Below are 57,671 nucleotides of genomic sequence, written 5' to 3' on the forward strand. Positions count from 1 at the left end.
GCGGATAGCGGATAGCGGATAGCGGATAGCGGATAGCGGATAGCGGATAGCGGATAGCGGATAGCGGATAGCGGATAGGCAAATATGGCGCCGCGCGCCGTGAATCCGCAACACAAACAGGCAATCATAGCTCGTAGAGCCTTGGCCTATCGGCAGGTCGGCAGGTCGGCAGGTCGGCAGGTCGGCAGGTCGGCAGGTCGGCAGGTCGGCAGGTCGGCAGGTCGGCAGAGAAAAGAGCAACCCGCGGCGGAAAGCCAATGCAAAAAGGCCGCTCAATTGAGCGGCCTTTTCAAATTTGGTCGGTGTGAGAGGATTCGAACCTCCGACCCCTTCGTCCCGAACGAAGTGCGCTACCAAGCTGCGCTACACACCGATGTCTGCGGGACGGGAATTTACCGAAAGCCCAGACCCGACACAAGCCTTTTTTGCATTTGGCAGGAAAAAAAGTGCTGTTCGCTCAACTATTCAGCACTCTTTTCATCCGTTTACCGGGCTGCAGCCAGCTGGTGACATTCCGGTAACCGGCCGTCAGGCCAGGCGCAGGGAGGCTGGCCCCAGCAGACGGCGCTGCCAGTCAGCCACAGTGCCATGCTCCAGCCAGTCGGCTGCATGCTGGCGCCAGTTGGGGGAGAGAGCAGGATTCTCCAGCAACATTAGTAGATCCGCTTCATTGCGCACCTGATTGAACAGGATATCCGCCGTGCGCTTCACCGTCAGTTCGGGATAGGGTCTGTCTACCAGCTCCATGGCCGTGTCAGGCGCGATCATGCCCTCCTCCAGCACCCGCAGCAGCCAGCCACAACGGCCATTCAGTTGCATCACCTGCGACATCTGGCCATAGCCAAAGCGCTGGTTGAGCTTGAAACAGGGGGATCTTGGCTGACTTATCTGGATCAGCGCCTCGCCGAGTCGATAGACATCGCCAATGCAGGCTTGCGCCTCGATCAACCCGAGACCAGAGAGGTTCTCGCCAAAGGCGGCAGGTTGCCAGGGTGAACGTGGCGCAGGCAAGCCCAGCGCGGTTTGCCAGGTCTGCCACCAGAGATAGTGATCGGCCGGATAGTAGTGAAGCGCCCGATCCGGGCCACCGTGGTGGCGCAGGTCACACTGTTCATCCCCTTCCAGACCGGCAAAGGTACAGCGAACTGGTGCAGAGATCGGTTGCTTGTGAATGGCGCTGGTGAGACCGGGCACCAGCTCGGTGCCACGACCGCTAAAAAGGGAGATCCGCATTCTCATCCTCCGGGTTGACGAGAGAGTGCGGATCTTAACACGAGGTCAGGCAACCGCCTGCATCTGGGTGGTCATGGCGATCTCGGCACGGCGGCGCTTCTCCGCCCTGGCCATCAGATACCAGCTGCCGAAGGTAAAGAGCGATACCGACAACAGGATCAGGCTGGCCACCGCGTTGATCTCGGGTTTCACCCCGAGCCGTACCGCCGAGAAGACCTCCATCGGCAAGGTAGTGGAGCCCGGGCCGGAGACGAAGCTAGCCAGCACCAGATCATCCAGCGACAGGGCGAACGACATCATGCCGCCTGCCGCCAGCGAGGGGGCGATCATCGGGATAGTGATCAGGAAGAACACCTTCCACGGCTTGGCGCCGAGATCCATTGCCGCCTCCTCGATGGAGAGATCCAGCTCCCGCAACCGCGCCGACACCACGATCGCCACGTAGGCGGTACAGAAGGTGGTGTGGGCGATCCAGATGGTCAGCATGCCCCGCTCGGCGGGCCAGCCCACCAGCTGGGCCATCGCCACGAATAGCAGCAGCAGCGACAGACCGGTGATCACCTCGGGCATCACCAGCGGCGCCGTCACCATGCCACCGAACAGGGTGCGACCACGGAAGTGGGGAATACGGGTCAGCACGAAGGCCGCCACCGTCCCCAGCGCCACCGCGGCGATCGCGGTGTAGAAGGCGATCTCCAGCGAGCGGAACACAGACCCGATCAGCTGCTTGTTGTCGAGCAGGCCGAAGTACCACTTGAGCGACCAGCCACCCCACACCGTCACCAGCTTGGAGGCGTTGAAGGAGTAGATCACCATGATGATCATGGGCAGGTAGATAAACAGCAGCCCCAGCCAGAGCATCAGTTTGGCAAAACCGAAACGCTTCATCATGCCTTGCCCTCCAGCTCTTTGGCCTGGTTACGGTTGAAGAGGATGATCGGAATAATCAGCACCGCCAGCATCACTACCGCCAGCGCAGAGGCAACCGGCCAGTCGCGGTTGTTGAAGAACTCCTGCCACAGCACCTTACCGATCATCAGGGTCTCCGGGCCGCCCAGCATTTCCGGAATAACGAACTCCCCCACCACCGGAATAAACACCAGCATGCAGCCGGCGATAATGCCGTTTTTGGAGAGCGGCACCGTGATCTGCCAGAAGCGGGTCAGGTTGCGGGCCCCCAGGTCAGAAGCAGCCTCCAGCAGGCTCTGGTCATGCTTGACCAGATTGGCGTAGAGCGGCAGCACCATGAAGGGCAGATAGGAGTAAACGATGCCGATATAGACCGCCAGGTTGGTGTTGAGGATCTGCAGCGGCTCGTCGATCACCCCGATCCCCAGCAAGACGCTGTTGAGCAGGCCGTTGTTACTGAGGATCCCCATCCATGCATAGACCCGGATCAGAATGGCGGTCCAGGTCGGCATCATGATCAGCAGCAGCAGAACGGTCTGGGTCTCCTTGTTGGCCCGGGCGATGGAGTAGGCCATCGGATAGCCAATCAGCAGGCAGAGCAAAGTGCTGACGAAGGCCATCTTGAGGGAGCCCAGATAGGCAGCGATATAGAGCTCATCCTCCTGCAGCAGCAAGTAGTTGCCCATGTTGAGCAGGATGGTGAGCTGATTGTCGGCCCAGCTCACCACATCGGTGTAGGGCGGGATCGCCACATCCGCTTCCGCAAAACTGATCTTCACCACGATGACAAAGGGCAGCAGGAAGAAGAGGAACAGCCAGAAGAAGGGGATGCCGATCACCAGTCGGCGCCCCCCGACCCGCTTCAGTCGTTGCAAGAACTTCATGATTGCAGCACCACGCCGCTGTCATCTTCCCAGTAGAGGAACACCTGGTCATCCCAGGTTGGCCGCTTGCCGTGGCGTTCGGCATTGGCGATGAAAGCCTGAACGATTTTGCCCGAGGGCAGCTGGATGTGATAAACCGAGTGACCGCCCAGATAAGCGATGTCATAGACCTCACCCTTGGTCCAGTTGAAGTCCGGGTGCTCGATCTCCTCCGGTTTTTGCAGACTCATCAGCAGTTTTTCCGGCCGCAGGGCGTAGGTCACCTTCTTGTTCTCGGCGCGGGAGCTGATACCGTGGCCCACATAGATGGGCTGTTCCAGATCGGCGCAGGCGATGGTGGCGTGGTCCTGCTCATCCTCCACCAGCAGGCCGTCAAACAGGTTGACGTTGCCGATGAACTCGCACACCAGCCGACTGGCCGGAGTCTCGTAGATATCCATCGGGCTGCCGATCTGCTCGATGCAGCCGAGGTGCATGATGGCGATCCGCTCCGCCATGGTCATGGCCTCTTCCTGATCGTGGGTCACCATGACGCAGGTAACCCCGACCCGCTCGATGATCTCCACCAGCTCCAGCTGCATCTTGGAACGCAGCTTCTTGTCGAGCGCCCCCATGGGTTCATCCAGCAGCAACAGTTTGGGACGCTTGGCTAGCGAGCGAGCCAACGCCACCCGCTGGCGCTGGCCACCGGAGAGCTGATGCGGTTTGCGGCGGGCATACTGGGTCATCTGCACCAGCTTGAGCATCTCCTCCACCCGAGCATCGATCTCGGCCTTGGGCAGGCCATCCTGCTTGAGGCCAAAGGCGATGTTCTGGGCCACCGTCATATGGGGGAACAGGGCGTAGGACTGGAACATCATGTTGATGGGGCGTTCATAGGGGGGCATGTCGGTGATGTCGACCCCGTCGAGGAACAGCCGCCCCTCGGTCGGGCGTTCGAAACCGGCCAGCATCCGCAGCAGGGTCGATTTGCCGGAACCGGACCCGCCGAGCAGGGCGAAAATCTCCCCCTTGTGAATATTGAGAGATACGTTATCGACCGCCAGCGTTTCGTCGAACTGCTTGCTTACCCGATCAATTTTCACCAGCACTTCTTTGCGCTGCTGACTGCCCTCGAGGGCTTTCTTGTAGGCACTGGAGGCTATCGCCATTACCAAACTCCCCAACGTGATACCGGCCTTGCGGCCGATCCATAAAAGCGATTTGGCGCCCCCGAACGGGCACCAAGGTTAAGTACCGGACTTGATCTTGGTCCAACTCCGGGTGATTAGACGCTGTACCGAGCGGGGATGTGCTTCCTGCACATAGAGTCGCTCCAGCACGGCCTGAGGGGGATAAACCTCCTCATTGTTGCGCACCGCCTCATCCATAAACTCGCCCGCCCTTGAGTTGGGATTCGCATAGCCCACATAGTCGCTGACCTTGGCGATCACTTCGGGCTGCAGGACGTAGTTGATGAGAGCGTGCGCCTCTTTGACATTGGTGGCATCGGACGGGATCGCCATCATGTCGAACCAGAGATTTCCCCCCTCTTTCGGAATGCTGTAGGCAATTTTCACCCCCTTGCCAGCTTCATCGGCGCGGGCAGCGGCTTGCAGGATGTCGCCGGAAAAACCGGCCGCCACGCAGATGTCGCCATTGGCGAGATCGCCGATGTATTTGGAGGAGTGGAAGTAGGCCACATAGGGCCGCACCTTGAGCAGCAGCGCCTCGGCCTGCTTGATATCCCCCGTCGCATGACTGTTGGGATCGAGTCCGAGGTAGTTGAGGGCAGCAGGGATCATCTCGTCGGCAGAGTCGAGGAAGGCGACGCCGCAGCGAGAGAGTTTCGCCATGTTTTCCGGTTCGAAGATAGTGGCCCAGGAGTCAATCTTGTCGACCCCCAGCACCGCCTTGATTTTGTCGACGTTGTAGCCGATGCCGTTGGTCCCCCACAGATAGGGCACCGCGTACTGATGACCCGGATCCACCTTGTCGAGCTGCTTGAGCAGCACGGGATCCAGGTTGGCCAGATTGGGCAGCAGGGATTTATCCAGTTTCTGGAAGGCTCCCGCCTTGATCTGCTTGGCCAGGAAATTATTGGAGGGCACCACCAAATCGTAACCGGTCCGCCCCGTCAGCAACTTGCCTTCCAGGGTCTCGTTGGAGTCAAACACGTCATAGACGGTCTTGATCCCGGTCGCCTGCTGGAAATCGCTGAGGGTGGTCTCGCCGATATAGTCAGACCAGTTGTAGAAGTGCAGCACAGGGGCAGCCTGGGCCACATTCGCCAATCCCATGGTCAGCGCTATGGTTAGCAATCTGGTTGTATTCACGGTGTCAGTTCTCCTGTTCAGTGGTTGACCGTCTGCGCATCCATTCGCGCGGCCCATCCGGATGGATGGCATCACTACCCTCCCGGCCGAACTGCGGACCGGGAGGGGCATTCGTTACTTACTTGCCGGACTTGATCTTGGTCCAGCTGCGGGTCATCAGACGCTGCACCTTGGCCGGCAGATCCGGGAAGGTGTAGATCTTCTGCAGGATTGCCGCATCAGGGTAGATACCCGGATCGGTGCGGATCGCCTCATCCACCAGCGGGGTCGCAGCCTTGTTGCCGTTCGGGAACTGCACCACGTTGGTAATATTGGCGATCACCTCGGGCTTCATCAGGTAGTTGATGAAGGTGTGGGCCGCCTCGACGTTCTTGGCATCCGCCGGAATGGCGATCATGTCAAAGAAGCTGCCTGCCCCCTCTTTCGGAATGGTGTAGGTGAGCGCGACGCCATTCTTGGCCTCGGCTGCCCGCGCCTTGGACTGCTGCAAGTCACCGGAGTAACCGACCGCGACGCAGAGGTTGCCGTTGGCCAGATCCGAGATGTACTTGGAGGAGTGGAAATAGGCGGTATAGGGACGGATGGAGAGGAACAGCTCCTCAGCCTTCTTCAGCTCGGCCGGTTTCTGGCTATCCGGTTTGAAGCCCAGATATTGCAGGGCAGCCGGCAGCATTTCGGTCGGTGAATCGAGGAAGGAGACGCCACACTCTTTCAACTTGGCCATGTTCTCCGGCTTGAACACCAGATCCCAGGAGTTGACCGGGGCATCGGCCCCCAGCACGGCTTTCACCTTCTCGGCGTTGTAGGCATAGCCGATGGTGCCCCACAGATAGGGGATGGAGTACTGGTTGCCCGGATCGCTCGGCTCGAGCGCCTTGAGCAGGTCGACATCCATGTTTTGCCAGTTGGAGAGCTTGGACTTGTCCAGTTTCTGGAACACGCCCGCCTTGATCTGCTTGGCCAGGAAGGGGTTGGATGGCACCACGATGTCGTAGCCCGAACTACCCGCCAGCAACTTGGCTTCCAGTACCTCGTTACTGTCGAACACGTCATAGACCACCTTGATCCCCGTCTCCTTCTGGAAGTTATCCAGGGTATCCGGCGCTATGTAGTCGCTCCAGTTGTAGACGTGCAGCACCTTCTCTTCAGCCATTGCTCCGGCACTTGCCATGACCAGAGCCACAGAGGCAGCGATCACTCCTGTTTTGAAAGACATCATCCTTGTCTCCTAAGCAAATTGTATGCGCATGCCAACCTGCCCGACCCACCTCAACCTTTCAGCTTTGCGGCTGTCAGATCCAGACTGCGCCTGGCCAGATCGACCAATTCATCAACCTGTTCCTCGGTGATGACCAAGGGGGGCGATATGATCATGGTATCGCCTACCGCCCTCATCACCAAGCCATTGTTAAAGCAGAACTCCCGGCAAGTCATCCCCGCATTTGCCTGAGCCGGGAAACGCCGGTTGGTCTGCTTATCCTCAACGATTTCCAGCGCGGCGACCAATCCTTTGCCTCGGGTTTCTCCCACCAGCGGATGATCGGCCAGCTCCGCCCAGCGGCGCTGCAAATAGGGGCCGATAGTATCATGCACTCGCTTAACTATGCTCTCATTCTGCATAAGCTGGATATTGGCCACCGCCACGGCGCAAGAGACCGGATGACCCGAGTAGGTGAAGCCGTGGTTGAACTCGCCCCCTTCCTCCACCAGCCCCTTGGCAACCCGGTCGCTCACCATCACTGCGCCGAGCGGCAGATAACCGGAGGTGATCCCCTTGGCCAGACACATCAGGTCCGGCTTGATGCCAAACCCTTCGCTGGCAAACCAGTGGCCGGTGCGGCCAAAGCCGCAGATCACCTCGTCAGCGATCAGCAGAATGCCGTAGTGATCGCAGATACGCTGGATCTCCGGCCAGTAGCTGTCAGGCGGAATGATGACGCCGCCCGCCCCCTGGATCGGCTCGCCGATAAAGGCAGCCACCTTGTCCACCCCCAGCTCCAGAATCTTCTGCTCCAGCTGACGGGCCCGCTCCAGCCCGAACTCGTGGGCACTCATCCCCTGCCCCTCACCGAAGTGGTAGGGCTGATCGATGTGCACTATGCCGGGAATGGGCAGGCAGCCCTGGGCATGCATCCCCTTCATGCCACCCAGACTCGCCCCCGCCACGGTGGAGCCGTGATAGGCGTTGTGGCGACTGATGATCACCTGTTTGTCAGGCTGCCCCTTGCTGGCCCAGTAGTGGCGCACCATCCGCAGCACGGTATCGTTGCACTCGGAGCCGGAGCCGGTGAAGAAGACGTGGTTGAGATGGGCTGGCGTCACCTCGGCCAGCAGGGTCGCCAGCTCGATCACCGGCGGGTGAGCGGTCTGGAAGAAGAGGTTGTAGTAAGGCAACTGCTGCATCTGGCGGGTAGCGGCATCCACCAGCTCCTGGCGGCCATAGCCCATATTGACGCACCACAGGCCCGCCATGCCGTCGAGAATGCGTTTTCCCTCGGAGTCTTCCAGATAGACGCCGCTGGCTTTGGTAATAATGCGCGAACCCTTCTTGTTCAGGGCCTGAAAGTCGGTAAAGGGGTGCAGGTGGTGGCTGGCATCCAGTTGTTGCCACTCACGGGTTGTCTGCTGCATTTGTTGCTCCTCGGTTCCTTCGATTTAGCAAGATTCAGTCGTCAAACAGTCAGGTGGGTAGTCAGGCGGGCTTGCATGCTCGCAGCCACAACCACTCACAGGTGGCAGCCGCCACCTGACTCGCGTTCCGGTCTCTTCGATACAGGGACAGGGGAGGCCGACTCCGGCCTCCCCGTTACAGGGGGATCAGACGTTCAGCAGCAGGAACTCCCGCTCCCAGCGACTGATCACCCCGAAGTAGGTCTCGTACTCTTTGCGTTTAACCGCGACGAAGGCGCGGGTGAATCGCTCCCCCAGCATCTCCTTGATGGGCTCGCACTGTTCGAGATGGCTGAGTGCCTCCTCCAGCGAGCGGGGCAGGCTGTAGGGCAGGTCATAGGCGCTCGACTTCATCTCCGGCAGCGGCTCCAGCTTCTCCATCATGCCGAGATAGCCACAAGCCAGAGTGGCGGCCAGTGCCAGATAGGGGTTGGCATCGGCACCGGCGAAGCGGTTTTCCACCCGCCGTGCGCTCGGGTCGGAGAAGGGCACCCGCAGGCCGCAGGTGCGGTTCTCGACACCCCACTGGACGTTGCGCGGCGCGCTCTCGCCAAAGGTGAGGCGGCGGTAGGAGTTGACGTTGGGGGCCAGCAGGGCGGTCACCGCCGGGGTGTATTTCTGCAAACCGGCAATGAAGTGCATGAACTGTTCGCTGTTGCCGCCGTTCGGGGTACCGAACAGGTTGTGGCCGTTCACATCTTCCAGACTCTGATGGATGTGCATGGCCGACCCCGGTTCGTCACTCATCGGCTTGGCCATGAAGGTGGCATAGATGCCGTGGCGGTGTGCGGCCTCACGCATGGTGCGCTTGAACAGGAACACCTGATCCGCCAGATCGATGGCATCCCCGTGCAGGAAGTTGATCTCCATCTGGGCGGCGCCCGACTCGTGGATCAGGGTGTCCACCTCCAGCTCCTGCGCCTCGCAGTAGTCATACATGTCTTCAAAAATGGGGTCGAACTCGTTGACCGCATCGATACTGAACGATTGGCGGGCGGTCTCAGGGCGGCCGTTGCGACCGACCGGCGGCACCAGCGGATAGTCGGGGTCCTCGTTGCGGGTGACCAGATAGAATTCCAGCTCGGGCGCCACCACCGGCTTCCAGCCCTGCTTCTCGTAAAATGACAGAACCCGACGCAGCACGGAGCGCGGCGCGATGTCGATCAGCTTGCCGTTGACGTCGAAACAGTCGTGGATCACCTGGGCAGTGGGCTCCAGCGCCCAAGGGACAAAACGGATGGTGTTGGGGTCAGGATAGAGCTGCATGTCCCGCTCCAGCGGGTCGATCATGCTGTCGTCATCCGGATATTCACCGGTCACCGTCTGGGTGAAAATCACCTCGGGCAGACGCATGCCCCCTTCACGCAAAAACTTGTTGGCTGGGATGATCTTGCCCCGGGCGTTGCCGGTGAAATCCGGAAACAGGCACTCCACTTCCGTGATGCGATTGCTCTCCATCCAGCCTTTGATACTGTCCATGTTAAACCCCGACTTTACGGTTGCCATTGGCAAGGGTGTCTAATATATGGAACACCCTTGTTATAAAATTGTAATCAACATCACCATAAAAGCCCGCCATCAAGGGCAATGTCAAGCGGGCGTGTTTAAAAAACTATAAATAACGGCGCATATAATGACCAATGCGGCACCAAATACTAAACACTCAAATCCGTACGAAGCCCCCCTCTCATCGTTGCAAAGGCGATGCCAACAGAGGGTGAAGCAGGCGCCAGATCCCGACCAATCCCCCGCAGGAACGGACCATTTTTTTGCAAGGGCGCACAATCCTTATCCTATTTACTTTGCTTGGCTGCATTTTTTTGGTACAAGGCCCGCCCTGATTTGCACTCTCTTGCATGAAACAGGTGCAAATCGGGATACAAGGGCTTGGTCTGTAGGCAGACAGCCCCCATAAACAGGGATAATTGGGTTAGTAAACTGACTGGTAGTTAATCGTATGTGTGATTTCATGACTGAAGACCAACTGGCCTTTTACAAGGGGCAGATCGAGCGACAGATCGTCGAGCTCGAAGAGCGCCTGAACTCCCAGGCCAGCCAGGCCATCGCCACCGACACCAACGAGATGGCTGATGAAATTGACCGTGCCAGTATCGAGGAAGCCCGCCGTCTGGAGCTGAACCGCATCGAGCACGACAAGCTGCACCTGCGCAAGCTGCGGGGCGCATTGAAGCGCATCAGCGAAGGGGATTTTGGTTACTGCGAATCTTGCGGTGACGAGATCTCCCTCAAGCGGCTGCATGCCCGTCCGGAATCCCGTTTCTGCGTCGAATGCCAGAGCACCAAGGAATTTAACGATACCCACGTGTTCCGTCGCGTCGCCTGATTCTTCGAAGAACCGTCACCATTCTGGTGCAACAGACGCCAGCAAGGCAGGGCCCCGCGCTCAAACCTTGCACAACGCCTCGCAGCAAGATGGTGACAAGTTCTGTTAGACTCCGGACACCTTCCGGAATCTACAGGAGAACAGAGAGTGAAATGGCTCATCAAACTGTGTTTGTGCCTGCCACTGCTGGCACAAGCACAGGTTCTGACGGTCAAGGTCCCCAGCCGTCCCGTCAACAATCTTGACCAGGAGTACCAGTACAAGCTGCTGGAACTGGCCCTGACCCGCTCCGGGCAACCCTTTCGCATCCAGCCTGTCGAACTCGACCTCAACCAGTTCACCCTCCAACAGCAGCTGAGCAAGGGCAAGACCATCAACGTCTTCTGGATGGGCACCTCCAGCGCACTCGAATCTTCCCTGATTGCCGTCCCCATTCCGCTGTTTCGCGGGCTGGAAGGATTGCGGCTGTCCTTCATCCACGCGGATGCTCAGGAGAAGTTCAACCAGATCAATACCCTGGCCGACCTCAAACAGCTGAAGGCGGCACAAGGGGTCGGTTGGGCCGATAACAAAATTCTGGAAAATGCGGGCATCCCGACCTTATCCGGCCGATACAGCAGTCTGTTTCGCCTTATCAACGACGGCGACAAGATCGACTTCTTCCCGCGCGCCCTGGTGGAGATCTTCGCCGAGCGCAGCGAACTGGTGGCGCAGTATCCCAACCTCGCCATCGAGCAGCATCTGCTGATCCGCTACCCCTTCGCCCAGTTCTTCTTCGTCAGCCCCGAATACCCCAAGCTGGCCAAGGCGATTCAGACCGGGCTGGAGCGGGCCTATGCCGATGGCAGCTTTATGAAGTTCTTCAATGACAACCCCAAGATCCGCGAAGCGCTCGCCAGCGCCAACCTCGATCAGCGGGTCACTATCGCCCTGCCCAATCCAGATATGACCCCGTTGCTAAAATCCATTCCGGCCCAATATTGGGATTATCCTCCCCGATAGTACGAAGCGGTGAGCGCGGCAATGGGGCCAGCGGCCCCTCCCACGTCGACACACCACTCAAAAGGGAGCCTGCGCCTTATCCATTCATGGGCCGTTGCCCAAGGTATCAACATGAAAAAAATGAATATCAGTATGCTGCTAGCGGCCTGCCTGCTGAGCATGCCCGCGCTGGCCGACAAGGCCGACCCGGTCGGTGAAGTGAGCACTGCCTTCAAGCTGTTTGGCCCGAACCACAAGATCCTGGTGGAGGCGTTCGACGACCCGCGCATCGACGGCGTCGCCTGCTATCTCGCGCGCCCCAAGACCGGCGGCGTCAAAGGCGGGCTCGGGCTGGCGGAAGATCCCTCCCACGCCTCCCTGTCGTGCCACCAAATCGGCCCCATCACCCTGCCCGAGAAATTGAAGGCAGGGGAAGAGGTGTTCGACGTCAGCACCTCGCTGGTGTTCAAGGAACAGAAAGTGGTGCGTTTTTACGACAAGAAACGCAATGCGCTGGTTTACCTGACCTACAGCACCAAACTGGTGGATGGTTCGTACAAGAGTGCAGTCAGCGCCGTTCCCATCATGCCGTGGGGACAATAACCAGCCAGTTTGTCCGGTGATGGCCGACCCATTTTGTTGTAATTTGACGACACACATACTACGGAGCACACACCATGAAAGTCGCCGTATTCAGTACCAAGAGCTATGACAAAGAGCATTTCAACCAGGCCAACAGCCAGTACGGCTTCGACCTGGAGTTTTTCGATGTGCGGCTGGAGGCCAAAACGGCCAGACTGGCTCACGGCTTCCCGGTGGTGTGTCTGTTCGTCAATGACGATGCTGACCGCGAGGTATTGACCGAACTGGCTGCCAACGGCACCCGGGTGATCGCCCTGCGCTGCGCCGGTTACAACAACGTGGATCTGGCCGCCGCGAAAGAGCTGGGACTGAAAGTGGTGCGGGTGCCCGCCTACTCCCCCGAGGCAACCGCCGAGCACGCCGTCGGCATGATGATGTGCCTCAACCGCCGCATCCATAAGGCTTATCAGCGCACCCGCGATGCCAACTTCTCGCTGGAAGGGCTGGTCGGCTTCAACATGCATGGCAAGACGGTCGGTGTGATCGGCACTGGCAAGATCGGTCTGGCCGCCCTGCGCATCCTCAAGGGCTTCGGGGTTCGCCTGCTGGTGAACGACCCGTACCAGAATCCGGCAGCCATCGAGCTGGGGGCCGAGTACGTGGATCTCGACACCCTGTTCCGTCAATCCGACATCATCAGCCTGCACTGCCCGCTGTTCAAAGAGAACTACCACCTGCTGAACAAGGAGGCGTTCGCCAAGATGAAGGACGGGGTGATGATCATCAACACCAGCCGTGGCGGCCTGCTCGACTCCAACGCCGCCATTGAGGCGCTCAAGACCTCTCGCATCGGCGCGCTGGGGCTGGATGTCTACGAAGAGGAGGAGGATCTCTTCTTCTCAGACAAGTCCAACGAGGTGATCACCGATGACGTGTTCCGCCGTCTGTCGGCCTGCCACAACGTGCTGTTTACCGGCCATCAGGCGTTCCTGACCCGCGAGGCGCTGCACGCCATCGCCGACACCACCCTCGGCAATATCCGCGCCATCGGGAACCAGGGCCGCTCCGACAACGAAGTGGAATAAGGGCTCGCCCTCTCTTCGTCACGCGCCGGGTTGTGAGACCCGGCGCCTTCGGGTAGGCTAGCCCCCCTTTTTTATTCAGGAGTCTGGCGCCCATGTTGATCGGATTTGCTCACTGTCCCTCCGACCGTGCGTCGGGTGGTGAGACCCGGCACCTTCGGGTAGGCCAGCCCTCCTTTTTTACTCTGGAGTCTGGCGCCCATGTTTATCGGATTTGATTACGGTACCTCCAACTGTGCCGTGGCCGTGATGGAACAAGGTAGCCCCAGGCTGCTCAATCTCGGCGCATCCCGCTACCTCCCCTCCACCCTGCACGCCCCCCACCGGGATGCCATCGCCGGTCTGTTGGCCGAAGGGCTGGCACCCGCCCAGCAGGCGGAATACCTCAAGCTGCGTGGCCCCGTGGTCACTCGCGCCCAGATGGTTCGCCGCCAGATGCGCGAAGAGGGGCTGATCGACGAGCTGAGCTTCGGCGGTGCCGCGCTGGAGCGTTATCTGGAAGAGCCGGACGACGGTTACTACATCAAATCGCCGAAATCCTTCCTCGGTGCCTATGGCCTCAAGGCCCCCCAGATCGCCCTGTTTGAAGACATCGTCTGCGCCATGATGCTCCACGTCCGCCAGCAGGCGGAGCAGCAGCTCGGCGCCCCGATCCGCCAGGCGGTGATCGGTCGTCCGGTCAACTTCCAGGGTCTGGCAGGGGAAGAGAGCAACAGCCAAGCCATCGCCATCCTGACCGAGGCGGCACGTCTGGCCGGTTTCGAGCAGGTGGAGTTCCTCTATGAACCGGTGGCCGCCGGGTTTGAATTCGAGGCGCGCCTCACCGAAGACGCCGTGGTGCTGGTGGTGGATATCGGTGGCGGTACCACCGACTGCTCCATGCTGCGAATGGGCCCCAGCTACCGCGATCAACTGGATCGCAGCGGCGATCTGCTCGGCCACAGCGGCCAGCGGATCGGCGGCAACGACTTTGATATCCGCCTGACGGTGGAGGGGATGATGCCGCTGCTCGGCATGCACGAGACCCTCAAGACCGGCAAGCCGCTGCCCCACCCGCTGTTCTGGGATGCGGCCGCCATCAACGACGTCAGCGCCCAGAGCCGCTTCTACAGTCTCGATACCGCCCGCCAGCTGCAGGATCTGCAGCTCGACAGCCAGCCCGGCAGCAAGCTGGGGCGTCTGGCCAGCCTGCGGGCCCACAAGCTGAGCCACCAGCTGGTGTGGCGCGCCGAGCAGGGCAAGATCGCCCTCTCGGAGCAGGAGCTTAATCGCCAGTCGCTGGCCGAGCTGGAAAAAGGGCTGGAAGCGGAGCTGACCCGCGAACAGCTGGCCAACGCCTCGGCCCTGCTGCTGGAGAAGATTGGCGAGCTGATGGACGAAGCGATTGCCGCCGCCGGTGTACAACCGGATCGCATCTTCGTCACCGGCGGTAGCGCCCGCTCGCCGCTGATCGCCCGCTTTATCCGCCAGAAGCTCCCGTCCATCCCGCTCGAGGGGGGCGATGACTTCGGCTCGGTAGCCGCCGGTCTCGCCCGTTATGCCGAACGGTTGTTTGCCAACTGATCCCTGAAATACAGCAAGCCGCCCCTTCACTCCCCGTGCGAGGGGGGTGACGACGTCGGTTCAATTGCCGCAGATCTGGCCCGTTATGCCGAGCGACTGTTCGCCAACTGAACCCTGAAATAGCGCAAAGCGCCCCATCACTCCCTGTGCGAGGGGGGTGATGACGCCGGTTCAATTGCCACGGGCCTGGCCCGTTATGCCGAGCTATTGTTCGCCAACCGAGTCCCGAAATAGCGCAAACCGGTGGCAATATCACCAAGGTGTTGCCATTAAGCGACAGTGGTCCGGGACAAGGGGCGACAGAAGCGGTCGGTCGCCCCCTCTCGCGCCCTGCTCCCGTATGCTCAAAAGGGGTATTCTTGACGCTCCCCCAACCGGAGCCCCCTCATGCCCAGATTGCCCTTTCTGCTGATCCCCCTGTTACTGCTCGCTGGCTGCAGCTCGACCGCCTTTGTTCAGCAAGATCTGCAACATCACCACTGGGTACTGAGCAAACTGGATGGCGAACCGGTCGCCGCCTTACGCGACAATCCCCCCGATTTCGAGATCGGCGAGCACTTCACCGTCAACGGCATCGCCGGTTGCAACCGCTACTTCGGTCAGGGCCATCTGGAAGATGACAAGTTGTGGGTCACCAGTCTGGGTAGCACCGAAATGGCCTGCATGCCGCCGCTGGACACCATAGAGCAGGCCGTGCTGACCACCCTGACCGAGGGAGCCACCCTGAGTGGCACCAGCCAGACCCTGATCCTGCAGGGTAAACAGCACCGTTTGGAATACACCTTGCGCGACTGGGTGCTCTAGCGCCAGCAATCCCCATCACAAAGCCGCATCACAAACAGGAACATGTTGTCCGGCTGTGGCACAATATGAGGCAGAGTTCGCAATGGAGGCTGCCTCAGCCATGTCGATGGATCGCCTGTTTGACAAGATCAAACAACTCCCCACTATTCCCAAGCTGCTGCACGAGTTGATGCAGAGCTTCAACGACGAGAATGCCCGCATCGACGAGATTGCGGCCAAGATCGCTATGGATCAGGTGATCAGCGTCAAGGTGCTGCGGATGGCCAACTCGGCCGCCCTGCGCCGGGGCAACGAAGTGACCTCCATCGAACAGGCGGTGATCCGGCTCGGCTTCAACCGGCTGCGCTCCGTGGTGGTCGCCTCCGGCATCATCGGCAGCTTCAAGGCCCCGCCCAGCTTCGACAAGAACAAGTTCTGGACCGAGACCTTCCAGGTCGCCACCATTGCCAAGACCCTGGCGCAGGAGACCAAGGCACTGGATCCCGAGACCGCCTTCACCTGTGCCCTGATCCACAACATCGGCGAACTGCTTATCCAGAGCACCCTGCCGGAAGAGGCCGAGCTCATCAACCTGGCGATCCAGAACGGCAGCAGCCGGGTCGAGGCCCAACGGGAGATGCTGGGCTACGACTATGCCCAGCTCGGTGCCGAGCTGGCGCGGCGCTGGAGCCTCTCCGAGGCCTTCGTCGATGCCATCTCCCAGCAGCTTGACCCGCTCTCCCACGATCCGGTCAGCAAGGAGGCGGTGCTGATCCGCCTCGCCGTGTTTATCTCCTTCGCCTGGAACGCGGGAGTGCCTGCCCAGGCCATCATCGCCCGCTTCCCCAAACCGCTCGCCGACCAGTTGGGACTGGATCCCAAGTCGCTGGCAGGCCAGCTCGAAACGCTCCACGAACAGGGTAACGCCCTCGCCGACCTTCTGACTCAATAAGCATCATGACCCATCCGTTTCTGTTTCATCCCCAGGTGGCGCCCTGGTTCAAAGAGAGCGCCGACGCACTGCAACTGACCCTGTTCACCGAACTGGACGCCCCGATCCGCGAGGTATGGCTGCGCCACGAGCCGGATAACGAGGAGTACCTGATCCCGATGACGGCGGTCTCGACCCGCGACCGGCTGCAGGTGTGGCAGGCTACCCTGCCGCTTGGCAAGGGGCAGGATATCCACCTCTACTGCTTCAAGTGCCTCACCGACGAGGCGCAGTGGTGGCTGCACGGGGCCGGTGTCAGCCCCGCCATGCCGCCACGGGAGCAGCATTTTCGCTTCAACAGCCTGCACCAGCCACCAGCCTGGGTGCAGGATCAGGTGTTCTACCAGATCTTCCCCGACCGCTTCTGCAACGGCGATCCGTCGCTGAGCGTCAAGCATCACGAGTACGAGTACCGTGGCAAGGCGGTGATCAGCAAGGCGTGGGGTGAGCCGGTCAGCCGCCACGAAGAGGGGCACGGCGCCTGCGAATTTTACGGCGGTGATCTGGCGGGGATCGATGCCAAGCTGCACTACCTGCAGTCTCTCGGAGTCACGGCGCTCTACCTCAACCCCATCTTCGATTCGCCGAGCAACCACAAGTACGACACCCAGGACTACTTCAAGGTAGATGCCCACCTCGGCAGCAATGAGCAGTTCGCCGAGCTGACCCGCAACCTGCACCAGCGTGGCATGAAGATCATCCTCGATGCGGTGGTCAACCACACCTCTACCGAACACCCCTGGTTCTGCCCGCCACTGGGCGCCCAGAGCAACCCGGACTCCCCGTGGCGCAGCTTCTACACCTTTGATAAAGAAGGGGATTACGTCAGCTGGAAGGGCATTCGCAGCCTGCCCAAGCTGGACTTCTCCTGCGAGAAGGTACAAGACGCCGTCTATCGGGCCGATGACGCCATCCTCCGTTACTGGATGCGCGCCCCCTACCAGATCGACGGCTGGCGCTTTGACGTCATCCACATGCTGGGTGAGCGCGGCACCGCCGAAGGCAACCGCAGCCATGTGCGCGCCATTCGCGGGGCAGTGAAGCAGGAGAACCCGGACGCCTATGTGCTCGGCGAACACTTCTTCGAGGCGAGCCAGTGGCTGCAAGGGGATCAGGAGGACGGAGCCATGAACTACTACGGCTTCGCCCATCCGATCCGCGCCTTCCTGGCGGGGCAGGATATCGCCTACCACCCCATCAAGATCAGCGCCGAAGAGCTGGATCGCTGGCTCAAGCTGGCGCGGGCCCATATCCCGTTCAAGAACCAGCTGGCCCAGTTCAACCTGCTGGACAGTCACGACACTGCCCGCTTCCTCCACCTGCTGGGCGAGGACAAGCAGCGGATGCAGCTGGCCGCCACCCTGCTGCTCACCTATATCGGCGTGCCGTCCATCTACTACGGCGATGAAGTAGGGCTCTCCGGCGGCAACGACCCGGACTGCCGCCGCTGCTTCCCGTGGGATACCACAGACTGGGATCATGTGCTGCACGACCACTACCGTCGGCTGATCCAGATCCGCCGCCAGCGCCCCTCCCTGCGCCGTGGCGATATCCAGACCCTCTATGCCGGCCCGCACAGCTATGTGTTCGCCCGCACCCTGCAAAGCGATCAGGTGGTAGTGGCCTGCAACCGTCACCCGAGCGAGCCGCGCACCATCAGCCTGCCCCTGTGGCAGACCGCCAGCCCCGCCAGCCGCTTCACCGACGCCTTCAACGGCGAGAAGTTCGAAGTGGTACAGGGCGAGGTGCAGCTCACCATCCCCGCCAACTCGGCGAGGGTGCTGATCTCCAGCTAAGTGGGCGACTGACGCGCTGAAAAACAAAACCGGAGCACAAGGCTCCGGTTTTTTATTCCGCTCAATCAGTAATGGCCTCAGGCCCCTTGCCTGCCGCAATCAGTAGTTGATGCTGACGTAGGGCACTTCCGGCACCTGCCAGCGCTGCTTGAGGTAGACGGTCAGCACGAAGAAGAAGTTGGCCAGCAGGTTGGCGAAGCGATAGAGAATGGGATCGAAGACCACCCCGCTCTCTTCCAGCCGCACCAGCAACCGCACCACCTTCTTGCTGCCACAGCGACACAGATGGAGGGTGGGAATGGGCTGCGGCCCCTGCGGCAACACAAAACCGGTGACGCTGCCGCGACTCGCCTCGTTGTAGTGGTCATAACGGGTCTTGAGCCACTCAAGGTCTGTATCGAAGATCCCCAGCTTGCCGCGTACCGAGCCGTTGAGGTTGTAGATAAGCCGCTGCAACACCGCGAGATCCGCCAACATGGGCTCGGTATCGGCATCCGGCGCAAGGTGTGACAGCACGGCCCCGACCTGACAGCAGAGCTCGTCGGTGGCGATTTCAAAATCACATTTGAGCGAGGTTTCGAAGATAAAGGGGTAGCAGAGCTCGCGTTTGTCTCTTGGCTTCTTGGGGTTCATGGGGCAACCGGATGGGAGAAAAGGCCAGTTTGCCAGCCCTGGGAAGGGCTGGCAAACGGCAGGTCGTTACTTGCGTTACTCGATGTGGCTCAGGCGCTCTTGCCGGCAGGTTCGGTAGACGGCTGGAACTGGCTGATCATCCGCAACGCCTCCAGCATCCGCTGGTTGAAGCTGGTGAAGCGATCGACCTGCAGCGGGTCCTCTTCCCCTCTTGCGGCCAGCACGGCCGGGGTCAGCGCCTGTTGCTGGGATGGTGGCAGCAGGCTATCCGCCTGTTTCTGCACCTGATCCAGCTTGGGCAGGTAGTCGGCAAACGGCTTGATCAGATCCTGCAGGGAGTGCGCCCCCTGATAGGTCTGGCTCAGCTTGACGCTCTGCTTGAGCTTGAGGGAGTAGGAAGCCAGCTGGCTGTCATCCAGTTTCAGCTCGCTTGCCTTGTCCAGCAGATCCTCGAAGTTGCCGGAGAAGAAGTTCCCCGCCAGCTCGTCGATCCCCTTGACCAGCTTGCCGATGGACTCCATCTCGTCGCTGTTGAGATCCCCCTCCAGCGAGAAACTGAAGCTCTGGCTCGACTTCAGACTGAACTGGCTGCCGCTCTCGCCGCTCTGGGACTTGGTCTGCCAGCTATCGTTGAAGCGCAGCACCACCTTGTCGCCATCCTTGGTCTGGATTTCCAGATAGCCTTGCTGGCGACTGGCCATCTCGGCCTGTCCCATGTCGGTCGGGGAGACCTTGCCGAAGAACTCTTTCTCGAACTCCTCGAGCCCCTTCTGGATCAGCTTGTAGCTCTGATCGATACCGGTCTTGATATCCTCGTTATCGGTCGCCCACTTGCCGAGCTGTTTTTTTGCCTCGCCAAAGCCCTTGTCGATCCCCTTGCGGGCCTGCTCCATCATCCCGGTCAGGTCGTCATCGGATTTGCCATCGGCCCGCGCGGCACCGAGCCGCCCGGTCACGAACTGCAGCACGTTGTCCGCCACCGACTGGAAGTCGAACAGGGTCTCAGGCGTGATCTCCTCGGGCTCCTTCACCTTCGGAGCCTGGTAGCCCTGGCCGTTGATCTCCAGCGAGAACTGCAGCGCCTGCTGGATCAGCACCTGCGCCCACTTGGGCGGCTTGTGCAAGGAGACCTCCTCCTCGCTCTTGACCTGTTTCGACTCCGCCTGTTGGGGCGATTTGGGAGAAACACCCACTCCCTTGGGTTGGGCCGCGCCCACGCCTTCGATCTGCATAATGTGTCCTCCCACCATGCCTGTAGATCAGCTATCGGCCTGACTGAACACTTCTTGACCACAAAATACTGGACAATCTGCGGCTGGCTTTTAAAATCGGGCCCCTTTGGGTGGCCTGTTGCCTTCCCCCGATTTCGACCCGGCCCGGCCGGTGTGCATGTGAGGTATTTATGACCCAATCCCAACAGCCTTCCGCGAACGCTCCGGCGCCTAGAACCGCGGCCGACTATCAGGCCCAACTCGACGAAAAGCGCGCTCGCCTCACCGAGCTGTTTGCCGGCTTCACCCTCCCGGCGCTGGAAGTGCACAGCTCGCCGGCGGAGTACTACCGGATGCGCGCCGAATTTCGCATCTGGCACGAAGGGGATGACCTCTTCCACTGCATGTATGCCCCGGCGACCAAAGAGATCATCAAGATAGACCACTTCCCCACAGCCAGCCGCCTCATCAACCAGTTGATGCCGCTGCTGCTGGAGGGGCTGCGCCCACACCCAGTGCTGCGCCGCAAACTGTTCCAGATCGACTACCTCTCCACCCAGTCCAACCAGATCATTGTCAGCCTGCTCTATCACCGCAAGCTGGAGGCCGAATGGCAACAAGCCGCCGAAGCGCTGCAGGCCGACCTGCGCGCCAAGGGGTTCGAGCTGCAGCTGATTGGCCGCGCCCACAAGCAGAAGATCTGTCTGGGGGATGACTTCGTCATCGAACAGCTCAACGTGGCGGGTCGCCAGCTCATCTACAAGCAGGTGGAGAACAGCTTCACCCAGCCCAACGCCGCCATCAACGAGCAGATGCTGGCCTGGGCGCTGGATGTGACCAAGGGGAGCGAAGGGGACCTGCTGGAGCTCTATTGCGGCAACGGCAACTTCTCCATCGCGCTGGCGCAGAACTTCCGCAAGGTGCTGGCCACCGAAATCGCCAAGCCGAGCGTCGACTCCGCCCAGTTCAACATCGCCGCCAACGGCGTCGACAACCTGATCATCCTGCGCATGTCAGCCGAGGAGTTCACCATGGCGATGCGTGGCGAGCGGGAGTTCAACCGCCTCAAGGGGGTCGACCTCAAGAGCTACCAGTGCAACACCATCTTCGTCGACCCGCCCCGCGCCGGTCTCGACGATGCCACCGTCAAGCTGGTGCAGGAGTACGACAACATCCTCTACATCTCCTGCAACCCCGAGACACTGCAGGCCAACATGGCCGTGCTGGGCGAAACCCACGAGATCGCCCGTTTCGCCCTGTTCGACCAGTTCCCCTGGACCCATCACATGGAAGCCGGGGTCTATCTGCGCCGCAAGGCCGGTTGATTCAGGCAGACAGGAAAACAACAACAGGGCCGGATGGCCCTGTTTTGTTATTGACTGAACATCGGCCTCACTCCAGCCGGAAGTGACCCACGATCTCCCGCAGCCGGTCGTAGGTCTGCTGCATCGCCGCAGAGCTGGCGACCGTCGCTTCGCCATTGTGGGTCAGCTGGCGGATCACCTCGGCGATGGCGCTCATGTTGCGATTGATCTCTTCGGCCACAGCGCTCTGCTGCTCCGCAGCCGTGGCGATATGGCTGATGAGATCGTTGATCTCCACCACTTCTCCCGCCATCAGATCCAGCGACTCGTTGACCCTGGTGGTGTTCTCGGCCGCCCCCTGACAGCTCTGCTTGGTATTGCCCATAGCATCCACCACAGTTCGGGTGCCCCGCTGCAGACTGGCCAGCATGGTCTGGATCTCGGCTGTGCTCTGCTGGGTGCGGGCCGCGAGGGAACGCACTTCGTCTGCCACCACCGCAAAGCCTCGCCCCTGTTCACCAGCGCGGGCCGCCTCGATGGCGGCGTTGAGGGCCAGCAGGTTGGTCTGTTCGGCAATGCTGCCGATCACCCCCAGCACAGAGCCAATCTGCTGCACATCCTGCTGCATCGCCTCGATGGAACGGGCAGTGGCTTCCACTTCGTCCACCAGCGCCATCACGCTGGCCATGGCCTGATCTACTACCTGACGGGACTGGCTCGCCAGTTGCTGGCTCTGGCCGGTGAGCTGGGCGGTGCTGGCCGCACTCTCGGAGACGGAGACCGCGGTGCGGCTCATCTCGTTGATGGCGGTCACCACCTGCTCGGTTTCGCGCACGTGGTCCGCCAGCAGAGACTGGGCGGCGCCAGTCTGACTGGCCAACCCCTCGATGCCACTGTTGAGCTGGCCGCTCGCCTGCCGCACCTCCCCCATCATCTCCTGCAACCGTTCGATAAAGCGGTTGATGCCGGCCGAGATCTGACCCAGATCATCCTTGCTGGTCACCGCCAGTCGGCGGGTGAGATCGCCGCTGCCGCGAGAGAGCTCCAGCACCAGATCCCGCAACGAGAGAATGGGGCGATAGGCCACGTTGAGCGCCAGCATCGCCAGCACCATCACCACGATCGCCACGCCGCACAGCGCCATGATGATCTGGCCGTTGAGGGCCCGGGTCATGGCACGGATGTAGTCAAGATCGATGTAGCCGGTCAGGGTCCAGCTGCTGTCACGAATATCCAGCTGGTTGGGGCGCGCTTCACTCTCCCCCTGCGGCTTGCTGTCATAGAGGCTGTTGCCCTGACTGTCGGCCAGCGAGAAGTAGCGGCCCTCGCCACTCATCTTCTCCAGCAGGCTTTTGAACTCGCTCATGTCGAGGTAGTAGAGATAGGCGGAATCGGCACCGCGCGGCACCAGAATGGTGATGACCGGCTTGCCATCCACCTGTTGCAGCGGGCTGACAGTGATCTGGTTATTGGCGGCGGGGATCAGCTTGCGCAGGGCATCGACTTTGGCGCTGTCGTTGATGACCCCGCTCACGTCGAAGGCCATGTCGCCGATCACCTTGACGATGTTGTGAAAGCCGGTCTCTTGCAGGGTCTTCTTGACGTTGGTCACCCCGAAGTTGAGGTTGGCGGCCAACAGGATTTTCTGATTGATGTCGCTGGCCAGCTTCTCTTTGACCAGGGTGATCTGTTCGTTGATGTTGTGGGTGGCCTGAGTGCGAATGTAGCCACTGATGAAGTGGTTGACGCTGAGCCCGGCAGTGCCGATGGTGACCAGAATGGCCAGTAGTAGCAAGAGGTAAATCTTGACCTTGAATGGCATGGGTTCCCTCCAGAAGAGAGGGCTGGCAACGCCAACCCTCTCTGCCAATCGTTATTTCTTCTTGGCGTACTTCATGGAATCCAGTGCCACCGCCAGAATGATGATGCCGCCCTTGATGATGAACTGCCAGTAAGGGCTGACCCCGATATAGGTCAAACCATAGTTGATCAGGGTGAAGATAAGTACGCCGGTGATCACACCCGCGACAGTTCCCACCCCGCCGGCAAACGACACGCCGCCCACCACACACGCCGCGATGGCATCCAGCTCGTACATGAAGCCGAGGTTGTTGGTGGCGCTACCGATACGGCCCGCTTCCAGCATGCCGCCGAAGGCGTAGAACACCCCCGCCAGCGCATAGATCATCACCAGATTGACCGCCACGTTGACGCCGGAGACCTTGGCTGCCTCGGGGTTGCCACCGATGGCGAAGATGTTTTTGCCAAAGCGGGTCTTGTTCCACAGCACCCAGACAAAGACGCTGGCGATGGCCGCATAGAAGGTGAGATACGAGAGCTTGAATCCTCCTATCCGGATAAAGCCCTGCGCGAAACTCGAGAAGCGGGGGTCAAACCCGGCCACCGGCGATGCCCCGACCGAGTCAAAGTAGAGGGAGTTGATACCGTAGACGATGATCATGGTGCCCAGGGTGGTAATGAACGGGGTGACGTTCAGGTAGGCCACGATCAGACCGTTGACCAGACCGATCAGCGCCCCCACGGCACACACCAGCAGGATCACCACCGGAATGGGCACCTCCCCCAGCGTCGGGAACACCTTGTTGACGTTGGTCAGCGCTTGCAACATGGTGGCCGCGATGAGTGCCGCCAGACCGACCTGACGACCGGCCGAGAGATCCGTCCCCTGGGTGATGATGATACCCGCCACCCCCAGCGCGATGATGACCCGCACCGAGGACTGGGTCAGGATGTTGCTGAAGTTGGTGAGGCTCAGGAAGGATGGCTCCTGGATCACGATGACCATGAGCAGCACCAGCAGCACCAAATAGATGGCGTTTTCCTTGAGCGCCTGCATCAGATTGAAATTTTTAGCCGACTCCATAAATGTCTTCCTGTCTCTAGAGGTACAGAGATGCCAGGCGCAGTATCTCGCTCTGGTCAGTTTCTTTGGTATTGACGATCCCGGCGACCCGGCCATTGCTCATCACCATGATGCGGTCGGTGATCCCCAGCAATTCCGGCATCTCTGACGAGATGATGATGATCCCTTTGTCCTTCTTCGCCAGCTCCAGGATGAGCTGGTAGATCTCGAACTTGGCCCCGACGTCGATGCCGCGGGTGGGCTCGTCGAGCATCAGAATCTCCGGCTGGGTCAGCAGCCAGCGACCGATGATCACCTTCTGCTGGTTGCCCCCGGAGAGGGAACCGATCTGGGTCTGCTGGGTCGGCGTCTTGACACGCATGGAGTCGATGACCCACTGGGTATCGCTCTTCATCTTGTTGTCGCTGAGCAGCCCCATGGAGCCTTTGTAGCTGTCCATGTTGGCGATCAGGGAGTTGAAGGCGATATCGAGCCGCGAATAGATGCCGGTGGAGCGGCGCTCTTCCGTCACCAGCGCAAAGCCGTTGCGGATCGCTTCGTGGGCGTTGTGGTTGGCCACCTCTTTACCGTGCAGCTTGATGCTGCCCTGGCTGCGATCGCGAATACCGAACAGGGTCTCGACGATATCGGTGCGCTTGGCCCCCACCAGTCCGGCGATGCCGAGGATCTCCCCCTTGTGCAGGTTGAAGGTCACATCCTGAATGGAGGGCTGGTTCTTCGCCGTCAGGTGTTCGATCTCGAGGATCACCTCTTTCGGCTGGTTGGTTTTTTCCGGGAAGCGCTGGGTCAGTTCACGGCCGACCATCATGCCGATGATCTGATCCATGGTCATGCCCTTGAGCGGCTGGGTTGCCACCCACTGGCCATCCCGCAATATGGTGATCTCGTCACAGAGCTGGAAGATCTCTTCCATCTTGTGGGAGATGTAGACAATGCCGCACCCCTTCTCCTTCAACTTGTTGATGATCTTGAAGAGGTGGTTCACCTCTTTCTCGGTCAGCGAGGAGGTGGGTTCGTCCATGATGACGATCTTGGCGTCGTAGGAGAACGCCTTGGCGATCTCGATCATCTGCATCTGGGAGACCGACAGGGTCGCCACCTTGACCCGCGGGTCGATGTCGATGTCGAGCTCATCGAAGATGCGCTTGGTGTCGTCATACATCTTGCCGTGGTCGATAAACCAACCCCTGGTGGGGTAGCGGCCGAGCCACATGTTATCCATCACGGAGCGCTGCAACACCAGGTTGAGCTCCTGATGCACCATGGAGACGCCATTTTCCAGCGCCTCTTTCGAGGAGGTGAAGTTGATCTCCTGCCCCTTGAAGAAGATCTTGCCCTGATCCTTCTCGTAAATGCCGAACAGGCACTTGAGCAGGGTGGATTTCCCCGCTCCGTTCTCGCCCATCAACGCATGCACAGAATGAGGACGGACCCGTAAATTGACATTATCGAGTGCCTTGACGCCGGGAAAGCTCTTACTGACGTCAATCATCTCCAACAGCCATTCTGATTGTTGCTGTGTTGTCATATCAGCCATCACATCTGGTTGAAAAAAGGGCAAGGGGATCTCCCTTGCCCTGGAGGAGGGAATTACTCGAATTGGGACAGGTTGTCTTTATCCACACCGACGTAGGCAACACGTACTACCTTGTCGACGATATTCCACTTGGTGCCTTCACCGGCCGGTTTGCCTTCAGCCAGGTTCTTGGTCAGCTCGAAGGTGGCTTTAGCCTGGTTGGCCGCATCGTTCAGCACGGTACCCGCCATGGCACCGCTCTTGACCATGGCCAGCGCTTCCGGCAGTGCATCGACGCCAAACACCGGAATGGCAGTCTTGCCCTGGGCTTTCAGTGACTCGACCGCGCCCATTGCCATGCCGTCGTTGTTGGCGATGACCACTTCGATCTTGTTGGCGTTGGGGCCGGAGATCCAGGCGTCCATCTTGTCTTTCGCCATGGCGGTATCCCACATACCGGTATCCATGTGCAGTTGCTCGGTCTTGACGCCACCATCGTTCAGGGTCTTGACCACGTAGGAGGTGCGCGCTTCGGCATCCGGGTGGCCCGGCTCCCCTTTCAGCAGCACGAACTGGATCACGCCATCCTTGTTCAGATCCCACTCCGGATGGGCTTTCCAGTGTTTGGCAATCAGCTGACCCTGGATGATCCCTGACTCCTTGGAGTCGGTACCCACGTAGTAGGCCTTGTCGTAGCTGGCCAGATCGGTAGCGCTCGGCTCCTTGTTGTAGAAGACCACCGGGATATCTTCGCCCCGGGCTTTCTCAATCACCACCGGGGCCGCAGCCGGGTCTACCAGGTTGATGGCCAGCGCCTTCACCCCTTTGGCCAGCAGCACGTCGATCTGGTCGTTCTGCTTGGACTGGTCGTTCTGGGAGTCGTTCATCAGCAGCTCCACCCCCGGAGTGGCTGCCGCCTCCTTCTCGATGGCCTTGCGCACGACCGCCATGAAGTTGTCGTCGTATTTGTAGACGGTTACCCCGATACGGGTGTCAGCCTGGGCATTGGCGCCAGCCATCATGCCCATCAGCAGGGCGGCAACTGTGGTCAGTTTTTTCATTATGTGTGCTCCGATGTGTCTATCTGTGTTGTAGGGTGGCGAGCAATTGAGCAAGCGCCAGTCAATGTAATCAGTTTGTTGTCATTTCTTCTGTGATCATGACGACAAAATGAAAACGATTACACTCTGTTACATTGAGAGTTTTATTTTATTTATCAATGACATAAAAATTAAATTCGAATGAGAGACTCAAACAATTCCACTGCATAGAGGCTAGTCGTTATCGCTCTGTTGTCAAAACGGTCCGACTGATTCAACCGAGAGTGCAACCCCAGCGGTAACGGCACCCCAGCAACTGATACTCGGGACGCACGCTCTGGCTCCAGGAGTCATCGCCGCCCACCCCCATGTGGGCGCCATCGAGGCAGACCCATAGCCCCTCTTCGGCCACCAGATCGCTCTGGTGACGAGCCGCGGCCAGCTGTTGCTGACTGAAGCGGCTGGCACTGAAATGGAAGGTGCCGCTCACCGTCGTGCTGCCCAGCTGCAGCTGACGGGTATCGCAGCGCAAGCCGTTGTCGCTCGGGAAAACATAAGGGGTGTGCATGGCCTCCAGCGGCAAACTCCAGCGCCCCAGATCGGCGCCCAGCAGGCGATCCGGATAGTTCTCGTGAGGGCCGCGTCCCAACCATTCGGCTCGCGCCGGTACTTCGGCCAGATGGAGCAGCAGACCGATCCGCGGCAGCGACGGCAGCGCCTGCGCCAGCTCGGCCTCTATCTCCAGGCTCATGGTTCCGTCGTCGGCAAAGCGGTGATGCCAGTGACTCACCAGCAGCAACTCATCGTGGTGGAAGTAACCGTGACTGACCCGGATATCCCCTCCGGCGGCCGTGATCCCCAAACAGCGGTGCTGCCACTGCTCGAGGCCACACGCCTGCCAGCGGGCAATCCAGGAGTTGGGGTCGGCGTGATCCGCTTCGCTGGTGCCGATGTCGTTGTCGAGCGGCGCGCGGTAGAAGTGATCCATGATCGGCGCCAGCAACTGCTCCTGCCCCGATTTTTGCCAACTGGTGATGCGACCGCTCTGCTTGTCGAGCCGCCACTGACTGTTTGCAGCGCTGACCAACCAGCCATCCGGCTGCTCGGTCAGGGTGGCCGCAGCGGCGGGAGCTGGCAGGGCAAGGGGGGTCGGCAGAGTGAACTGCTGGCGGGCGACCTTGTGATCCGCCTGTGACCAGAGGGTGGCCTGTGGCTGAACGATGGCCAGATCGAGCCAGGCCAGTGAGCCTGCCGCAAAGGCGGGCAGCGTCTCGCTCAGGGTCAACTCGACCACCCCTTGCGGCGCCAGCGTGAGGGAAAACTCCCCCTGCTGCTGCACATGGCCGTTCTCGCACAGTTGCCAGGTGAGCCGTTCGTTGTCGGTTTCCCGGAACAGGTATTCACTCTCGATCCGCACCCGCAGCGGGTTTTGTGCGAGCAGGGCAAAGCGGAACGGCTGCTGGGCACGTTTTGCCTCGAACAGGGCAGGATGGGGGGAGCGATCCGGGAACAGCAGGCCGTTGCAGCAGAACTGGCGGTCATTTTGCAGATCGCCAAAATCGCCGCCATAGCCCCAGTAGTGGCGGCCATCGGCGGTGTATTTGTCGAGCCCCTGATCGACCCAATCCCAGACAAAGCCCCCCTGCAATCTCGGATGATCGCGAAACGCCTGCCAGTAGTGGGCATAGCCCCCCAGACTGTTGCCCATGGCGTGGGCATATTCGCAGAGGATCAACGGCCGGTGCTCGCCGGGCAGGCCGATCCACTTGGCCAGCGCCCACTTGGGCACCGCCGGGAAGGGTTGATCCTGATGGGTTCTGGCATACATGGGGCAGATGATGTCGGTAGCCGGGGTATCGGCCCCGCCCCCCTCGTACTGCACCGGACGGCTCGGGTCGCTGCGCTTGATCCAGCCATACATGGCATCGTGGGCCGGGCCGTAACCCGACTCGTTGCCCAGCGACCAGATGATGATGGAGGGGTGGTTGAAATCCCGCGCCACCATGCGGGTTGCCCGCTCCAGAAAGGCGTTGCTCCAGGCGGGATCCCGCGCCAGCCGCCCCATGGGGGTCATGCCGTGGGTCTCCAGATTCGCCTCGTCCACCACATAGAGGCCGAGCCGATCACAGAGGCGATAGAAGTCTGGGTGGTTGGGATAGTGGGAACAGCGCACCGCGTTGAAGTTGTGCCGCTTCATCAGCAGCAGATCCCGCTCCATGGTGGCGCGATCGATGGCATAACCCTTGGCGGGGTGATGCTCATGGCGGTTGGCGCCGCGAATGAGCAGCGGCTGACCGTTGACCCGCAGCAGGCCGCCACGGATCTCCACCACCCGAAAGCCCACATCGCACGCCTCGCTCTCGATGGCCTGGCCCTGCTCGTCAAGCAAGGTCAGGGTCAGGCGATAGAGATGGGGCGTCTCGGCGCTCCACTTGCGCGGCGCAGCCACGTCGAGCCACAGCTCGGCGCGATCGTCATAAGCCCCTTTTTCGTCAATGGCTTGGGTGCCGATCGGCTGGCGCAGGGTCGCAACCCGCTCGCTGCCGTCATAGAGATTGGCCTCTACCGACAGACCGGCCCCATTGGCCACCTGCAGGGCAATCTTGAGACGGCCATCCCGATAGCAGGCATCCAGCTCGGGGGTAACCCGGATATCCACCAGATGGCGGGCCGGTTTGTGCAGCAGGCTGACGGAGCGGAAGATCCCCGACAACCACCACATATCCTGATCTTCCAGATAGGAGCCATCGGACCAGCGCAGCACCAGCACCGCCAGCCGGTTGCAACCGGCGTGCAGGTAGGGGGTCAGATCGAACTCGGCAGGCAGGCGGCTGTCCTGGGAGTAACCGACCCAGCGGCCGTTGCAGAACAGGTGGAAGGCGCTGCTCACCCCGTCAAAGATGATCCGGCTCTGGCCGCTAGCCAGCCACTCGGCAGGCAGTTCAAACTCGCGGGAGTAGCAACCGGTGGGGTTCTCTGTCGGTACCCGGGGCGGATCGCAGGGAAAGGGATATTTGATATTGGTGTAGATGGGGCCATCGGTGAGCGGTCGCGCTGCCGGGTAGGCGGCATCCAGCTGCCAGTTGCCCGGTACGGTAATGGGACTGGCATCCACCAGATCCTGTTCCAGCCAGCTCTCGGGCACCCGCTCGGGGGCGGCAAAGAAGGAGAAGCGCCACTCACCATCGAGCAAGAGACGGGAAGAGGAGACCAGATCATCCCTGGCATCCATTTCGCTGCGCCAGCTGAACATGGGGGTATGGGCAGCCAGCCGGTTTACCGACGTAATGGCCTGAGTCTGCCAATCCTGACGCGCCACTATCTCCCTGAGCATTCACTCTCTCCCTGCTGATTGGAAAACGTATTCAGTCTAGAGAAGTATGACGCAGGGAACGGCGATCTCGCTCACACAGATGTAAACGATTACACTGATTTTGTTAAGTAAAGCGGAGTAAAAATGATTAAAAATAGGTAAAACAATAATTGTGCAAGAAACGGCCCCGAACAGGGCCGCAAAAGGGGGCTATCCGGCCCGAACCGGTGCCACCGAGTGGCGATTGATCAGGGTGGGGGTGTAGATCCGGCTCTGGGTCGCTTCACTCTCCCCCGCCGCCAGCTGAATGGCCAGCTTGGCCGCCTGGGCCGCCATCAGCTCGATGGGATAGCGCATGGTGGAGAGCTTGGGCCTCAGGTATCTGGCATAGATGATGTCATCGAAGCCCACCACCGAGACCTCCTCCGGCACTCGCAGGCCATTGTCCGCCAGCACGGAGATGGCGCCAGCCGCCATGGCATCGTTATAGGCAACCACAGCGGTCACCTTGAGCCCCTTGGCCAGCAGGTTGAGCATAGCGCGCTCGCCCCCCTCCTCGTTCGGCGTGCCGCTCTCGATAAGCTCGGGATCGGCGGCCAGCCCAGCCTCCATCAACCCATCCTGATAACCCTGCAGGCGCAGGGTGGCATCCTCGATGGCGTGATCCGAGCTGATAAAGGCGATATGGCGGTGGCCCAGCTCGATCAGATGACGGGTCGCCGTGGCGGCACCCAACCGGTTGTTGAGGGCGATGCAGCGCCCCTTGAGGGCCGGAATATCGCGGTTGATCAGCACCATACCGGGCACCCGCATGGCGTAATCGTAAAGCTCTTCGTCGCTCAGCGCCTTGCTGTGCACCACCAGCGCCTCACAGCGTTTGCCGATCAGCAGCTCGATCGCTTCACGCTCCTGACGCGCCTTGTGAAAACCGTTACCCATCAGCAGGTGGAGGTTCTGCTCGACGGCGATGCCGGAGACCCCCTTCACCAGTGCACCGAAGAAGGGATCCGCCACGTCACCGACCACGACGCCCATGGTGTCACAGGTCTGGCTGACCAGAGCCCGCGCGTTGGCGTTGGGGGTGTAGCCCAGTTCGGCCATGGCCTTCTGCACCACTTCGCGAGACGCGGCGCTGGCCTTGGGGGAGTTGTTCATCACCCGTGAAACCGTTGCCACCGACACATTGGCCAAACGGGCGACATCCTTGATGGTGCTCATGCTGTTTTCACTTCTTTCACTGTGCAATAGAGCGCCATTATACCCAGCAAACCCATTGAAAACAGGGGTGAAATAAATATCTGCTGCCAGGATAATCACAAAAACAGTGTAATCGTTTACACTGTTTTGCAAGCAAGCTCACAGTTTGGTCGCCACACCCTCGGCTAGACTCCTTCCAGACACTTTTTCAGTGGAGAGCAAGATGAACGTTCTGGTCACCGGCGGTTGCGGATATATCGGCAGCCACACCTGTCTGGCCCTGCAAGCGGCAGGCATGAATCCCGTGGTGGTCGACAACCTCGGCAACAGCAAGCGCAGCGTGCTGGCCCGAGTCGCCGCCATCAGCGGCCAGCAACCCCTGTTCTATCAAGGGGATATTCGTGATGCGGCCCTGTTGGACCGGATCTTTGCCGAACAGCAGATCGATGCTGTGATCCACTTTGCCGCCCTCAAAGCGGTCGGTGAATCGACCCGCATTCCACTGGATTACTACGAGAACAACCTCGGCGGCACCCTCACCCTGCTGCAGGCGATGAAACGGGCCGGGGTGCACAATCTGGTGTTCAGCTCCTCGGCGACGGTCTACGGCGATCCCGCCAGCCTGCCGATCCGCGAGGATTTCCCCCGCAGCGCCACCAATCCCTACGGGCGATCCAAGCTGATCATCGAGGAGATCCTCGAAGATCTGCAGCTGGCCGAGCCCCACTGGAGCATGACCCTGCTGCGCTACTTCAATCCGGTCGGCGCCCACGAGTCGGGCACCATGGGTGAAGACCCGCAAGGTATCCCCAACAACCTGATGCCCTATATCACCCAGGTGGCCATCGGCCGTCGCGACTGCCTCTCGGTCTTTGGAAACGATTACCCCACCCCAGACGGCACCGGCGTACGCGACTACATCCACGTGATGGATCTCGCCGAGGGGCACGTCAAGGCACTGCAACACTGCGCCGGCAAGGGTGGCGTGCACACCTACAACCTGGGCACAGGCCAAGGCCAGAGCGTGTTGCAGCTGGTCGCCGCCTTCTCTGCTGCCTGCGGCAAGCCGCTGCCCTTTCGCATCGAACCGCGCCGCTCGGGCGACATCGCCGCCTGCTGGGCCGATCCGGCCAAGGCCGAGCGCGAGCTGGGCTGGCAGGCAACCCGGGACATCGACGCTATGTGCGCCGACAGCTGGCGCTGGCAATCCGCCAACCCGAACGGTTACGAGGAGTAGGCCTGCCTGCTCCCTGTTAATAGATGACCTTATTTTTCAATACCTTATTCAGGAGAGATGATGTTCAACCCCGTCGATCATCCCCATCGCCGCTTCAACCCGCTGACCGGCCAGTATGTGCTGGTCTCCCCCCACCGGGCCAAACGCCCCTGGCAGGGACAGGTGGAGAAGGTGAGTCAGGCCCCCAAACAGGCCCACGATCCCGACTGCTTCCTCTGCGCGGGCAATACCCGGGTCACCGGTGACATCAACCCCGACTATCAGGGCACCTTCGTCTTTACCAACGACTTCGCCGCCCTGATGCAGGATACCCCGGCCGCCGATAACGCCAGCGATCCCCTGCTGAAGCTGGAGGCCGCCCGCGGCACCAGCCGGGTCATCTGCTTCTCGCCGGATCACGGCAAGACCCTGCCCGAGCTGCCGCTGCCCGCCATCGAGGGGGTGATCACCACCTGGATGGATCAGGTCGCCGAGCTGTCGGCCCAGTGGGAGTGGGTGCAGGTCTTTGAAAACAAAGGGGCCGTCATGGGCTGCTCCAACCCGCACCCCCACGGCCAGATCTGGGGCAGCGACTTCCTGCCCAACGAGATCGCCCGCGAAGAGCAGCACCAGCGCGACTGGCTGGCGGAGCATGGCCGCCCCATGCTGCTGGAGTATGTGGAGCGGGAACTGGCGGATCGCTCGCGCATCGTGGTGGAAACCGAGCACTGGCTCGCCGTCGTCCCCTTCTGGGCCGCCTGGCCGTTTGAAACCCTGCTGCTGCCCAAGGCGCACGTCCCCTCCATGCTCAACCTGACCCAGGCTCAGCAACAGGATCTGGCGGTGGCGCTCAAGGAGCTCACCAGCCGTTACGACAACCTGTTCGAGTGCAGTTTCCCCTACTCCATGGGCTGGCACTTTGCACCGCCCAAATCGGATTGCCCCGAGGCGTGGCAGCTGCACGCCCACTTCTATCCGCCGCTGCTGCGCTCCGCCACCGTGCGCAAATTCATGGTCGGCTTCGAGATGCTGGCCGAAACCCAGCGCGACCTTACCCCCGAGCAGGCTGCCGAACGGCTGCGTGCCCTGAGCCCCATTCACTACACCCAGACCAGCCACACCAATGAGGAGGCCCTATGACCCCGAGCCAATGCGTCAGCACCGTTTTTGCCGAGCAATTTGCCAAAGCGCCCGATCTGCTGGTGCGCGCCCCCGGTCGCGTCAACCTCATCGGTGAACATACCGACTACAACGACGGCTTCGTGCTGCCCTGCGCCATCGACTACGAGACCTGCGTCGCCATCGGCCTGCGCGATGACCAGCAAGTGCAGGTGATCGCCGCCGACTACGACAACCAGCGCGACCAGTTCGACCTCGGCCAGCCCATCGAACATCACCCCAGCCAGCGCTGGAGCGACTACATCCGCGGCGTGGTGAAATATCTGCAGGAGCGTGGTTATGCCCTGCGCGGCCTCGATCTGGTGGTTTCCGGCAACGTGCCGCAGGGGGCTGGGCTCTCCTCCTCTGCCTCACTGGAAGTAGCCATCGGTCAGGCCTTCAAGGAGGCGCTGGGGCTCGACATCACTCAGGCGGAGATCGCCCTCAACGGTCAGCAGGCGGAGAACCAGTTCGTCGGCTGCAACTGCGGCATCATGGATCAGATGATCTCCGCCAGCGGCAAAACCGACCACGCCCTGCTGCTCGACTGCCGCTCGCTGGAGACTCGCCTCATCCCCATGCCCACCGATCTGGCGGTGCTGATCGTCAACTCCAATGTGCGCCGCGGTCTGGTGGATAGCGAATACAACTCCCGCCGCCAGCAGTGCGAAGCGGCTGCCCGCCACTACGGGGTCAAGGCGCTGCGCGACCTTGATCTGGCCGGACTGGAAGCGGGCAAGGCCGGGCTGGATGAGGCCTGCTATCGTCGTGCCCGCCACATCGTCGGTGAAAACGCCCGCACTCTGGCCGCCGCCGATGCACTGGCGAGCCACGACCTGACCCGTCTCGGCGAGCTGATGGCCGAGTCGCACGCCGCCATGCGCGATGACTTTGAAATCACAGTGCCCGCCATCGACGGTCTGGTGGAGATCATCAAGGCTAAAATCGGCACAGATGGCGGCGTGCGGATGACCGGCGGCGGCTTCGGCGGCTGCGTGGTCGCCCTGCTGCGCCCCGAGAAAGTAGCCGAGGTGATTGCCGCGGTTGAAGCCGAGTATCCGACCCGCTTCGGCCTCAAGGCCGACTGCTACGTCTGCTCTGCCAACGCCGGTGCAGGCAAGCTATGAACAGCACCATGACGCCATTCGAACTGGAAAACGAGGAGGGGCTGCGCCTGCGCGGCCTCGATTTTGGCGCCACCCTCACCTCCCTCACTCTGCCGGTGGCGGGCCAGCGCCGTGAAGTGCTGCTGGGCTGCGCCGATGAGGCCTATCCCACCCAGCAGGTGTGGCTGGGTGCGGTGGCGGGCCGCTTTGCCAACCGCATTGGTGGCGCCGAGCTGGTACGCGATGGCGAGCACTGGCCGCTGGATGCCAATCAGGTACCCAACTGTCTGCACGGCGGGCAGGCAGGCTTTCATCGCCAGCAGTGGCAAATCAAGGAGCTGGAGGCGGATCGGGTCAAGCTGGTGTTGCTCTCCCGTAGTGGGGATCAGGGCTTTCCCGGCAATCTGCGGGTAACGCTGGAGTATCGGCTGGAGCAGAGCGATCTGGTGATCGATTTTGTCGCCAGCACGGATGCGCCGACCCCGGTCAGCCTCACTAGCCACGCCTACTTCAATCTCGATGGGTCAGCCGATGGCGGCGATGTGCGCAATCACCTCATCAGCCTTAACGCTGACCACTTCCTGCCGACCGATCCGAGCGGTCTGCCGCTCGCCATCACCCCGGTGGAGGGGCCGTTCGATCTGCGCCACGAGCGCCTGATTGGCCAGGATTGGCTGAGCCATCCCCGGCAACAACAGGCCAAGGGATACGATCACGCGTTTGTGCTCAACGGACCGGCTGCCGAGTGTGCTGCACGGGTGGTCTCGGGGGATCGCCAGCTGGCAATGGAGGTCTACACCAACCAACCCTCGCTGCAGTTTTACACCGGCAACTGGCTGGCCAATACCCCGAACCGCAGCGGCCTGTCGCACCGGGATCACGACGGCTTCTGTCTTGAGGCGCAACAGCTACCGGACAGCCCCAATCGCCCCGAGCTGGGCAACCCCTGGCTGCTGCCGGGCGGGCGTTATCACCACCAGACCCGCTACCGCTTTATCCGCGACTAACTTAAAGAATTCATGATTTTTACATAGCCTCAGCAGTCACAATCGAGCAAGATATGCCGCCCCGAGACCCTTTCGGGGCGTTTTTACATCAACGAAGTTAAGGATTGTTTGTTCGATGACTGACACTTATAGCCTGCTGGTCGCCTTTATTCTGGGCGTCGTCGAGGGGCTGACCGAGTTCCTCCCCGTCTCCTCCACCGGCCACATGATTATCGTCGGCCATCTGCTGGGCTTTGAAGGGCCCAAGGCTGCCACTTTCGAAGTGGTGATCCAACTGGGCTCCATCCTCGCCGTGGTCGCCGTCTTCTGGCGTCGCCTGTTTGGCCTGATTGGCATCCACTTTGGCCAGAAGCCGTCCCAGGATCACGCCACCCTGTCGCTGGTACATGTCATCCTCGGCATGATGCCCGCCATCGTGGTCGGTCTGGCCATCCACAGCTGGATCAAGGCCAACCTGTTTGGCCCACAAACCGTAATGTACGCGCTGGTCGCGGGGGGCATCCTGCTGATCATCGCCGAGAAATTCCGCCCGGCAGTCACAGCCGAAACCCTGGATGACATCAGCTACAAGCAGGCGTTTGGCATCGGTCTGTTCCAGTGTCTGGCCCTGTGGCCAGGCTTCTCCCGCTCCGGCGCCACCATCAGTGGTGGCATGCTGATGGGGATCAGCCGTCACGCCGCCGCCGAGTTCTCCTTCATCATGGCAGTGCCCATGATGGTTGCGGCCAGTGGGCTGGATCTCTACAAGAGCCGCGATTTCCTCTCGATGGCCGACTTCCCGATGTTTGCCGTGGGCTTTATCACCGCCTTCGTGGTAGCGATGTTTGCGATCAAGACCTTCCTGACATTGATCCGCCGCATCGACTTCATCCCGTTCGCCATCTACCGCTTTATCGTGGCATTCGCCGTCTATCTGGTGTTTGTCGCCTGACCGGCAGCCTGCAATGAAATGACAAAAGGGACCTATCTGGTCCCTTTTTCTATGGCGTCATGGTGCTCAGTAGAGGTGCTGGCTGATGCCGTTCAGCAGCCGCGACAGCCCCTTGGTGAACTGCACCGGCGCATCCTGTACCGTGTAGCAGAGGCAGCCATCGGGCGTATGCGGGCTGTGGGAGTGGCTGGCATCGCGCCAGATGAAATCACCCGCCTTGTAAAGGGTATCGCCATCCTGAATATTGCCCGCCAGCAGCAGGGTCAGCTCATAGCCCTGATGAGTGTGTTCGGGGATGCGGCCGCCCGCTTCGATGTGGAGCAAACTGGCTCGCGCCCCCATCTCGTCCAGCGGCAAACTCTGTTGACGAATGGCCCCGATATGGCGCCACTTGGGCGAACGATAACGGGCCAGCACCCGTGGCAAACGGTAGGCGTGACCGGCCACCTCCAGCTCGCCGGGCTGTGCTCGGGGCTGGTCGTGTGTTGGCTCGGAGAGGGGCTCAGCCAGCGGCTGGGCCAGAATATCCGCCAGCATGGCGTCGAATCCGGCATCCAGCGCCACTTCATCGCGGGAGTCCAGCTCGGGCTCTGCTGGCGAGGCAAGATATTGCTGCGCCAGCTCTTCTTCGAATGTCTTTAGTCGGGCAGCACAATCGGGGCAGAGTTCACAGTGAGCGGAGAGCCCCACCGCCAGCGGCAGAGGGAGCTCGTCGGCGGCGAAGGCACGCAGCATAGGGTCGGTCGGATGGGCTTTAATCATGGCCTTGCTCCACTTGCTCTTTCAATTTCTGTAACGCCAGTCTGAGGCGGGACTTGATGGTACCGAGCGGCACGCCGAGTCGCTCCGCCAGCTCCTGCTGGGAGAACTCCTGCAGATAGATGCCGCGCACCACCTGCTGTTGCGGCTCCGGCAGGGTGCCCAGATAGTGGGCCATCTGACGGGTCAGTACCGCATCCTCACCCCCGCTCAGATGCTCCTCTTCGGCCTGAAACTCCAGCACCGGCCACAGCTCTTCGGCACAGAGATCCTCCTTGCTGGCGCGACGACGGCGCAGCATGTCGAAGCACTGGTTGCGCATCACGGTGTAGATCCAGGTGGTTGGCGCCCCCTTCTCGGGGTGGTAGAGGCGCGCCTTCTGCCACACCAGCAGCATGGTCTCCTGTACCAGCTCCATGGCGTTGGCTTCGCTGCCGAGGTGGCGCAGGCCGTAGCTGCGAATACGCGGCGCAAAGTGTTGGAACAGGCGGGCAAAAGCAGCCTTGTCGGCCTGCTCTGCCACCCTGATCAGCAGAGATTTGAGGTCGCCATCCGGGTTATCCATCACGGGTGAGGTCCTGCGTATGGTCGAGTGTGGTTGGCCAGTATATGCCATTGCGCCATCCCTTTGGTGTGCTGTCGAACATCATGCTGTGGTGATGACTTGTACGGTGCTGCGGCAGTGGCGGATCAGCGGGTCAGAAAAAATCAGTGGCTGGCCACCAGTACCCCCTTGAGCAGGGCGATGGCGGGCTGATTGTCGGCGGCGGCCAGCAGCAGCTGTTTCTGCTCGGGGGGGATAGGCAGCACCTCCAGCCAGCGTTGGGCCACCCAGTTGCCATCGTCCCAGCGGGGGGCGGGATAGAGGGCGGCGTAGTCGGGATAGTCGGCAAACACCTCCCGCAGCGCCTCGACCAGCGGTTGCTGATCGGGATGGAGCCGGCGGGGCGGCCAGGCCGTCAGCGGCGTCACCTCGCCGATACGCAGGCCATCCTGCTCCTGCCACAGATCCTCTATCTGCACCCGCTCCATCCCCTGCACCGTGATCCCCAGCATGCCGTCCGGCAGCCGGTCGAAATCGATGATGGTGACCCGGGTGGCGATGGGCAGCATGTTGCGCAAGGCGTCGGGCTGGCGAGGGTCCACCATGCAGAGGGCAAAGCCGGACTCCCCCGCCTCGGCGATCATCCGCTGGTATCTCGGTTCGAAGATCCGCAGCGGCATGATGCCACCGGGCAGCAGGTGGGCAGATAGGGGAAACAGCGCCAGTCGCATCGCAAACTCCTCGGTTGGGAACCTCTGTTGATACGCCGGGCCAGAGGGAGGAGATCATTCCCGTCAGCGGAAAGGAAAAACCCTTAACAATCAGGGGAAAATAGCCTGGACAAGCCGCTTCGATATGCAGTAGAAATGGATAAGCACCGTAATTTCCGCCCAATATTCTGGAATATGGCGCCAAACGCAGTGAAATATCCGCCCGACAGCGAGCGGCGGGTCATCCCTATAGTTTTCTCGGGCCGATGCGGGTAAAATTCACGCCCTTATATATCAGTCATTTTTCGACGCGCAACCTTGGTGGTCAGTTATGAAAGAGCATATTCATCATCTACTTGAACAAACGGTAGCCAATCTCAAGTCAGCAGGCGTCCTGCCGGTGGACCTGGAAGCCCGCGTGCAAGTAGACCGATGCAAGGAAAAAGCTCACGGCGACCTGGCTACCAACCTGGCCATGCTGCTGGCCAAACCGGCACGCAAGAATCCCCGTGAGCTGGCGGCGGCCATCATCGAGCACCTGCCCGCCTCCGACCTGATCGCCAAGGTCGAGATCGCCGGTCCCGGCTTCATCAACTTCTTCTTTGACCAGCGCTGGCTGGCCGGTCAGGTCGAGGCCATGGTGACCTCTGCCAACGCCAACGTACGGTTGCCCGCGCCACAAACCGTGGTGGTGGACTACTCCGCCCCCAACGTGGCCAAAGAGATGGCGGTGCACCACATCCGCTCCACCGTACTCGGTGATGTAGCTGCGCGCGCGCTGGAATTCCTCGGCCACAAAGTGATCCGTGCCAACCACATCGGCGACTGGGGCACCCAGTTCGGCATGCTGATCGCCTATCTGGAGAAAATGTCCAACGAGCACGCCAGCGACATGGCGCTCAAGGATCTGGAAGCCTTCTACACCCAGGCCAAGCGTTGCTACGACGAAGACGAAGCCTTCGCCGAGCGCGCCCGTAACTACGTGGTCAAGCTGCAGGGTGGCGACGAGTACTGCCGTACCATGTGGAAGAAGCTGGTCGACATGACCATGGAACAGAACCAGATCAACTACGACCGCCTGAATGTCTCCCTGACCAACAAGGACATCATGGGCGAGTCCATGTACAACGACATGCTGCCGGAGATCGTGGCCGACCTGAAAGCCAAGGGGCTGGCGGTCGAGAGCGAAGGCGCCACCGTTGTCTTCCTGGACGAGTTCAAGAACAAGGATGGTGAAGCCATGGGCGTCATCATCCAGAAGAGCGATGGCGGTTTCCTCTACACCACCACCGACATCGCCTGTGCCAAATACCGTTATGAAACCCTGGGCGCCGACCGTGTCATGTACTTCATCGACTCCCGTCAGCACCAGCACCTGATGCAGGCCTGGACCATCACCCGCAAGGCGGGCTATGTACCGGAATCCGTACCGCTCGAGCACCACGCCTTCGGCATGATGCTGGGCAAGGATGGTCGTCCCTACAAGACCCGCTCCGGTGGCACCGTCAAGCTGGTTGATCTGCTGAACGAGGCCGAAGAGCGCGCCGCTGCGCTGCTGGAGAGCCGCAACAGCGACCTCTCCGCCGAAGAGAAGGCCAACGTGGTCAACGCCATCGCCATGGGCGCGGTGAAGTATGCGGATCTTTCCAAGAACCGTACCACCGACTACATCTTCGACTGGGACATGATGCTGTCGTTTGAAGGCAACACTGCTCCTTACCTGCAGTATGCCTACACCCGGATCCAGTCCATCTTCCGCAAGGCCAACATCGATGCCGAGGCGCTGACCGGCAACGTGACCCTGAACGAGGAAGCCGAAGAGGTACTGGCCCAGAAGCTGATCCAGTTCTCCGACGCGGTCAACGGCGTGGCAGACAAAGGCATGCCGCACCTGCTCTGTACCTACCTGTACGAGTTGTCCGGCAACTTCATGACCTTCTATGAAGCCTGCCCGATCAACAAGGATGGCGTGGACGAAGCGACCCGTCAGAGCCGTCTGCTGCTGTGCGCCGCCACCGCCAAGGTGCTGAAACTGGGCCTCGGCGTACTGGGCATCCATACCCTGGAGCGCATGTAATAGATGGCAACCCGGGATTATGTCGGCAGCCGCCCGCGACGTCGGGCGGGTGGCCGCAATACCAAGAAAGCGGCCCCTCGCCGCTTTCCTGTTATTCCAGTGCTGCTGGTCGTGGCACTGCTGGCAGGCTTTGGTGGCTTCCTTTACATGATCAATGGCAAGGGCAACGACGCCCCCACCATTGAGGAGCAGGTAAAGGCCAACAAGCCAAAAGCGCAGAATAACGGGCTGCCCCAGGAGAAGTGGAGCTACATCGAACGGCTTGAGAACAAGCAGGTCGATATCATAGAGCCGCCGACCCAGCCGGGTGTGCTGCCGCCACCGCCGGCAGATACCATGACCCTGCAGCCGGAAAAACTGCCGCAGCCGGTGCCGACCGACATTCCCCAACCGGGAACGCCCATCGGCCAGCCCAAGCCCTATCAGCCCAATCCGGCGACCACCCCTTCCACCTCCGGTGCACCGGTTGCCAGCGCGCAAGAGCAGGTGATCGACCGCAAGGCCGAACGGGAACGGATGGAGCGGGAGATCCGCGCCGAGCTGGAACGGGAGCGGGCCGAAGCGGCCAAGGCCAAAGCGGCCACTCCGCCAGCCCAGACCGCAGCCGCCGACAGCGGTCGCTATATGATGCAGTGCGCCGCCCTGCGCTCGCAGGATTCCGCAGAGTCGCTCAAGGCGCGTATCGCCTTCACCGCCGGCCTCTCTTCCAGCCTGCAGGTGATCAATGGCGCCAACGGCACCGTCTACAAGGTGATGGTGGGCCCCTTCAACGGCAAGGCGGCCGCCGACGCGGCCAACAGCAAGCTGCAGAGCTCCGGCATCAGCGGCTGCATTCCCAAGAAAGGGTAATCCGCTTACCGATGACGCAGGGCCGGGTGGCAACACCCGGCCCTGTTCTTTTGGTGTCACTCGCACCCATGCTCTTTACTACCCCGTTTATCCCGACCAAAGGCAGGGTTGAAAAGCCCGTTTGCCATCCCCATCTTTCTTGCCATGTACAGTCAGGCCGTCATTCGGCTCAAGCGAGGTAAGTAAAGTGACTACCATAGTTTCAGTTCGCCGCAACGGTCAGGTCGTCATCGGTGGCGATGGCCAGGTCTCTCTTGGCAACACCGTCATGAAGGGCAACGCCCGCAAGGTTCATCGTCTCTATAACGGCAAGGTGCTGGCCGGTTTCGCTGGCGGTACCGCCGACGCCTTCACCCTGCTCGAGCGTTTCGAAGCAAAACTGCAGGCCCATCAGGGTAATCTGGAGCGCGCCGCCGTGGCGCTGGCCAAAGATTGGCGCACCGATCGCGCCCTGCGCCGCCTCGAAGCGCTGCTGGCCGTGGCCGACGAACACAAATCCTTCATCATCACCGGTAACGGTGACGTGGTGCAGCCGGAGCACGATCTCATCGCCATCGGCAGCGGCGGCAACTTCGCCCAGTCCGCCGCCATCGCGCTGCTGGAAAACACCGAGCTGGATGCCAGGACCATTGTCGAGAAGTCCCTCAAGATTGCGGGCGACATCTGCGTCTTCACCAACGGCAACCACACCATCGAAGTGCTGGACTACAGCGCCAAGTAAGGGCGCCCGTCAGCCAACTCATTCTCCAAGGGGTGGGCCCTGCCCGCCCCGGATACAGGAACACCATCATGTCCGAGATGACCCCGAGAGAAATCGTCCACGAGCTGGACAGACACATCATTGGTCAGGCCGATGCCAAGCGCGCCGTTGCCGTTGCCCTGCGCAACCGCTGGCGCCGGATGCAACTCGATGAAGAGATGCGTCATGAAGTGACCCCGAAGAACATCCTGATGATCGGCCCGACCGGTGTCGGCAAGACCGAGATCGCCCGTCGTCTGGCCAAGCTGGCCAACGCCCCCTTCATCAAGGTGGAAGCGACCAAGTTCACCGAAGTGGGCTATGTCGGCAAGGAAGTGGACAGCATCATCCGCGATCTGACCGATGCCGCCATCAAGCTGGTGCGCGAAACCGAGATGGAGAAGATGAAATATCGCGCCGAGGAGGCCGCCGAAGAGCGCATCCTCGACGCCCTGCTGCCCAACCCGCGCAACACCTGGGGTGAGGAAGAGAAAGCCGACAACTCCAACACCCGCCAGATCTTCCGCAAGAAACTGCGGGAAGGTCAGCTGGATGACAAGGAGATCGAGCTGGAGCTCTCCGCCTCCCCGATGGGCGTCGAAATCATGACCCCGCCGGGCATGGAAGAGATGGCCAACCAGCTGCAGGGACTGTTCCAGAACCTGGGTCAGAACCAGAAGAAGAAGCGCAAGATCAAGGTCAAAGAGGCCATGAAGGCGCTGATCGAAGAGGAAGCGGCCCGTCTGGTCAATCCGGAAGAGCTGAAGCAGAAAGCGATCGCTGCGGTCGAGAACAACGGCATCGTCTTCCTCGACGAGATCGACAAGATCTGCAAGCGCGGCGAGAGCTCTGGCCCCGATGTCTCCCGTGAAGGGGTACAGCGCGACCTGCTGCCGCTGGTTGAAGGTTGCACCGTCAACACCAAGCACGGCATGGTCAAGACCGACCACATCCTGTTTGTCGCCTCCGGCGCCTTCCAGATCGCCAAGCCGTCCGACCTCATCCCCGAGCTGCAGGGCCGTCTGCCGATCCGGGTCGAGCTGACCGCACTCACCACTGATGACTTCGAGCGCATCCTGACCGAACCGAACGCCTCCCTGACCGATCAGTACAAGGCGCTGATGGCCACCGAAGGGGTCAACATCGAGTTCACCAAGGATGGCATCCGCCGTCTGGCCGAAGCGGCGTGGCAGGTTAACGAGCGTACCGAGAACATCGGTGCCCGCCGTCTTCACACCGTGATGGAGCGCCTGATGGAGGATATCTCCTATGACGCCTCCGAGAAGTCCGGCGAGACCTTTGTCATCGACACCGACTACGTCAACGCCCACCTCGGTGCGCTTGTCGAGGATGAGGATCTGAGCCGCTTTATTCTGTAAGCGCAGTTCTGTTTGTAAAAAAACGCCTCCAGAAATGGGGGCGTTTTGCATTTTAAGCCCCTAACCACCCTCTCCAGTCATTGACGAGGCTGTCAACTAAGGCACTGATATTATTGGTTTTACTATCTAATGGAACATGCCAATGACTGAACGTGAACCGGATATTGTGACAGTGAATGGTCGTCAGATTGATTTCATTGAGATCCATGAGGACGGCCCCCTTGTGCCACTTATTTTGAGCAGATCACAGGGTGGCGGAGTAATCCAACTCGGAGGCTCAGGACAAAAAATTCGCCTGAGCATCAATCCAGGCAGCAGCGATTGGCAATGGCTTGACTCAATATCTCGGCAAAGAAGATACAGCTTGGATTTTGAGTCTGCTTGCATCGCTACATTAAGAAAAAAGATCGGTAAACGTGGTTCTATTGTCGGCAATACCCACGACACTTGGTATCTCGAGTTTCCTGACTGGGACACCAGCCAATAAGCGACATCATGGACGCCTCCCTATGTGGAGGCGTCCTTTTTCATCTCCGCTGAAATTCGCTCAAAAAAAGATCTGTCTACTTCTGTGCAATTGATTTATACATACGTATAAATCAGATCGAAATCTGCGCAACTGGAACCCGAAAGATGAATCCAACCCGGCAAAAACTGCTCGTTACCAGCCTTGCCATCGCCAGCGAGAAGGGGCTACGCGGCCTGACGGTGCGCGAGCTGGCGGCGGCGGCCGAGGTGAACCTTGGCTCTTTCGTCTACCACTTCGGCAACCGCGACGCCTTTATCGACGAGCTGGTCGAGCTCTGGTACGCCCCCCTCTATGACGAGCTCAAGACGGTAGCAGCCAAAGGCTCCTACCCCTCTGCCATCGCCATGTTCGAGGCCACCATGGAGGCGCTGATCGGGCTGGTGGCGCGCCAGCGCGGCTTTATCAACCACCTGTTTGGCGATGCGCTGGCGGGCGAAGGGGCGGCCCAGCGTTTTCTGCTCAGCCTGCCGCGCCGCCATCCCCTGCTGCTGATCGAACAGGTACGGATGGCACAGGCGGAAGGGTCGCTGGTCACCCGCTCCAGCTGATGATCTTCATCATGGGGTCGGTCGGCCTGCCGCTGGTGATCGCCGGCAGCGGTCGCCAGCTCGGCTGGCTGCCTGAACAGGCGGCCCCCTTTCTCAGCCAGATAGACAACCCCGAGGCCGCCAGACAGCGGCTGGTATGGGCCCTGCGCGGCCTGCGCTCCACCGACATGAAAGAAGGAGAAGCAGCATGAAACAACGCATTGCAATCGTGGCCCTGCTGCTAACCGTTATCGGCGGCTACCTCTGGTGGCAGGGGCGCCCCGCCGACGGCTCCATCCTCTACGGCAACGTCGATATTCGCGACGTCAATCTGGCCTTTCGGGTCGGCGGCCGCGTCGATCAGGTGCTGGTCGATGAGGGGGATAGGGTAAAAGCCGGTCAACTGCTGGCCCGCCTCGATCCGGTTCCCCTCACCCACAGCCGCGACAGCGCCCGCGCCAATCTGGCTGCGCTCACTGCCGCCAACGCCTTGATCCACAAAGGCTATCGCAGCGAAGAGACCGACCGCGCCCGGGCCGCACTGGCCGCCGCCGAAGCCGCTGCGCTGGAGGCCGACCAACAGTGGCGCCGCCAGAGCGCATTGGCAACCACCGGCGCCATCTCCCGCGGTCAGCTCGATACAGCCCGCTCCCAGCGAGATCAGACCCAGGCGCAGGTGCGCTCCGCCCGCGAGCAGCTCGCCCAGCTCGAAACCGGCTACCGCCCGGAGGAAATCGCCCAGTCCGATGCCCAGCTGGAAGGGGCCAAAGCGGCGCTCGCCAGTGCCGAACTGGCGCTGGCGGATGCCAACCTGACCGCCCCCAGCGACGGCATCATCATCAGTCGCGCCATCGAGAACGGCAGCATGGTGCAGAGCGGAGCGACCGCCTTCAACCTCTCCCTGACCGCGCCAGTCTGGGTGCGCGCCTATGTGGAGGAGCCCTGGCTCGGTCACTTCCCGAGCGGCGCCAAAGTGACCCTCACCACCGACTCGCGGCCGGATCAGCCCTATCACGGGGTGGTGGGATTTGTCTCGCCGACCGCCGAGTTCACCCCGAAATCGGTGGAGACGCCTGACCTGCGCACTCACCTCGTCTACCGGTTGCGCATCGTGGTGCAGGATCCCGACCCGGCCCTGCGCCAAGGGATGCCGGTCACCGTCAGGCTGGCGCCATGAGCTGCGCCATCTCCCTTGAGGGGCTCACCAAACGCTTTGGCGAGCGGGTCGCCCTCAACGCCATCTCGGCCACCATTCCGACCGGTGGCATCACCGGGCTGGTCGGCCCCGACGGCGCGGGCAAGAGCACTTTGCTGCGCCTGCTGGCCGGTCTGCTGATCCCGGAAGCGGGCACCATCCGGGTGCTGGGGCTGGATCCGGTGAGCGAGGGGGATCTGCTGCGTCAGCGCCTCGGCTACATGCCCCAGCAGTTCGGCCTCTACGAGGATCTCAGCGTGCTGGAGAACCTCACCCTCTACGCTGACTTGCGCGGCGTACTGGAGCCCGAACGCACGCCCACCTTTGCGCGGCTGCTCGCCTTCACCGATCTTGCCCGCTTCACCGCGCGGCCTGCGGGCAAGCTCTCTGGCGGGATGAAGCAGAAGCTCGGGTTGGCCTGCGCCCTGCTCGGCACCCCGGATGTGCTGCTGCTCGACGAGCCGGGGGTCGGGGTCGATCCCATCTCTCGCCGCGCCCTCTGGCAGATGGTGCGCGAGCTGGCCAAGGGGGGGATGACGGTGCTCTGGAGTACCGCCTATCTCGATGAGGCGGAGCTGTGCGACCACGTGCTGCTGATGGCGGATGGCGAGGTGCGCACCAGCGGCACGCCAGCCGATCTGATGGGGGCCATGGCCAGCCGCTGCTGGCTGCTGGAGGCGGGGCAACTGGATGGCCGCGAGCGGCGCGCCCTGCTACGCCGGGCACTGGCTCATCCGGCGGTAATGGATGGCGCGGTGGCAGGGGAGCGGGTTCGCCTGCTGCTGCATCCGGGCATGACGCCCCCACCGCTCCCGGAGCTGCATCTCGCCAACGGCGCCTTTCAACCGGCCCAGCCCCGGCTGGAGGATGCCTTTATCGACCTGCTCGGCGGCGGCCCCGGCGGGGAGTCGAGTCTGGCAGCCGGGATGCGGGAAGCCGAACTGCCGCAGGGGGTCTCCCCCGAGGCGGTGATCGAGGCGCGCCACCTCACCAAGCGCTTCGGCGATTTTGCCGCCACCGATGATGTCAGCTTTGCGGTGCGCCGCGGCGAGATCTTCGGCCTGCTCGGCCCCAACGGGGCGGGCAAGTCCACCACCTTCAAGATGGAGTGCGGCCTGCTGCGCCCGAGCGAGGGGCAGGCGCTGGTGACCGGCATCGATCTGGCCCACAGCCCCTCGGCGGCGCGTCAGCGCCTCGGCTACATGGCGCAGAAGTTCTCCCTCTACAAGCAGCTCACCGTGGCCCAGAACCTCTCCTTCTTCGCCGGTATCTACGGCCTGTTCGGCCGCCATCAGCAGACGCGGATCGACGCCATGGTGACTGCCTTTGCCCTCGCCCCCTGGCTCGATCAGAAGGCGGAATCCCTGCCGCTCGGCCTGCGCCAGCGCTTGTCGCTGGCCTGCGCCCTGCTGCACGAGCCGCCGCTGCTGTTTCTCGACGAACCCACCTCCGGGGTCGATCCGGTAACCCGGCGCGAGTTCTGGTCGCACATCAACGCGCTGGCCGACCACGGCGTCACCGTGCTGGTCACCACCCACTTTATGGATGAGGCGGAGTATTGCGACCGCATCGCCCTCATCTATCGCGGCAAGCTGCTGGCGCTCGGCACCCCGGACGATCTCAAGGGGCTGGCCGCCAAAGAGGCGGCGACCTCTTTGCCAACCGGCTCCTTGCCGACCTGTTCTTTGCCAACAATGGAAGAGGCCTTTATCACCCTGGTCGAGCGGGCCAGCGAGGAGGACGCATGAGCATCAACCGTCGGCGACTGCTGGCCCTCTGCCGCAAGGAGATGCTGCAAATCGTCCGTGACCCGAGCAGCATCCTCATCGCCTTCATCATGCCAGTGGTGCTGCTGGTGGTGATGGGTTACGCCATCAATCTGGATGTGGACCATCTGCGCCTCGGCATCTGGCGCACCGACAGCGGCGCCCCGGCGGTGCGGCTGGAGCAGGCCCTGCGCGGCTCTACCGCGCTGGAGATCCACAGCGGCCCGAGCAAGGAGTCCCTGCTCGCCAGTCTGGCCCGTGGCGAGATCCGCGGCCTGTTGGTGATCGATGACGGCTTCTCCCGCGCCATGGCGGGTCAGGGCAATGGCACGCCGCAGGCCCTGCTGCTGACTGACGGCTCCGAGCCCAACACCGCCAACTTCGTCACCAACTATGTGCAGGGGATCTGGCAGGAGTGGCTCGCTGGCGAGGGGGTCGCCATGCCGGTGTCGATAGAGAGCCGCGCCTGGTTCAACCCGGCGCTGGTGAGCCGCAACTTTCTGGTGCCGGGCTCCATTGCGGTGGTGATGACCATCATCGGTGCCCTGCTCACCTCGCTGGTGGTGGCGCGGGAGTGGGAGCGCGGCACCATGGAGGCGCTGCTCGCCACCCCGGTCACCAAGGGGGAGCTGCTGCTCTCCAAACTGCTGCCCTACTATGGCCTTGGCATCATTGCCATGCTGCTCTGCCTGCTCTTCTCGGTGGCGGTGATGGCGGTGCCGTGGCGCGGCTCCCTGCTGCTGCTCTTTCTGGTCACCAGCGTCTTTCTCGGCAGCGCCCTCGGGCTCGGGCTGTTTCTCTCCACCGTGATGCGCAGCCAGTTCAACGCCGCACAGGCAGCGCTGATCGCCGCGTTTCTGCCCGCGGTGATGCTGTCGGGCTTCGTGTTCGAGATCGCCAGCATGCCGCCGCTGCTGCGGGCCATCACTCACCTCATTCCGGCCCGCTACTTCGCGAGCTCCTTGCAGACCCTCTATCAAGCGGGCAGCGTCTTCTCGATCCTGCTGGTCAACGGTTTTTGTCTGCTGCTGCTGGCCGGTTTCTGGCTGGCCCTGACCGCCCGCAAGACGCGGCGCACTCTGGAGTAACCCATGCTGATCCGACTCTGGTGGCTGATCCGAAAAGAGCTGCAGGCCCTGATGGGCAATACTCAGGGACGCTTTCTGCTCATCATGCCGGTGCTGCTGCAGACCGCCCTCTTCCCGTTCGCCGCCACTCTGGAGGTGACCGGCAACACGCTGGCCATCTACAACCAGGATGGCGGCGCCCAGAGCCGCGAGCTGCTGGAGCGCCTCACCCATATGCCCGCCTTCACCACCATCATTCCGGTGCAAGGCGAGGCGGGCATGACCGAGGCCATCACCGGGCAGCGGGCGCTGCTCGGGCTGATTATTCCGGGCGATTTCTCGCGCCGGCTGGCGCGCGGCGAACCGGCCAAGGTGCAGCTGATTATCGACGGCCGCCGCTCCAACGGCGGTCAGGTGGCGGCGGGCTACATCAGTCAGGTGATCGCCCGCTGGCAAAGTGAGGGCAAGGGCCAACCCGAGCTGGCGGTACGCAACCTCTACAACCCCAACGTCGAGTTCCACTGGCATATCCTGCCGGCGCTGGTGGCCATCATCACTACCACCGGCTGTCTGATTGTCACCGCCCTCTCGGTCGCGCGGGAGCGGGAAGAAGGCACCTTCGATCAGCTGCTGGTCTCCCCCCTCACCGCAGGCTGGATCATGGCGGGCAAGGCGGTGCCCGGCATCATGGTGGCGGTGGGGCAAGGGTGCATAGTCGCGCTGGCCGCCCGTTTTGTCTTTCACCTCCCCTTTGCCGGCAGCCTCAGCCTGCTGATGGCGGGCATGGTCTGCTACGGGCTGGCGTTAGCCGGGATCGGGCTCTTCATCTCGTCGTTCTGCTCGACCCAGCAGCAGGCCTTTCTCGGGGTCTTCTCCTTCACCGTACCGGCGGTGATCCTCTCGGGCTACATCTCGCCGGTGGAGAATATGCCGCAGGTGTTCCAGTGGCTGGCAGCCATCGACCCCCTCACCCACTTCATCGTGCTGCTCAAGGGGGTCTTCCTCAAGGGGTTTGACTGGTCGGCCGCCTGGCCCCTGCTCTGGCCGCTGCTCGCCATCGCCGGGGTCACCCTGTCGCTGGCGCTCGCCATGTTCCGCCGCCATATCGCCTGACACGCCGCCTTGCTCAGCTGATGCCCATTGATACCGGTCTCGCCCAGCGCGAGGCTGGCCTTTTTTCGACAGAAGTTTTCACTCCCCGGCTTTTGCTAAAGCGAGCTTGCTCTCAGACATCCCTCACTCCAGGCCAGCACAGAAATCATCAACTGGTATACCTATTTTTGTATATCTTTGAATTTTATCGAATTACCCCTGACGAGATATATAAATAGACACTTGATTTGCATCAATCGCCCGCCCCGACTGACTGGGTAGCCTAGCCCCAGAATGATGTTTTATTACTCCAAACTTGAGGCAACTATGAGCAAAGTCAGACTGGTCGTTGTGGGCAACGGCATGGTGGGGCACCGCTTCATCGAAGAGCTGATCGAGCGGGCCGACCCGGGCCGCTACGAGATCACCGTCTTCGGTGCAGAACCCCGTCCCGCCTACGATCGCGTCCATCTCTCCTCCTACTTCTCCCATCACACCAGCGAAGATCTCTCCCTCGTCAAACCCGGTTTCTACGACAAGCACGGCATCCGCCTGCTGCTCGGCGAAGCGGTGAAAACAATCGACAGGGCCAACCGCGAAGTGCACTCCAACAAGGGCACTGTGGTCGGCTACGACAAGCTGGTGCTGGCCACCGGCTCCTACCCCTGGGTGCCCTCCATTGCAGGCAGTCAGCACCACGAGTGCTTCGTCTATCGCACCATCGAGGATCTGAAAGCCATCCGCAGCGCCGCCAAGAGCGGCAAGAGCGGGGTGGTGATCGGGGGCGGCCTGCTTGGCCTCGAAGCCGCCGGCGCCCTCAAGGCGCTGGGTCTCGAGACCCACGTGGTGGAGTTTGCGCCGGTGCTGATGGCCGAGCAGCTCGACGGTCAGGGCGGTCAGCTGCTGCGCCGCAAGATTGAATCCATGGGCGTGCAGGTTCACACCAGCAAGAGCACCAGCGAGATCCTGATGCATGGCGGCGAACAGGCGAAGCACCGCCTCGCCTTTGCCGATGGCAGCCAGCTTGAAGTGGACGTGGTGCTCTTCTCCACCGGCATTCGCCCGCAAGATACCCTCGGCCGCTACGGCGATCTCGACATCGCCGAGCGCGGTGGCATCGTCATCGACGATCACTGCCTCACCTCAGACCCCGACATCTATGCCATCGGCGAGTGCGCCGCCTGGCAGGGGCGCTTCTTCGGGCTGGTGGCACCGGGCTACAAGATGGCCCAGATCACCGTCGACCATCTGCTCGGCGGCGACAGCCGCTTCGAAGGGGCGGACATGAGCGCCAAGCTCAAGCTGCTCGGCGTTTCCGTCGGCTCCATCGGCGATGCCCACGGCCGCACCCCGGGCAGCCACAGCTATGTGTTTCAGGACGATCAGGCTGGCGTCTACAAGAAGATCGTGGTGAGCGAAGACAACAGCCGCCTGCTCGGTGCCGTGCTGGTGGGTGACGTGGAAGATTACGGCAACCTGCTGCAGATGATGCTCAACGCCCTGCCGCTGCCGAGCCACCCGGACACCCTGATCCTGCCCGCCTACGCCGGTGCCAAACCGACGCTGGGGGTGGATGCCCTGCCGGAAAGCGCCCAGATCTGCTCCTGCTTCGACGTCTCCAAGGGCGACATCGCCCAGGCCGTCGCCGAGGGTCACACCACGCTGGCCGCCATCAAGCAGCACACCAAGGCCGGTACCGGCTGCGGCGGCTGCGTGCCGCTCATCAGTCAGGTGCTCAACGCCGAGCTGGTGAAGCAGGGCATCGAGGTCAACAACCACCTCTGCGCCCACTTCCCCCACTCCCGTCAGGAGCTGTTCCATCTGGTCAAGGTGGAGGGGATCAAGAGCTTCGACGAGCTGCTGGCCAAGCACGGTCAGGGCTATGGCTGCGAGGTGTGCAAACCGACCATCGGTTCCATCCTCGCCTCCTGCTGGAACGAGCATGTGCTGAGCCCGCGCAATATCCCGCTGCAGGACACCAACGACATCTTCCTCGGCAACATGCAGAAGGACGGCAGCTACTCCGTCATCCCGCGCATGGCTGGCGGTGAAGTGACTCCGGAAGGGCTGCTGGCGGTGGCCGAAGTGGCCCGCGACTACAAGCTCTACACCAAGATCACCGGCGCCCAGCGCATCGGCCTGTTCGGGGCCCAGAAGGATGACCTGCCCGCCATCTGGCGCAAGCTGCTGGCCGCTGGATTCGAGACCGGTCAGGCCTACGCCAAGGCGCTGCGCATGGCCAAGACCTGTGTCGGCAGCACCTGGTGCCGCTTCGGCGTGCAGGACAGCGTCGGCCTCGGGGTCTTCCTCGAGAACCGCTACAAAGGCATTCGCACCCCGCACAAGATGAAGTTCGGTGTCTCCGGCTGTACCCGCGAATGTGCGGAAGCCCAGGGCAAGGATGTCGGCATCATCGCCACCGACGCGGGCTGGAACCTCTATGTGGGCGGCAACGGCGGCATGAAACCGCGCCACGCCGACCTGCTGGCTTCTGACCTCGACCGCGAGACCCTGATCAAGCTGATCGACCGCTTTATGATGTTCTACGTCACCAGCGCCGACAAACTGCAGCGCACCTCGGTCTGGCTCGGCAATCTGGAAGGGGGCGTCGACTACCTGCGCGAGGTGATCGTCGACGACAAGCTGGGACTGGCCGAGACGCTCGAGCGCGATATCCAGACCCTGATCGACAGCTACGAGTGCGAATGGTCGCGCACCCTCAATGAAGAGGAGGCGCTCAAGCGCTTCAGCCACTTCATCAACAGCGACAAGCGCGATCCGGACGTCCAGTTTGTCGCCGAGCGTGACCAGCACCGACCCGCCACTCCGGCCGAGCGCATCCCCGTCTACCAGATCGAGGTGGAAACCAAATGATGAAATTAGCCTGCCAACTCAACGACATACTCCCTGGCACCGGCGTCTGTGCCCTGCTGGAAGGGCGCCAGATCGCCCTGTTCCGCCCGAGCGTGGCCGCCGAGGTGTTCGCCATCGACAACCGGGACCCCTTCTTCGCCGCCAACGTGCTGTCGCGGGGCCTGATCTGCGAACACGACGGCGAACTCTGGGTGGCCAGCCCGCTCAAGAAGCAGCGCTTTCGTCTGAGCGATGGCCACTGTTTCGACAACCCTGTGATGTCGGTTCACAGCTATCCCGTTGAAGTACGCGACCAGCAGGTCTGGGTCGCCGTCTAAAGCCGATTTCACTCTCTTTCGGGCTGCCTGCAGGCAGCCCTTTCAAGGACTCACAAGATGTACACGGAAACCATTAACAAGTGCGCCGCCAACGCGGCCCGCATCAACCGCTTCGAGCGGGATGACAAGCTCGGCTTCTGGCTCAGCTCCGCCATGGCGGGGGCCTATGTGGGCCTTGGCATTATCCTCATCTTCACCCTCGGCAATCTGGTGGATCCCGCCATCCGGCCGCTGGTGATGGGGGCGACCTTCGGCATCGCCCTGACGCTGGTGATCATCGCCGGCTCCGAGCTGTTTACCGGCCACACCATGTTCCTCACCTTCGGGGTGAAGACGGGCAAGATCACCATGGCCGACCTGCTGCGCATCCTGCCGCAGACCTGGGCGGGCAACCTGATTGGCTCCGTCGTGGTGGCACTCATCTACTCCTATGGCGGCAGCCTGCTGCCGGACGCGGGCAGCCTGGCGCACAAGGTGGCACTGGCCAAGACCCAGGCACCGACGCTGACCCTGTTCATGAAGGGCGTGCTGTGCAACTGGCTGGTCTGCCTCGCCATCTGGATGGCGCTGCGCACCGAAGGGGCCGCCCGCTTCATCGCCATCTGGTGGTGCCTGCTCGCCTTTATCGCCTCCGGCTACGAGCACTCCATCGCCAACATGACCCTGTTCGCCCTCTCCTGGTTTGGTGCCCACTCCGAGGCCTACACCCTGGGCGGCATCGGCCACAACCTGCTGTGGGTGACCCTGGGCAACACAGTCTCCGGTGCCCTCTTTATGGGCCTTGGCTACTGGTATGCCACCCCCAAGGCTGAGCGCCCGGTTGCGGTGAGCAAAGCCACCTCCACTGCCAGCCAGACCCAAACCGCCTGATCCGGAGGCCCCATGGACTACTTGCCCATCTTTTGCCGACTCGACAACAAACCCGTGCTGCTGGTCGGCGGCGGCGAGGTAGCGGAGCGCAAGGCGCGCCTGCTGCTGGATGCCGGTGCTCGCCTCACCGTCGTAGCGCCCGAGCTCGACCCCGAGCTGGCGGAACTGGCTGCCAACGGGAGCATAGAGTGGCTGGCCGGTGAATTCGCGCCGCAGCAACTGGCGGGCAAGTGGCTGGTGGTGGCCGCCACCGATCGGCGCGAGGTGAACGCCCTGGTCTACCAGAGCGCCAATCAGGCGCGGATCTTCGCCAACGTGGTGGATGACCCGAAACGCTCCAGCTTCATCATGCCGTCGATCATCGACCGTTCGCCGCTGATGGTGGCCATCTCCTCCGGCGGCAAGGCCCCGGTGCTGGCCCGCTTGCTGCGGGAAAAACTGGAAGCCCTGCTGCCCCAGCATCTGGGTGCCGTCGCGGCCTTCGCTGGCAGCCTGCGGGAGCGGGTCAAGGCCCGCTTCGCCAGCATGGGCGAGCGGCGCCGCTTCTGGGAACGGCTGCTCGGGGCGGATCGGCTCGGGCAGGCGCTGGCACGGGGGGATCACGCCTCTGCCCACCAGCTGGCCGACCACCTGTTTGCCGACGAGAGCCACAGCGCTGGCGAAGTGGTGCTGGTGGGAGCGGGCCCCGGCGATCCGGGTCTGCTCACCCTGCACGCCCTGCGCCAGATGCAGCAAGCGGACGTGGTGGTCTATGACCGGCTGGTCTCGGACGAAGTGATGGCACTGGTGCGCCGGGATGCCAAACGCATCTTCGTCGGCAAGCAGGCGGGCAACCACTGCGTACCGCAGGAGGGGATCAACCAGCTCTTGCTGGAGGAGGCGAAGAAGGGCCAGCGAGTGGTGCGGCTCAAGGGAGGCGACCCCTTTATCTTCGGCCGTGGTGGCGAGGAGCTGGAGACGCTGGTCGGCAGCGGCATCGGCTTTCAGGTGGTGCCGGGGATCACCGCGGCCAGCGGCTGCGCCGCCTACGCCGGTATTCCGCTGACCCACCGCGATCACGCCCAGAGCGTACGCTTCGTCACCGCTCACGGCAAGGGGGGCGCCCGGGATCTCGACTGGCCACTGCTGGCCAAAGACAAGCAGACGCTGGTGTTCTACATGGGGCTCTCCTCCTGCGCCACCATCCGCGATCAACTGCTGGCCCACGGCAAGCAGGGCAACACGCCAGTGGCGCTGATCGAGCGCGGCACCCAACCCTGCCAGCGGGTCATTCGCGGCACCCTCGATGAACTGCCCGCGCTGGCGGTGGGGGTCGAAAGTCCGGCCCTGATCATGGTGGGCTCGGTGGTGACCCTGGCCGACCAGCTCGCCTGGTTTGGCGCGGCACCACAGGCTCAGCGCGCCCTCGCCTGAGGGATTCTCGGCAACTCACCATGAGGCCACCAGCAGGTGGCCTCACTTTTACCTCCCTCTTCTCCCATCACGGTCATAACCTGCTGTTTTAAGTCTGGTATCCTATGGGCATTGAGCCCTTGGCTACCCTCTCAGGAATTCATCCCATGTCTCTTCCCATCAAGAACAGCGCCAGGCAGCGCGCGGATGACAGATCTCGCATTCTCACCCTGCTGCTGCGCGATGACGCCCTCACCGACAGCCTGCTCGACCCGCAGGTGGTGCAGGATGCCGAGCAGCGCGATCAGACCAGCGAACTCACCGCGCTGGTCAACGGGCTGCCCGCCGCCGATGTCGCCGATGCGCTGGAGTCGCTGCCGCCCGATGAGCGTCATGCCCTGTGGGCGCTGGTGGAGGAGGAGAAGCGCGGCCAGATTCTGGTCGAGGCGTCGGAGACGGTGTGGGACAGCCTGATCAGCGGGATGAGCGACAAGGAGCTGCTGCACGCCCTGCGCACCCTCGACATCGACGACCAGATCTATCTGGGCCAATACCTGCCCCGCAACCTGATGGGGCGGCTGCTCACCTACATGGCCCCCGAAGAGCGGGATCGGGTACGGGAGGTGATCCGCTACGGCAAGCACACCGTCGGCGCCATGATGGACTTCGAGATCATCACCATCCGCCCCGAGGTGAGTCTAGCCACGGTGCAGCGCTATCTGCGCCTGCGCGGCAAGATCCCCGCCAACACCGACAAGCTGTTCGTCATCGACAGGCGCAACCACCTGCTGGGGGAGCTGGCCCTCACCACAGTGCTGCTGCACAAGCCCGCCACCCTGGTGAGCGATGTGATGGAGCGGGATCCGGTCACCTTCGATCCGGAGGATAACGACGAAGCAGCGGCCCGTACCTTCGAGCGGGATGACCTGCTCTCCGCCGCCGTGGTGGATGGCAAGGGCAAGCTGATGGGCCGCCTCACCGTCGAAGAGGTGGTGGATCTGGTCTATGAGGAGAGTGATACCGACCTGCGCCGGATGGGGGGTATCAGCGAGGATGAAGACGTGTTCGCCCCGGTCTCCAAGGCGGTCAAGACCCGCTGGGCCTGGCTGGCGTTGAACCTCTGCACCGCTTTTGTCGCCTCGCGGGTGATCGGCATGTTCGAGCACACCATCTCCCAGCTGGTGGCGCTGGCAGCCCTGATGCCCATCGTCGCCGGGATCGGCGGCAACACCGGCAACCAGACCATCACCATGATAGTGCGGGCGCTGGCGCTGCAGCACATTCAGGCGGGCAACCTCTCCTTCCTGCTGCTGCGGGAACTCGGGGTCGCCTTTATCAACGGGCTGGTGTGGGGTGGCACCATGGGGCTTGCCACCTATCTGCTCTATCAGGATGCGGCGCTCGGCGCCGTGATGACCCTGGCCATGATGCTCAACCTGCTGGTGGCCGCCCTGATGGGGGTCATCATCCCCATGACCATGACCCGCCTCGGCCGCGACCCGGCGGTGGGGGCCAGCGTGATGATCACCGCCATCACCGACACCGGCGGCTTCTTTATCTTCCTCGGGTTGGCGACCATTTTCCTGCTGTAACCAGCTACTCAATCCATAAAAAACAGGCCCACCGAAGTGGGCCTGCTGTTATCTGTGTGATCGGGAATATCGCAATAAAGGGCGCTACTCCCGCTCCTTCACATAAGGTGTACCGAGCGCCTTGGGTGCTACCGCACGGCCGATAAAGCCGGCCAACAGGAACACGGTCAGGATGTAGGGCAGTGCCTCGATGGCCTGCACCGGAATGGCGAAGCCACCGATGCTGACCCCTTGCAGACGGATGGCGACCGCATCGAGGAAGCCGAACAGCAGGCAAGCAGCCATGGCATTCCAGGGGCGCCACTTGCCGAACACCAGCGCCGCCAGCGCCATAAAGCCCTTGCCCGCACTCATGTTGGGGATGAACTGGGCCGTCTGGGCCACCGCCAGATAGGTGCCACCGATACCGGCCAGCAGGCCGCCGATAATGAGCGCGGTGTAGCGCATCCGCACCACCGAGATACCGGCGGTATCGACCGCTGCGGGTGCCTCGCCCACCGCCCGCAGACGCAGACCGAAGCGGGTACGGAACATCACCCACCAGGCCAGCGGTACGCAGGCAAACGCCACGTACTCCAGCAGGGAGTGGCCGCTCAGCAGCTCGCTGTAGAGCTGGCCGATCACCGGCACATCCCACAGCTCCTTGGCATAGGGCAGATCGATGGGGGCGAAACGGGCATCACCGGAGAGCGCCGGAGTCTGGCCACCCTGATCGAACCAGTAACGGCCCAGGGTGACGGTCAG

50 protein-coding genes and 1 tRNA gene (1 of these 51 cut by a window edge) are annotated in these 57,671 nt (G+C 61.7%); 30 read left to right on the plus strand and 21 right to left on the minus strand.

The window, feature by feature from the left end; translation table 11 throughout:
* Positions 1–296 precede the first annotated feature (296 nt).
* From OKC40_RS02295 to OKC40_RS02335, 9 genes are all read right to left on the minus strand, one after another.
* Positions 297–373 (minus strand) — tRNA-Pro (locus tag OKC40_RS02295).
* Between the two features lie 155 nt (positions 374–528).
* On the minus strand, positions 529–1,233 hold the full coding sequence (locus OKC40_RS02300) for an MOSC domain-containing protein (protein WP_270793992.1): 705 nt from the start codon (positions 1,231–1,233) through the stop codon (positions 529–531).
* Positions 1,234–1,278: 45 nt separating this feature from the next.
* Positions 1,279–2,124 (minus strand): ABC transporter permease subunit, encoded by an 846-nt coding sequence (locus OKC40_RS02305; protein ID WP_374862247.1) that lies wholly within the window; start codon positions 2,122–2,124, stop codon positions 1,279–1,281.
* Positions 2,121–3,026, minus strand: coding sequence for an ABC transporter permease subunit (locus tag OKC40_RS02310; RefSeq protein ID WP_005340703.1), 906 nt, complete (start codon positions 3,024–3,026; stop codon positions 2,121–2,123). Before OKC40_RS02310 ends, OKC40_RS02305 begins: the two co-directional genes overlap by 4 nt.
* Entirely contained in the window at positions 3,023–4,177 is a 1,155-nt protein-coding gene (gene potA / locus OKC40_RS02315) for a polyamine ABC transporter ATP-binding protein (RefSeq protein ID WP_005340704.1), read from the minus strand. Before potA ends, OKC40_RS02310 begins: the two co-directional genes overlap by 4 nt.
* Positions 4,178–4,255: 78 nt before the next feature.
* Positions 4,256–5,341: a polyamine ABC transporter substrate-binding protein gene (locus OKC40_RS02320; protein ID WP_005355476.1), complete on the minus strand. Its 1,086-nt coding sequence runs from the start codon at positions 5,339–5,341 to the stop codon at positions 4,256–4,258.
* 118 nt (positions 5,342–5,459) lie between these two features.
* Positions 5,460–6,557 (minus strand): extracellular solute-binding protein, encoded by a 1,098-nt coding sequence (locus OKC40_RS02325; protein ID WP_080764971.1) that lies wholly within the window; start codon positions 6,555–6,557, stop codon positions 5,460–5,462.
* A 53-nt stretch (positions 6,558–6,610) separates the two neighbouring features.
* Positions 6,611–7,972 (minus strand): aspartate aminotransferase family protein, encoded by a 1,362-nt coding sequence (locus OKC40_RS02330; protein WP_270793993.1) that lies wholly within the window; start codon positions 7,970–7,972, stop codon positions 6,611–6,613.
* Positions 7,973–8,158: 186 nt separating this feature from the next.
* Positions 8,159–9,490 (minus strand): glutamine synthetase family protein, encoded by a 1,332-nt coding sequence (locus OKC40_RS02335; RefSeq protein WP_013723370.1) that lies wholly within the window; start codon positions 9,488–9,490, stop codon positions 8,159–8,161.
* A 478-nt stretch (positions 9,491–9,968) separates the two neighbouring features.
* Between OKC40_RS02335 and OKC40_RS02340 the strand changes: the two genes are divergently transcribed.
* From OKC40_RS02340 to malZ, 8 genes are all read left to right on the plus strand, one after another.
* Positions 9,969–10,355 carry a TraR/DksA family transcriptional regulator gene (locus tag OKC40_RS02340; protein ID WP_005356952.1) on the plus strand — a complete coding sequence of 129 codons (387 nt, stop codon included), beginning with the start codon at positions 9,969–9,971 and terminating at the stop codon, positions 10,353–10,355.
* A gap of 147 nt (positions 10,356–10,502) precedes the next feature.
* A complete protein-coding gene (locus OKC40_RS02345) occupies positions 10,503–11,357 on the plus strand; it encodes a hypothetical protein (RefSeq protein ID WP_270793994.1) in 855 nt (284 codons plus the stop codon).
* Positions 11,358–11,477: 120 nt separating this feature from the next.
* Positions 11,478–11,939, plus strand: coding sequence for a CreA family protein (locus OKC40_RS02350; protein WP_270794015.1), 462 nt, complete (start codon positions 11,478–11,480; stop codon positions 11,937–11,939).
* A 74-nt stretch (positions 11,940–12,013) separates the two neighbouring features.
* Positions 12,014–13,003 (plus strand): 2-hydroxyacid dehydrogenase, encoded by a 990-nt coding sequence (locus tag OKC40_RS02355; protein WP_270793995.1) that lies wholly within the window; start codon positions 12,014–12,016, stop codon positions 13,001–13,003.
* Between the two features lie 198 nt (positions 13,004–13,201).
* Complete coding sequence (yegD, locus tag OKC40_RS02360; protein WP_058052457.1) at positions 13,202–14,563, plus strand: molecular chaperone; 1,362 nt, start codon at positions 13,202–13,204, stop codon at positions 14,561–14,563.
* A 387-nt stretch (positions 14,564–14,950) separates the two neighbouring features.
* On the plus strand, positions 14,951–15,367 hold the full coding sequence (locus OKC40_RS02365; protein WP_042656540.1) for an META domain-containing protein: 417 nt from the start codon (positions 14,951–14,953) through the stop codon (positions 15,365–15,367).
* An 82-nt stretch (positions 15,368–15,449) separates the two neighbouring features.
* A complete protein-coding gene (locus OKC40_RS02370) occupies positions 15,450–16,298 on the plus strand; it encodes an HDOD domain-containing protein (protein ID WP_075113744.1) in 849 nt (282 codons plus the stop codon).
* 5 nt (positions 16,299–16,303) lie between these two features.
* Complete coding sequence (malZ, locus tag OKC40_RS02375) at positions 16,304–18,133, plus strand: maltodextrin glucosidase (RefSeq protein ID WP_270793996.1); 1,830 nt, start codon at positions 16,304–16,306, stop codon at positions 18,131–18,133.
* Between the two features lie 99 nt (positions 18,134–18,232).
* Here malZ and OKC40_RS02380 read toward each other — a convergent pair whose 3' ends face one another.
* Both OKC40_RS02380 and OKC40_RS02385 read right to left on the minus strand, forming a co-directional pair.
* Entirely contained in the window at positions 18,233–18,766 is a 534-nt protein-coding gene (locus tag OKC40_RS02380) for an ATP--cob(I)alamin adenosyltransferase (RefSeq protein WP_270793997.1), read from the minus strand.
* Positions 18,767–18,855: 89 nt separating this feature from the next.
* A complete protein-coding gene (locus OKC40_RS02385) occupies positions 18,856–19,998 on the minus strand; it encodes a DUF5610 domain-containing protein (protein ID WP_139406104.1) in 1,143 nt (380 codons plus the stop codon).
* A 170-nt stretch (positions 19,999–20,168) separates the two neighbouring features.
* On the opposite strand from OKC40_RS02385, the gene trmA reads away from it, so the two are divergent.
* The gene (gene trmA, locus OKC40_RS02390; RefSeq protein ID WP_270793998.1) at positions 20,169–21,302 is read left to right on the plus strand and encodes a tRNA (uridine(54)-C5)-methyltransferase TrmA; all 1,134 of its coding nucleotides are present in this window, start codon (positions 20,169–20,171) and stop codon (positions 21,300–21,302) included.
* A 67-nt stretch (positions 21,303–21,369) separates the two neighbouring features.
* Here the strand turns inward: trmA and OKC40_RS02395 are convergent, their stop codons facing one another.
* The 6 genes from OKC40_RS02395 to OKC40_RS02420 all read right to left on the minus strand — a co-directional run bounded on the left by OKC40_RS02395 (position 21,370) and on the right by OKC40_RS02420 (position 31,252).
* On the minus strand, positions 21,370–23,103 hold the full coding sequence (locus OKC40_RS02395; RefSeq protein WP_270793999.1) for a methyl-accepting chemotaxis protein: 1,734 nt from the start codon (positions 23,101–23,103) through the stop codon (positions 21,370–21,372).
* A 51-nt stretch (positions 23,104–23,154) separates the two neighbouring features.
* A complete protein-coding gene (gene mglC / locus OKC40_RS02400) occupies positions 23,155–24,165 on the minus strand; it encodes a galactose/methyl galactoside ABC transporter permease MglC (RefSeq protein WP_075113750.1) in 1,011 nt (336 codons plus the stop codon).
* A gap of 16 nt (positions 24,166–24,181) precedes the next feature.
* Entirely contained in the window at positions 24,182–25,702 is a 1,521-nt protein-coding gene (gene mglA, locus OKC40_RS02405) for a galactose/methyl galactoside ABC transporter ATP-binding protein MglA (RefSeq protein WP_042059543.1), read from the minus strand.
* Between the two features lie 53 nt (positions 25,703–25,755).
* Positions 25,756–26,742 carry a galactose/glucose ABC transporter substrate-binding protein MglB gene (gene mglB, locus OKC40_RS02410; RefSeq protein WP_005340747.1) on the minus strand — a complete coding sequence of 329 codons (987 nt, stop codon included), beginning with the start codon at positions 26,740–26,742 and terminating at the stop codon, positions 25,756–25,758.
* 253 nt (positions 26,743–26,995) lie between these two features.
* The gene (locus OKC40_RS02415) at positions 26,996–30,055 is read right to left on the minus strand and encodes a beta-galactosidase (protein WP_270794000.1); all 3,060 of its coding nucleotides are present in this window, start codon (positions 30,053–30,055) and stop codon (positions 26,996–26,998) included.
* Between the two features lie 189 nt (positions 30,056–30,244).
* Positions 30,245–31,252 (minus strand): substrate-binding domain-containing protein, encoded by a 1,008-nt coding sequence (locus OKC40_RS02420; RefSeq protein ID WP_021230745.1) that lies wholly within the window; start codon positions 31,250–31,252, stop codon positions 30,245–30,247.
* Between the two features lie 202 nt (positions 31,253–31,454).
* Between OKC40_RS02420 and galE the strand changes: the two genes are divergently transcribed.
* The 5 genes from galE to bacA all read left to right on the plus strand — a co-directional run bounded on the left by galE (position 31,455) and on the right by bacA (position 36,649).
* Complete coding sequence (gene galE, locus OKC40_RS02425) at positions 31,455–32,468, plus strand: UDP-glucose 4-epimerase GalE (RefSeq protein WP_270794001.1); 1,014 nt, start codon at positions 31,455–31,457, stop codon at positions 32,466–32,468.
* Positions 32,469–32,528: 60 nt separating this feature from the next.
* Positions 32,529–33,587 (plus strand): UDP-glucose--hexose-1-phosphate uridylyltransferase, encoded by a 1,059-nt coding sequence (locus tag OKC40_RS02430; RefSeq protein ID WP_270794016.1) that lies wholly within the window; start codon positions 32,529–32,531, stop codon positions 33,585–33,587.
* Positions 33,584–34,732, plus strand: a complete 1,149-nt coding sequence (galK, locus tag OKC40_RS02435; protein WP_270794002.1) for a galactokinase — start codon at positions 33,584–33,586, stop codon at positions 34,730–34,732. The genes OKC40_RS02430 and galK overlap by 4 nt, the downstream gene beginning before the upstream one ends.
* Positions 34,729–35,718 (plus strand): galactose-1-epimerase, encoded by a 990-nt coding sequence (gene galM, locus OKC40_RS02440; RefSeq protein ID WP_270794003.1) that lies wholly within the window; start codon positions 34,729–34,731, stop codon positions 35,716–35,718. Before galK ends, galM begins: the two co-directional genes overlap by 4 nt.
* A 115-nt stretch (positions 35,719–35,833) precedes the next feature.
* Positions 35,834–36,649 carry an undecaprenyl-diphosphate phosphatase gene (gene bacA / locus OKC40_RS02445; protein ID WP_040069717.1) on the plus strand — a complete coding sequence of 272 codons (816 nt, stop codon included), beginning with the start codon at positions 35,834–35,836 and terminating at the stop codon, positions 36,647–36,649.
* 66 nt (positions 36,650–36,715) lie between these two features.
* Here the strand turns inward: bacA and OKC40_RS02450 are convergent, their stop codons facing one another.
* From OKC40_RS02450 to OKC40_RS02460, 3 genes are all read right to left on the minus strand, one after another.
* The gene (locus OKC40_RS02450) at positions 36,716–37,411 is read right to left on the minus strand and encodes a ChrR family anti-sigma-E factor (RefSeq protein WP_236381693.1); all 696 of its coding nucleotides are present in this window, start codon (positions 37,409–37,411) and stop codon (positions 36,716–36,718) included.
* Positions 37,404–37,973, minus strand: a complete 570-nt coding sequence (locus OKC40_RS02455) for a sigma-70 family RNA polymerase sigma factor (RefSeq protein ID WP_005355542.1) — start codon at positions 37,971–37,973, stop codon at positions 37,404–37,406. Before OKC40_RS02455 ends, OKC40_RS02450 begins: the two co-directional genes overlap by 8 nt.
* Positions 37,974–38,116: 143 nt before the next feature.
* Entirely contained in the window at positions 38,117–38,683 is a 567-nt protein-coding gene (locus tag OKC40_RS02460) for an LON peptidase substrate-binding domain-containing protein (RefSeq protein WP_075116190.1), read from the minus strand.
* 310 nt (positions 38,684–38,993) lie between these two features.
* Here OKC40_RS02460 and argS point away from each other — a divergent pair, with 310 nt between their 5' ends.
* The 16 genes from argS (at position 38,994) to mgtE (ending at position 56,927) form a co-directional block, all read left to right on the plus strand.
* Positions 38,994–40,739, plus strand: coding sequence for an arginine--tRNA ligase (gene argS, locus OKC40_RS02465; protein WP_270794004.1), 1,746 nt, complete (start codon positions 38,994–38,996; stop codon positions 40,737–40,739).
* Positions 40,740–40,742: 3 nt separating this feature from the next.
* Entirely contained in the window at positions 40,743–41,588 is an 846-nt protein-coding gene (locus OKC40_RS02470; protein ID WP_005340771.1) for an SPOR domain-containing protein, read from the plus strand.
* Positions 41,589–41,775: 187 nt separating this feature from the next.
* Positions 41,776–42,309, plus strand: coding sequence for an ATP-dependent protease subunit HslV (gene hslV, locus OKC40_RS02475; RefSeq protein WP_005340772.1), 534 nt, complete (start codon positions 41,776–41,778; stop codon positions 42,307–42,309).
* Positions 42,310–42,377: 68 nt separating this feature from the next.
* Positions 42,378–43,706 carry an HslU--HslV peptidase ATPase subunit gene (gene hslU, locus OKC40_RS02480; protein WP_100644792.1) on the plus strand — a complete coding sequence of 443 codons (1,329 nt, stop codon included), beginning with the start codon at positions 42,378–42,380 and terminating at the stop codon, positions 43,704–43,706.
* A gap of 142 nt (positions 43,707–43,848) precedes the next feature.
* Positions 43,849–44,193, plus strand: coding sequence for a hypothetical protein (locus tag OKC40_RS02485; protein ID WP_058059575.1), 345 nt, complete (start codon positions 43,849–43,851; stop codon positions 44,191–44,193).
* Between the two features lie 146 nt (positions 44,194–44,339).
* The gene (locus OKC40_RS02490; protein ID WP_270794005.1) at positions 44,340–44,783 is read left to right on the plus strand and encodes a TetR/AcrR family transcriptional regulator; all 444 of its coding nucleotides are present in this window, start codon (positions 44,340–44,342) and stop codon (positions 44,781–44,783) included.
* A gap of 11 nt (positions 44,784–44,794) precedes the next feature.
* A complete protein-coding gene (locus tag OKC40_RS02495; protein WP_270794006.1) occupies positions 44,795–44,974 on the plus strand; it encodes a hypothetical protein in 180 nt (59 codons plus the stop codon).
* Positions 44,971–45,939, plus strand: coding sequence for a secretion protein HlyD (hlyD, locus tag OKC40_RS02500; protein ID WP_204420010.1), 969 nt, complete (start codon positions 44,971–44,973; stop codon positions 45,937–45,939). The genes OKC40_RS02495 and hlyD overlap by 4 nt, the downstream gene beginning before the upstream one ends.
* Positions 45,936–47,705 (plus strand): ATP-binding cassette domain-containing protein, encoded by a 1,770-nt coding sequence (locus OKC40_RS02505; protein ID WP_270794007.1) that lies wholly within the window; start codon positions 45,936–45,938, stop codon positions 47,703–47,705. Before hlyD ends, OKC40_RS02505 begins: the two co-directional genes overlap by 4 nt.
* Positions 47,702–48,811, plus strand: coding sequence for an ABC transporter permease (locus OKC40_RS02510; RefSeq protein WP_270794008.1), 1,110 nt, complete (start codon positions 47,702–47,704; stop codon positions 48,809–48,811). Before OKC40_RS02505 ends, OKC40_RS02510 begins: the two co-directional genes overlap by 4 nt.
* Positions 48,812–48,814: 3 nt before the next feature.
* The gene (locus OKC40_RS02515) at positions 48,815–49,903 is read left to right on the plus strand and encodes an ABC transporter permease (protein ID WP_156854376.1); all 1,089 of its coding nucleotides are present in this window, start codon (positions 48,815–48,817) and stop codon (positions 49,901–49,903) included.
* Between the two features lie 306 nt (positions 49,904–50,209).
* On the plus strand, positions 50,210–52,756 hold the full coding sequence (gene nirB / locus OKC40_RS02520; protein WP_270794009.1) for a nitrite reductase large subunit NirB: 2,547 nt from the start codon (positions 50,210–50,212) through the stop codon (positions 52,754–52,756).
* Positions 52,756–53,073, plus strand: coding sequence for a nitrite reductase small subunit NirD (gene nirD, locus OKC40_RS02525; RefSeq protein ID WP_270794017.1), 318 nt, complete (start codon positions 52,756–52,758; stop codon positions 53,071–53,073). The genes nirB and nirD overlap by 1 nt, the downstream gene beginning before the upstream one ends.
* A 57-nt stretch (positions 53,074–53,130) precedes the next feature.
* Positions 53,131–53,943, plus strand: a complete 813-nt coding sequence (nirC, locus tag OKC40_RS02530; protein ID WP_270794010.1) for a nitrite transporter NirC — start codon at positions 53,131–53,133, stop codon at positions 53,941–53,943.
* 12 nt (positions 53,944–53,955) lie between these two features.
* Complete coding sequence (gene cysG / locus OKC40_RS02535; RefSeq protein ID WP_270794011.1) at positions 53,956–55,356, plus strand: siroheme synthase CysG; 1,401 nt, start codon at positions 53,956–53,958, stop codon at positions 55,354–55,356.
* A 146-nt stretch (positions 55,357–55,502) separates the two neighbouring features.
* Positions 55,503–56,927, plus strand: a complete 1,425-nt coding sequence (gene mgtE / locus OKC40_RS02540) for a magnesium transporter (RefSeq protein ID WP_042656567.1) — start codon at positions 55,503–55,505, stop codon at positions 56,925–56,927.
* Positions 56,928–57,011: 84 nt separating this feature from the next.
* On the opposite strand, the gene OKC40_RS02545 is transcribed toward mgtE, so the two are convergent.
* A protein-coding gene (locus tag OKC40_RS02545) for an ABC transporter permease (protein ID WP_005342529.1) crosses the window boundary here: on the minus strand, positions 57,012–57,671 show its 3' portion. 306 nt of this gene lie beyond the right edge of the window; the window shows 660 of its 966 coding nt (coding positions 307–966); the start codon falls outside the window, past its right edge — the gene reads right to left on this strand; the stop codon is at positions 57,012–57,014.

The sequence above is a fragment of the Aeromonas sp. QDB11 genome (genome assembly GCF_027705265.1).
Taxonomy (GTDB): Bacteria; Pseudomonadota; Gammaproteobacteria; order Enterobacterales; family Aeromonadaceae; genus Aeromonas; species Aeromonas allosaccharophila.

What these genes read in the sequence shown, in the direction of transcription:
- OKC40_RS02300 (WP_270793992.1), bottom strand. Translation starts at nt 1,233, where the DNA reads ATGCGGATCTCCCTTTTTAGCGGTCGTGGCACCGAGCTGGTGCCCGGT.
- OKC40_RS02305 (WP_374862247.1), bottom strand. Translation starts at nt 2,124, where the DNA reads ATGATGAAGCGTTTCGGTTTTGCCAAACTGATGCTCTGGCTGGGGCTG.
- OKC40_RS02310 (WP_005340703.1), bottom strand. Translation starts at nt 3,026, where the DNA reads ATGAAGTTCTTGCAACGACTGAAGCGGGTCGGGGGGCGCCGACTGGTG.
- potA (WP_005340704.1), bottom strand. Translation starts at nt 4,177, where the DNA reads ATGGCGATAGCCTCCAGTGCCTACAAGAAAGCCCTCGAGGGCAGTCAG.
- OKC40_RS02325 (WP_080764971.1), bottom strand. Translation starts at nt 6,557, where the DNA reads ATGTCTTTCAAAACAGGAGTGATCGCTGCCTCTGTGGCTCTGGTCATG.
- OKC40_RS02330 (WP_270793993.1), bottom strand. Translation starts at nt 7,972, where the DNA reads ATGCAGCAGACAACCCGTGAGTGGCAACAACTGGATGCCAGCCACCAC.
- OKC40_RS02335 (WP_013723370.1), bottom strand. Translation starts at nt 9,490, where the DNA reads ATGGACAGTATCAAAGGCTGGATGGAGAGCAATCGCATCACGGAAGTG.
- OKC40_RS02340 (WP_005356952.1), top strand. Translation starts at nt 9,969, where the DNA reads ATGTGTGATTTCATGACTGAAGACCAACTGGCCTTTTACAAGGGGCAG.
- OKC40_RS02350 (WP_270794015.1), top strand. Translation starts at nt 11,478, where the DNA reads ATGAATATCAGTATGCTGCTAGCGGCCTGCCTGCTGAGCATGCCCGCG.
- OKC40_RS02355 (WP_270793995.1), top strand. Translation starts at nt 12,014, where the DNA reads ATGAAAGTCGCCGTATTCAGTACCAAGAGCTATGACAAAGAGCATTTC.
- yegD (WP_058052457.1), top strand. Translation starts at nt 13,202, where the DNA reads ATGTTTATCGGATTTGATTACGGTACCTCCAACTGTGCCGTGGCCGTG.
- OKC40_RS02365 (WP_042656540.1), top strand. Translation starts at nt 14,951, where the DNA reads ATGCCCAGATTGCCCTTTCTGCTGATCCCCCTGTTACTGCTCGCTGGC.
- OKC40_RS02370 (WP_075113744.1), top strand. Translation starts at nt 15,450, where the DNA reads ATGGAGGCTGCCTCAGCCATGTCGATGGATCGCCTGTTTGACAAGATC.
- malZ (WP_270793996.1), top strand. Translation starts at nt 16,304, where the DNA reads ATGACCCATCCGTTTCTGTTTCATCCCCAGGTGGCGCCCTGGTTCAAA.
- OKC40_RS02380 (WP_270793997.1), bottom strand. Translation starts at nt 18,766, where the DNA reads ATGAACCCCAAGAAGCCAAGAGACAAACGCGAGCTCTGCTACCCCTTT.
- OKC40_RS02385 (WP_139406104.1), bottom strand. Translation starts at nt 19,998, where the DNA reads ATGCAGATCGAAGGCGTGGGCGCGGCCCAACCCAAGGGAGTGGGTGTT.
- trmA (WP_270793998.1), top strand. Translation starts at nt 20,169, where the DNA reads ATGACCCAATCCCAACAGCCTTCCGCGAACGCTCCGGCGCCTAGAACC.
- OKC40_RS02395 (WP_270793999.1), bottom strand. Translation starts at nt 23,103, where the DNA reads ATGCCATTCAAGGTCAAGATTTACCTCTTGCTACTACTGGCCATTCTG.
- mglC (WP_075113750.1), bottom strand. Translation starts at nt 24,165, where the DNA reads ATGGAGTCGGCTAAAAATTTCAATCTGATGCAGGCGCTCAAGGAAAAC.
- mglA (WP_042059543.1), bottom strand. Translation starts at nt 25,702, where the DNA reads ATGGCTGATATGACAACACAGCAACAATCAGAATGGCTGTTGGAGATG.
- mglB (WP_005340747.1), bottom strand. Translation starts at nt 26,742, where the DNA reads ATGAAAAAACTGACCACAGTTGCCGCCCTGCTGATGGGCATGATGGCT.
- OKC40_RS02415 (WP_270794000.1), bottom strand. Translation starts at nt 30,055, where the DNA reads ATGCTCAGGGAGATAGTGGCGCGTCAGGATTGGCAGACTCAGGCCATT.
- OKC40_RS02420 (WP_021230745.1), bottom strand. Translation starts at nt 31,252, where the DNA reads ATGAGCACCATCAAGGATGTCGCCCGTTTGGCCAATGTGTCGGTGGCA.
- galE (WP_270794001.1), top strand. Translation starts at nt 31,455, where the DNA reads ATGAACGTTCTGGTCACCGGCGGTTGCGGATATATCGGCAGCCACACC.
- OKC40_RS02430 (WP_270794016.1), top strand. Translation starts at nt 32,529, where the DNA reads ATGTTCAACCCCGTCGATCATCCCCATCGCCGCTTCAACCCGCTGACC.
- galK (WP_270794002.1), top strand. Translation starts at nt 33,584, where the DNA reads ATGACCCCGAGCCAATGCGTCAGCACCGTTTTTGCCGAGCAATTTGCC.
- galM (WP_270794003.1), top strand. Translation starts at nt 34,729, where the DNA reads ATGAACAGCACCATGACGCCATTCGAACTGGAAAACGAGGAGGGGCTG.
- bacA (WP_040069717.1), top strand. Translation starts at nt 35,834, where the DNA reads ATGACTGACACTTATAGCCTGCTGGTCGCCTTTATTCTGGGCGTCGTC.
- OKC40_RS02450 (WP_236381693.1), bottom strand. Translation starts at nt 37,411, where the DNA reads ATGATTAAAGCCCATCCGACCGACCCTATGCTGCGTGCCTTCGCCGCC.
- OKC40_RS02455 (WP_005355542.1), bottom strand. Translation starts at nt 37,973, where the DNA reads ATGGATAACCCGGATGGCGACCTCAAATCTCTGCTGATCAGGGTGGCA.
- OKC40_RS02460 (WP_075116190.1), bottom strand. Translation starts at nt 38,683, where the DNA reads ATGCGACTGGCGCTGTTTCCCCTATCTGCCCACCTGCTGCCCGGTGGC.
- argS (WP_270794004.1), top strand. Translation starts at nt 38,994, where the DNA reads ATGAAAGAGCATATTCATCATCTACTTGAACAAACGGTAGCCAATCTC.
- OKC40_RS02470 (WP_005340771.1), top strand. Translation starts at nt 40,743, where the DNA reads ATGGCAACCCGGGATTATGTCGGCAGCCGCCCGCGACGTCGGGCGGGT.
- hslU (WP_100644792.1), top strand. Translation starts at nt 42,378, where the DNA reads ATGTCCGAGATGACCCCGAGAGAAATCGTCCACGAGCTGGACAGACAC.
- OKC40_RS02485 (WP_058059575.1), top strand. Translation starts at nt 43,849, where the DNA reads ATGACTGAACGTGAACCGGATATTGTGACAGTGAATGGTCGTCAGATT.
- OKC40_RS02490 (WP_270794005.1), top strand. Translation starts at nt 44,340, where the DNA reads ATGAATCCAACCCGGCAAAAACTGCTCGTTACCAGCCTTGCCATCGCC.
- OKC40_RS02495 (WP_270794006.1), top strand. Translation starts at nt 44,795, where the DNA reads ATGGGGTCGGTCGGCCTGCCGCTGGTGATCGCCGGCAGCGGTCGCCAG.
- hlyD (WP_204420010.1), top strand. Translation starts at nt 44,971, where the DNA reads ATGAAACAACGCATTGCAATCGTGGCCCTGCTGCTAACCGTTATCGGC.
- OKC40_RS02505 (WP_270794007.1), top strand. Translation starts at nt 45,936, where the DNA reads ATGAGCTGCGCCATCTCCCTTGAGGGGCTCACCAAACGCTTTGGCGAG.
- OKC40_RS02510 (WP_270794008.1), top strand. Translation starts at nt 47,702, where the DNA reads ATGAGCATCAACCGTCGGCGACTGCTGGCCCTCTGCCGCAAGGAGATG.
- OKC40_RS02515 (WP_156854376.1), top strand. Translation starts at nt 48,815, where the DNA reads ATGCTGATCCGACTCTGGTGGCTGATCCGAAAAGAGCTGCAGGCCCTG.
- nirB (WP_270794009.1), top strand. Translation starts at nt 50,210, where the DNA reads ATGAGCAAAGTCAGACTGGTCGTTGTGGGCAACGGCATGGTGGGGCAC.
- nirD (WP_270794017.1), top strand. Translation starts at nt 52,756, where the DNA reads ATGAAATTAGCCTGCCAACTCAACGACATACTCCCTGGCACCGGCGTC.
- nirC (WP_270794010.1), top strand. Translation starts at nt 53,131, where the DNA reads ATGTACACGGAAACCATTAACAAGTGCGCCGCCAACGCGGCCCGCATC.
- cysG (WP_270794011.1), top strand. Translation starts at nt 53,956, where the DNA reads ATGGACTACTTGCCCATCTTTTGCCGACTCGACAACAAACCCGTGCTG.
- mgtE (WP_042656567.1), top strand. Translation starts at nt 55,503, where the DNA reads ATGTCTCTTCCCATCAAGAACAGCGCCAGGCAGCGCGCGGATGACAGA.